Origin of the sequence: Pseudomonas sp. GM_Psu_1, from assembly GCF_026544185.1 — a bacterium.
Lineage (GTDB): Bacteria > Pseudomonadota > Gammaproteobacteria > Pseudomonadales > Pseudomonadaceae > Chryseomonas > Chryseomonas oryzihabitans.
Genome location: NZ_JALNUX010000001.1, coordinates 1 through 55,353, shown reverse-complemented (window position 1 = coordinate 55,353; position 55,353 = coordinate 1). Strand labels below are relative to the sequence as shown.

At 67.0% G+C, this 55,353-nt stretch carries 52 protein-coding genes; 31 read left to right on the top strand and 21 right to left on the bottom strand.

The genetic code is table 11. From position 1 onward, the window contains the following. Positions 1 to 280 precede the first annotated feature (280 nt). Positions 281 to 1,150: a transcriptional regulator HexR gene (gene hexR, locus OXS31_RS00260; protein WP_007160102.1), complete on the top strand. Its 870-nt coding sequence runs from the start codon at positions 281 to 283 to the stop codon at positions 1,148 to 1,150. 74 nt (positions 1,151 to 1,224) lie between these two features. After that, positions 1,225 to 1,446, top strand: coding sequence for a hypothetical protein (locus tag OXS31_RS00255; protein ID WP_074583361.1), 222 nt, complete (start codon positions 1,225 to 1,227; stop codon positions 1,444 to 1,446). Here OXS31_RS00255 and OXS31_RS00250 read toward each other — a convergent pair. Further along, positions 1,376 to 2,350, bottom strand: coding sequence for a LysR family transcriptional regulator (locus OXS31_RS00250; protein ID WP_042135432.1), 975 nt, complete (start codon positions 2,348 to 2,350; stop codon positions 1,376 to 1,378). The two genes, OXS31_RS00255 and OXS31_RS00250, sit on opposite strands and share 71 nt — an antisense overlap. 138 nt (positions 2,351 to 2,488) lie before the next feature. Here OXS31_RS00250 and OXS31_RS00245 point away from each other — a divergent pair, with 138 nt between their 5' ends. Together OXS31_RS00245 and oadA are read left to right on the top strand one after the other, a co-directional pair. Next, entirely contained in the window at positions 2,489 to 3,904 is a 1,416-nt protein-coding gene (locus tag OXS31_RS00245) for an acetyl-CoA carboxylase biotin carboxylase subunit (protein WP_027598704.1), read from the top strand. Positions 3,905 to 3,917: 13 nt separating this feature from the next. Next, positions 3,918 to 5,723, top strand: coding sequence for a sodium-extruding oxaloacetate decarboxylase subunit alpha (oadA, locus tag OXS31_RS00240; RefSeq protein ID WP_267396576.1), 1,806 nt, complete (start codon positions 3,918 to 3,920; stop codon positions 5,721 to 5,723). A 57-nt stretch (positions 5,724 to 5,780) separates the two neighbouring features. Here the strand turns inward: oadA and OXS31_RS00235 are convergent, their stop codons facing one another. Further along, on the bottom strand, positions 5,781 to 6,647 hold the full coding sequence (locus OXS31_RS00235) for an SDR family oxidoreductase (RefSeq protein ID WP_267396574.1): 867 nt from the start codon (positions 6,645 to 6,647) through the stop codon (positions 5,781 to 5,783). A 12-nt stretch (positions 6,648 to 6,659) separates the two neighbouring features. Next, complete coding sequence (locus OXS31_RS00230) at positions 6,660 to 8,048, bottom strand: NAD(P)-binding domain-containing protein (RefSeq protein WP_042134943.1); 1,389 nt, start codon at positions 8,046 to 8,048, stop codon at positions 6,660 to 6,662. Between the two features lie 171 nt (positions 8,049 to 8,219). Between OXS31_RS00230 and OXS31_RS00225 the strand changes: the two genes are divergently transcribed. The 8 genes from OXS31_RS00225 to OXS31_RS00190 all read left to right on the top strand — a co-directional run bounded on the left by OXS31_RS00225 (position 8,220) and on the right by OXS31_RS00190 (position 15,616). After that, entirely contained in the window at positions 8,220 to 9,269 is a 1,050-nt protein-coding gene (locus OXS31_RS00225) for an AraC family transcriptional regulator (protein ID WP_267396570.1), read from the top strand. A 145-nt stretch (positions 9,270 to 9,414) separates the two neighbouring features. Beyond that, positions 9,415 to 9,546 carry a hypothetical protein gene (locus OXS31_RS00220; protein ID WP_255211807.1) on the top strand — a complete coding sequence of 44 codons (132 nt, stop codon included), beginning with the start codon at positions 9,415 to 9,417 and terminating at the stop codon, positions 9,544 to 9,546. Between the two features lie 195 nt (positions 9,547 to 9,741). After that, the gene (locus OXS31_RS00215) at positions 9,742 to 10,635 is read left to right on the top strand and encodes a metal ABC transporter substrate-binding protein (protein WP_027600488.1); all 894 of its coding nucleotides are present in this window, start codon (positions 9,742 to 9,744) and stop codon (positions 10,633 to 10,635) included. Further along, a complete protein-coding gene (locus OXS31_RS00210) occupies positions 10,632 to 11,393 on the top strand; it encodes an ATP-binding cassette domain-containing protein (protein ID WP_028700293.1) in 762 nt (253 codons plus the stop codon). Before OXS31_RS00215 ends, OXS31_RS00210 begins: the two co-directional genes overlap by 4 nt. Then, positions 11,393 to 12,247: a metal ABC transporter permease gene (locus OXS31_RS00205; RefSeq protein ID WP_037006581.1), complete on the top strand. Its 855-nt coding sequence runs from the start codon at positions 11,393 to 11,395 to the stop codon at positions 12,245 to 12,247. The genes OXS31_RS00210 and OXS31_RS00205 overlap by 1 nt, the downstream gene beginning before the upstream one ends. Next, the gene (locus OXS31_RS00200; protein WP_144954732.1) at positions 12,247 to 13,092 is read left to right on the top strand and encodes a metal ABC transporter permease; all 846 of its coding nucleotides are present in this window, start codon (positions 12,247 to 12,249) and stop codon (positions 13,090 to 13,092) included. The genes OXS31_RS00205 and OXS31_RS00200 overlap by 1 nt, the downstream gene beginning before the upstream one ends. A 66-nt stretch (positions 13,093 to 13,158) precedes the next feature. Beyond that, the gene (locus OXS31_RS00195) at positions 13,159 to 13,593 is read left to right on the top strand and encodes a CBS domain-containing protein (RefSeq protein ID WP_007160094.1); all 435 of its coding nucleotides are present in this window, start codon (positions 13,159 to 13,161) and stop codon (positions 13,591 to 13,593) included. Between the two features lie 79 nt (positions 13,594 to 13,672). Continuing rightward, entirely contained in the window at positions 13,673 to 15,616 is a 1,944-nt protein-coding gene (locus tag OXS31_RS00190) for a TonB-dependent receptor (protein ID WP_267396545.1), read from the top strand. A gap of 265 nt (positions 15,617 to 15,881) precedes the next feature. Here the strand turns inward: OXS31_RS00190 and OXS31_RS00185 are convergent, their stop codons facing one another. The 5 genes from OXS31_RS00185 to OXS31_RS00165 form a co-directional block, all read right to left on the bottom strand. Continuing rightward, on the bottom strand, positions 15,882 to 17,237 hold the full coding sequence (locus tag OXS31_RS00185) for a HAMP domain-containing sensor histidine kinase (RefSeq protein ID WP_267396543.1): 1,356 nt from the start codon (positions 17,235 to 17,237) through the stop codon (positions 15,882 to 15,884). Beyond that, on the bottom strand, positions 17,234 to 17,962 hold the full coding sequence (locus OXS31_RS00180) for a response regulator transcription factor (RefSeq protein WP_027598693.1): 729 nt from the start codon (positions 17,960 to 17,962) through the stop codon (positions 17,234 to 17,236). The genes OXS31_RS00185 and OXS31_RS00180 overlap by 4 nt, the downstream gene beginning before the upstream one ends. A gap of 68 nt (positions 17,963 to 18,030) precedes the next feature. Beyond that, complete coding sequence (locus tag OXS31_RS00175; protein ID WP_267397843.1) at positions 18,031 to 18,699, bottom strand: GNAT family protein; 669 nt, start codon at positions 18,697 to 18,699, stop codon at positions 18,031 to 18,033. Next, on the bottom strand, positions 18,693 to 19,142 hold the full coding sequence (locus tag OXS31_RS00170; RefSeq protein ID WP_267396540.1) for a GNAT family N-acetyltransferase: 450 nt from the start codon (positions 19,140 to 19,142) through the stop codon (positions 18,693 to 18,695). Before OXS31_RS00170 ends, OXS31_RS00175 begins: the two co-directional genes overlap by 7 nt. A 14-nt stretch (positions 19,143 to 19,156) precedes the next feature. Beyond that, positions 19,157 to 19,789: an FMN-binding negative transcriptional regulator gene (locus OXS31_RS00165; RefSeq protein ID WP_267396538.1), complete on the bottom strand. Its 633-nt coding sequence runs from the start codon at positions 19,787 to 19,789 to the stop codon at positions 19,157 to 19,159. A gap of 90 nt (positions 19,790 to 19,879) precedes the next feature. Between OXS31_RS00165 and OXS31_RS00160 the strand changes: the two genes are divergently transcribed. From OXS31_RS00160 to OXS31_RS00145, 4 genes are all read left to right on the top strand, one after another. Further along, on the top strand, positions 19,880 to 21,298 hold the full coding sequence (locus OXS31_RS00160; RefSeq protein WP_267396536.1) for a PLP-dependent aminotransferase family protein: 1,419 nt from the start codon (positions 19,880 to 19,882) through the stop codon (positions 21,296 to 21,298). 231 nt (positions 21,299 to 21,529) lie between these two features. Further along, complete coding sequence (locus OXS31_RS00155) at positions 21,530 to 22,999, top strand: OmpA family protein (RefSeq protein WP_152643579.1); 1,470 nt, start codon at positions 21,530 to 21,532, stop codon at positions 22,997 to 22,999. A 15-nt stretch (positions 23,000 to 23,014) separates the two neighbouring features. Further along, entirely contained in the window at positions 23,015 to 24,721 is a 1,707-nt protein-coding gene (locus tag OXS31_RS00150; RefSeq protein ID WP_267396532.1) for a hypothetical protein, read from the top strand. Between the two features lies 1 nt (position 24,722). Beyond that, entirely contained in the window at positions 24,723 to 25,556 is an 834-nt protein-coding gene (locus tag OXS31_RS00145) for a hypothetical protein (RefSeq protein ID WP_044341264.1), read from the top strand. 156 nt (positions 25,557 to 25,712) lie between these two features. Here the strand turns inward: OXS31_RS00145 and OXS31_RS00140 are convergent, their stop codons facing one another. The 3 genes from OXS31_RS00140 to OXS31_RS00130 all read right to left on the bottom strand — a co-directional run bounded on the left by OXS31_RS00140 (position 25,713) and on the right by OXS31_RS00130 (position 27,736). After that, entirely contained in the window at positions 25,713 to 25,988 is a 276-nt protein-coding gene (locus tag OXS31_RS00140; protein ID WP_267396525.1) for a hypothetical protein, read from the bottom strand. 123 nt (positions 25,989 to 26,111) lie between these two features. After that, a complete protein-coding gene (locus tag OXS31_RS00135) occupies positions 26,112 to 26,918 on the bottom strand; it encodes an amino acid ABC transporter permease (RefSeq protein ID WP_027600475.1) in 807 nt (268 codons plus the stop codon). Beyond that, positions 26,915 to 27,736: a transporter substrate-binding domain-containing protein gene (locus OXS31_RS00130; protein WP_027598684.1), complete on the bottom strand. Its 822-nt coding sequence runs from the start codon at positions 27,734 to 27,736 to the stop codon at positions 26,915 to 26,917. Before OXS31_RS00130 ends, OXS31_RS00135 begins: the two co-directional genes overlap by 4 nt. Before the next feature lie 100 nt (positions 27,737 to 27,836). On the opposite strand from OXS31_RS00130, the gene OXS31_RS00125 reads away from it, so the two are divergent. After that, positions 27,837 to 28,739, top strand: coding sequence for a homocysteine S-methyltransferase family protein (locus tag OXS31_RS00125; RefSeq protein WP_074583390.1), 903 nt, complete (start codon positions 27,837 to 27,839; stop codon positions 28,737 to 28,739). Between the two features lie 76 nt (positions 28,740 to 28,815). On the opposite strand, the gene OXS31_RS00120 is transcribed toward OXS31_RS00125, so the two are convergent. Next, on the bottom strand, positions 28,816 to 29,568 hold the full coding sequence (locus OXS31_RS00120; RefSeq protein WP_027598682.1) for an SDR family oxidoreductase: 753 nt from the start codon (positions 29,566 to 29,568) through the stop codon (positions 28,816 to 28,818). A 100-nt stretch (positions 29,569 to 29,668) separates the two neighbouring features. On the opposite strand from OXS31_RS00120, the gene OXS31_RS00115 reads away from it, so the two are divergent. The 4 genes from OXS31_RS00115 (at position 29,669) to OXS31_RS00100 (ending at position 34,890) form a co-directional block, all read left to right on the top strand. Continuing rightward, complete coding sequence (locus OXS31_RS00115; RefSeq protein ID WP_144954762.1) at positions 29,669 to 30,610, top strand: LysR family transcriptional regulator; 942 nt, start codon at positions 29,669 to 29,671, stop codon at positions 30,608 to 30,610. Positions 30,611 to 30,851: 241 nt separating this feature from the next. Then, entirely contained in the window at positions 30,852 to 32,186 is a 1,335-nt protein-coding gene (locus tag OXS31_RS00110) for a CitMHS family transporter (protein WP_027598679.1), read from the top strand. A 116-nt stretch (positions 32,187 to 32,302) separates the two neighbouring features. After that, entirely contained in the window at positions 32,303 to 33,055 is a 753-nt protein-coding gene (locus OXS31_RS00105) for a TerC family protein (protein ID WP_027598678.1), read from the top strand. Between the two features lie 164 nt (positions 33,056 to 33,219). Continuing rightward, entirely contained in the window at positions 33,220 to 34,890 is a 1,671-nt protein-coding gene (locus tag OXS31_RS00100; RefSeq protein WP_027600470.1) for a Na/Pi cotransporter family protein, read from the top strand. A 425-nt stretch (positions 34,891 to 35,315) separates the two neighbouring features. On the opposite strand, the gene ampC is transcribed toward OXS31_RS00100, so the two are convergent. Further along, entirely contained in the window at positions 35,316 to 36,470 is a 1,155-nt protein-coding gene (gene ampC / locus OXS31_RS00095) for a class C beta-lactamase (RefSeq protein ID WP_267396505.1), read from the bottom strand. A 171-nt stretch (positions 36,471 to 36,641) separates the two neighbouring features. Between ampC and OXS31_RS00090 the strand changes: the two genes are divergently transcribed. After that, complete coding sequence (locus OXS31_RS00090) at positions 36,642 to 37,544, top strand: D-hexose-6-phosphate mutarotase (RefSeq protein ID WP_144954769.1); 903 nt, start codon at positions 36,642 to 36,644, stop codon at positions 37,542 to 37,544. Between the two features lie 508 nt (positions 37,545 to 38,052). Here the strand turns inward: OXS31_RS00090 and OXS31_RS00085 are convergent. Further along, positions 38,053 to 39,036 (bottom strand): asparaginase, encoded by a 984-nt coding sequence (locus tag OXS31_RS00085; RefSeq protein ID WP_144954772.1) that lies wholly within the window; start codon positions 39,034 to 39,036, stop codon positions 38,053 to 38,055. An 87-nt stretch (positions 39,037 to 39,123) separates the two neighbouring features. After that, a complete protein-coding gene (locus OXS31_RS00080; RefSeq protein WP_077171202.1) occupies positions 39,124 to 40,578 on the bottom strand; it encodes an alanine/glycine:cation symporter family protein in 1,455 nt (484 codons plus the stop codon). A 271-nt stretch (positions 40,579 to 40,849) separates the two neighbouring features. Between OXS31_RS00080 and OXS31_RS00075 the strand changes: the two genes are divergently transcribed. Beyond that, a complete protein-coding gene (locus OXS31_RS00075; RefSeq protein WP_074583405.1) occupies positions 40,850 to 41,638 on the top strand; it encodes a helix-turn-helix transcriptional regulator in 789 nt (262 codons plus the stop codon). Here the strand turns inward: OXS31_RS00075 and OXS31_RS00070 are convergent. From OXS31_RS00070 to OXS31_RS00045, 6 genes are all read right to left on the bottom strand, one after another. Next, positions 41,635 to 42,840, bottom strand: a complete 1,206-nt coding sequence (locus tag OXS31_RS00070; protein ID WP_144954775.1) for a GGDEF domain-containing protein — start codon at positions 42,838 to 42,840, stop codon at positions 41,635 to 41,637. The genes OXS31_RS00075 and OXS31_RS00070 overlap by 4 nt on opposite strands. A 144-nt stretch (positions 42,841 to 42,984) precedes the next feature. Continuing rightward, positions 42,985 to 44,085: a polyamine ABC transporter substrate-binding protein gene (locus OXS31_RS00065; protein ID WP_027600465.1), complete on the bottom strand. Its 1,101-nt coding sequence runs from the start codon at positions 44,083 to 44,085 to the stop codon at positions 42,985 to 42,987. Positions 44,086 to 44,108: 23 nt separating this feature from the next. After that, a complete protein-coding gene (locus OXS31_RS00060) occupies positions 44,109 to 45,140 on the bottom strand; it encodes a histone deacetylase family protein (protein WP_144954778.1) in 1,032 nt (343 codons plus the stop codon). Positions 45,141 to 45,254: 114 nt separating this feature from the next. Then, positions 45,255 to 45,614, bottom strand: a complete 360-nt coding sequence (locus OXS31_RS00055) for a cupin domain-containing protein (protein ID WP_144954781.1) — start codon at positions 45,612 to 45,614, stop codon at positions 45,255 to 45,257. A gap of 46 nt (positions 45,615 to 45,660) precedes the next feature. Beyond that, positions 45,661 to 46,662 (bottom strand): AraC family transcriptional regulator, encoded by a 1,002-nt coding sequence (locus OXS31_RS00050; RefSeq protein WP_267396481.1) that lies wholly within the window; start codon positions 46,660 to 46,662, stop codon positions 45,661 to 45,663. 99 nt (positions 46,663 to 46,761) lie between these two features. Further along, on the bottom strand, positions 46,762 to 48,195 hold the full coding sequence (locus OXS31_RS00045; RefSeq protein ID WP_027598670.1) for an aspartate ammonia-lyase: 1,434 nt from the start codon (positions 48,193 to 48,195) through the stop codon (positions 46,762 to 46,764). Between the two features lie 154 nt (positions 48,196 to 48,349). On the opposite strand from OXS31_RS00045, the gene OXS31_RS00040 reads away from it, so the two are divergent. The 8 genes from OXS31_RS00040 to purE form a co-directional block, all read left to right on the top strand. Then, positions 48,350 to 49,255 carry a LysR substrate-binding domain-containing protein gene (locus OXS31_RS00040; protein WP_027600461.1) on the top strand — a complete coding sequence of 302 codons (906 nt, stop codon included), beginning with the start codon at positions 48,350 to 48,352 and terminating at the stop codon, positions 49,253 to 49,255. Between the two features lie 106 nt (positions 49,256 to 49,361). Beyond that, entirely contained in the window at positions 49,362 to 50,300 is a 939-nt protein-coding gene (locus OXS31_RS00035; protein WP_027598664.1) for a 4-hydroxyproline epimerase, read from the top strand. Next, positions 50,297 to 51,412 (top strand): FAD-dependent oxidoreductase, encoded by a 1,116-nt coding sequence (locus OXS31_RS00030; RefSeq protein ID WP_027600459.1) that lies wholly within the window; start codon positions 50,297 to 50,299, stop codon positions 51,410 to 51,412. The genes OXS31_RS00035 and OXS31_RS00030 overlap by 4 nt, the downstream gene beginning before the upstream one ends. Continuing rightward, positions 51,406 to 51,642 (top strand): (2Fe-2S)-binding protein, encoded by a 237-nt coding sequence (locus OXS31_RS00025; protein WP_042134880.1) that lies wholly within the window; start codon positions 51,406 to 51,408, stop codon positions 51,640 to 51,642. Before OXS31_RS00030 ends, OXS31_RS00025 begins: the two co-directional genes overlap by 7 nt. Further along, positions 51,639 to 52,874 carry an FAD/NAD(P)-binding oxidoreductase gene (locus tag OXS31_RS00020; RefSeq protein ID WP_108582229.1) on the top strand — a complete coding sequence of 412 codons (1,236 nt, stop codon included), beginning with the start codon at positions 51,639 to 51,641 and terminating at the stop codon, positions 52,872 to 52,874. The genes OXS31_RS00025 and OXS31_RS00020 overlap by 4 nt, the downstream gene beginning before the upstream one ends. Continuing rightward, complete coding sequence (locus OXS31_RS00015; RefSeq protein WP_027598660.1) at positions 52,871 to 53,662, top strand: AraC family transcriptional regulator; 792 nt, start codon at positions 52,871 to 52,873, stop codon at positions 53,660 to 53,662. The genes OXS31_RS00020 and OXS31_RS00015 overlap by 4 nt, the downstream gene beginning before the upstream one ends. Further along, positions 53,659 to 54,579: a dihydrodipicolinate synthase family protein gene (locus OXS31_RS00010; RefSeq protein ID WP_027598659.1), complete on the top strand. Its 921-nt coding sequence runs from the start codon at positions 53,659 to 53,661 to the stop codon at positions 54,577 to 54,579. Before OXS31_RS00015 ends, OXS31_RS00010 begins: the two co-directional genes overlap by 4 nt. A 372-nt stretch (positions 54,580 to 54,951) precedes the next feature. Beyond that, positions 54,952 to 55,353, top strand: a 402-nt coding sequence (gene purE, locus OXS31_RS00005; RefSeq protein ID WP_267396451.1) for a 5-(carboxyamino)imidazole ribonucleotide mutase, incomplete at its 3' end; no start/stop codon positions are given.

Below are 55,353 nucleotides of genomic sequence, written 5' to 3'. Positions count from 1 at the left end.
TATGCCAGAACCGAAAATTCCTTGCTGATCAGTAGGTTGCAAAAGCACTACAGGGGCGGGGCAGGACAACTGTGCGCCACCGCTCGGGAATCTGCGCAAGGCCTTGCGCAGAGCGGTTCAAAAGCTGCTCGGGCTCAGGTAGTCGGTCGTGCGGATGACTACCAAGTGCCGATACGGGCGCGAAAAAGACCGTGCTGAATCGTAATGACCAAGAGCCTTGGCGACCGTTATGTAGTATAAGTACGACGCACTACATCCGCCCGCTAGACGAGATACGCCTGTGAACCTCATGCAACACATTGCTCAATCCCGCCACCTGCTGCGCAAGTCGGAGCTCAAGGTCGCCGAGCAGGTCATGGTGGATCCGGCTGCCGTCATGCACAGCTCCATGGCCGACCTCGCCCACAACGTCGGCGTCAGCGAGCCCACCATCGTGCGTTTCTGCCGCGCCATCGGCTGCGACGGTTTCCAGGATCTCAAGCTGCGCCTGGCCCAGAGCCTGGCGGCGGGGGCCAGTTTCGGCCAGTTCGCCATCCACGAGAACGATGCGGTGGAAGACTTCAGTCTGAAGATCTTCGACACCACCCTGCATACCCTCATGGACGTGCGCGAGCGCCTGGACATGCGTGCGCTGGAAACGGCGATCGAGGCGATCGCCAAGGCCCAGCGGGTGATGTTCTACGGCTTCGGCGCCTCGGGTTCGGTGGCCAACGACGCCCAGCACAAGTTCTTTCGCCTGCAGCTCAGCGCCACCGCCTATTCCGATCCGCACATGCAGGCCATGTCGGCAGCGACCCTGACGGCCTCCGATGCGGCCATCTGCATCTCCCAGTCGGGCCGCTCCAAGGACCTGCTGATCACCGCCAACCTGGTGCGCGACAACGGCGCGGCCCTGATCACCATCTGCCCGGGGCAGACGCCGCTGGCCGATCTGTCGACGGTCAACATCGCCATCGACGTGCACGAAGACACCGATATCTATGTGCCCCTGACCTCGCGGATCGCCCACCTGGTGGTGATCGATGTGCTGGCCATGGGCGTGGCCATGTCCCGCGGTCCGGCCCTGGTCGAGCACCTCAAGGGCGTGAAGCGCAGCTTGCGCAGCCTGCGGTTGTCATCGAAATCGACCAAGCACAGCGACACCCAATAGTCGTCTTTTTGTCGCCAAATCGTCACCTGTTAGGGTGAAGCTGCCCATTCCGATCCCAGCCCGGAGGAATTGGCATGACCGCTCTCATCCAGGAATCCAGCGTTCGTCTCGACAGCAAGACCCGCAGAAAGCTACAGGATCAACGGCGGATGAAATTTCGCCGCGCCATCGAAGCCCGTGCCGAAGAGCAGCGACTCGCCGTGGAACTCGATGAATTGCTGTTTCTCAATCAGCTGCTTGACGAGCGCCAGGCCCAGCGCCGACAGCAGGCTCCAGGGCAATACCTAACGCATTGATCAGGCTGCGCTGGCTGCGCAGGTAGTCGACGAAGGCCTGAGCCACCGGCGACAGCGGCTTGCCACGTACCTGGACCACGCACCAGGAGCGGCGCAGCGGCAAGTCGGCGACGTCCAGCTCGACCAGGCTGCCGGCGGCGAGATCACTGCGAATGGCCTGGCGCGGCAGCAGCGCCAGGCCGAGTCCGGCGCGGACCGCCTCGCGCTGCGCCTCGAAGGCGCCGATCTCCAGCTGTTCGGCGAAGTGCGCGCGCTTCTGCTTGAGATAGTCCTCGCAGGCCTGGCGCGTGCCGGAGCCGACCTCGCGCACCAGCAACGGATAGGCCGTCAGATCGCGCAGGCTCAGGCCATGGCGGCCGGCCAGGGCATGGCCCGGGCGTGCCACGGCGACGATGGCGTTGTCCAGCAAGGGCAGGAAATCCAGGTCCGAGCCACTGGGCACCCCGGACATCAGCGCCACGTCCTCGCGATTCTCCGTCAGTCGACGCAGCACCCGGGCATGGTTGCCCACGGTCAGCGCCAGATCGACCTGGGGATGGCTGCTGCGGAACTGGCTGAACAGGTGCGGCGCCAGGTACTGGGCGCTGCTTTCCACCCCCAGTCGCAGCTGGCCGTGCAGGGCGCCGCGCAGATCTGACAGCTGCATGTCCAGGCTGCCCAGCCGGGCGAAGAGATCGCGCCCGGTCTGGCGCAGGGCCTCGCCGGCCTCGGTGAGGTAGAGGGTGCGATTGACGTAGTTGAACAGCGGGGCGCCCACCACCTCTTCGAGCTGACGGACCTGCAGGCTCACCGCCGGCTGGGTCAGCGCCATAATGTCGGCCGCGCGGCTGTAGGAGCGGGCCTCGCAGACGGCCTCGAACACCTGCAATTGGCGAAAGGTGAGCCGCATCAGGGGCTTGCGCATGGGCATCTTGGAGATCCATAAGTGATGACTTATGGAGTATCCAACAATTATTTATTTTCCATAAGAGAGACCCTGGCGTAGCTTCAGGTCACCGGCAATAACAAGCGGCTGCAGGCTGCAGCAGACAAGGAGCCAGGTGTGATCAAGAAGATACTTATCGCCAATCGGGGCGAGATCGCCGTGCGCATCGTGCGTGCCTGTGCCGAGATGGGCATTCGCTCGGTGGCGGTCTACTCCGATGCGGATCGCCAAGCGCTCCACGTGAAACGTGCCGACGAAGCCCATGGCATCGGCAGCGATCCGCTGGAGGGTTATCTCAACCCGCGCAAGCTGGTTAACCTGGCCGTGGAGACCGGTTGCGACGCCCTGCATCCCGGCTATGGCTTCCTTTCGGAAAACGCCGAGCTGGCGGAAATCTGCGCCCAGCGCGGTATCCGCTTCATCGGGCCGTCCGCCGAGGTCATCCGCCGCATGGGCGACAAGACCGAGGCCCGGCGCAGCATGATCGCCGCCGGCGTGCCCTGCACCCCGGGCACCGAGGGCAACGTGGCGGACATCGCCGAGGCCCTGCGCGAAGGCGATCGCCTCGGTTATCCGGTGATGCTCAAGGCCACCTCCGGCGGCGGCGGTCGCGGTATCCGCCGCTGCAACTCCCGCGAGGAACTGGAGCAGGCCTATCCGCGGGTGATCTCCGAGGCGACCAAGGCCTTCGGTTCGGCCGAGGTGTTTCTCGAGAAGTGCATCGTCAATCCCAAGCACATCGAGGCGCAGATCCTCGCCGACAGCCACGGCAACACCGTGCACCTGTTCGAGCGCGACTGCTCCATCCAGCGGCGCAACCAGAAGCTGATCGAGATCGCGCCCAGCCCCCAGCTGACCCCCGAGCAGCGCGCCTATATCGGTGATCTCGCCGTGCGTGCGGCCAAGGCAGTGGGTTACGAGAACGCCGGCACCGTGGAATTCCTGCTCGCCGAGGGCGAGGTGTATTTCATGGAGATGAATACCCGGGTGCAGGTGGAGCACACCATCACCGAGGAAATCACCGGCATCGACATCGTTCGCGAGCAGATCCGCATCGCCTCGGGCCTGCCGCTGTCCTTTGCCCAGGAAGACGTCCAGCACCGCGGCTTCGCCCTGCAATTCCGTATCAACGCCGAGGACCCGAAGAACAACTTCCTGCCGAGCTTCGGCAAGATCACCCGCTACTACGCGCCGGGCGGACCGGGGGTGCGCACCGACACCGCCATCTACACCGGCTACGTGATCCCGCCGTACTACGACTCCATGTGCCTCAAGCTGATCGTCTGGGCGCTGACCTGGGAAGAGGCCATGGATCGTGGCCTGCGCGCCCTGGACGACATGCGCGTGCAGGGGGTGAAGACCACCGCGCCCTATTACGGGGCCATCCTGCGCGATCCCGAATTCCGCAGCGGGCGCTTCAACACCAGCTTCGTGGAAAGCCATCCGGAGCTGACCCAGTACTCGATCAAGCGTAACCCGACGCACCTGGCCATCGCCATCGCCGCCGCCATCGCCGCCCACGCCGGTCTGTAAGGACGACAGAACAATGAAAAGCATCCAGATCACCGACACCATCCTGCGCGACGCCCACCAATCGCTGCTGGCGACCCGCATGCGCACCGAAGACATGCTGCCGATCTGCGCCAAGCTCGACCAGGTCGGCTACTGGTCGCTGGAAGTCTGGGGCGGCGCCACCTTCGACGCCTGCGTGCGCTTCCTCAAGGAAGATCCCTGGGAGCGTCTGCGCCAGCTGCGCAAGGCGCTGCCCAATACCCGGCTGCAGATGCTCCTGCGCGGCCAGAATCTGCTCGGCTACCGGCACTACAGCGATGACGTGGTGGAGGCCTTCGTCGAGCGCGCCGCCGCCAATGGCACCGACGTCTTCCGCATCTTCGATGCCATGAACGATGTGCGTAACCTGGAAACCGCCATCCGCGCGGTCAAGGCCAGCGGCAAGCATGCCCAGGGCACCCTCTGCTACACCACCAGCCCGGTGCACACCGTCGCGGCCTTCGTCGACCAGGCGCGGCGCATGGCCGACCTGGGCGTGGACTCCATCGTCATCAAGGACATGGCCGGCCTGCTGACGCCCTATGCCACCGGCGAGCTGGTCAAGGCGCTCAAGGAGGCCCTGACCCTGGACGTGGTGGTGCACTCCCACGACACCGCCGGGGTGGCCGCCATGTGCCAGCTCAAGGCGGTGGAGAATGGCGCCGATCGCATCGACACGGCGATCTCCAGCATGGCCTGGGGCACCAGCCACCCGGGGACCGAATCCATGGTCGCGGCCCTGCGCGACACGCCCTATGACACCGGCCTGGATCTGGAGCTGCTGCAGGAGATCGGCCTGTATTTCCATGCGGTGCGCAAGAAGTACCACCAGTTCGAGAGCGAATTCACCGGGGTCGACACCCGGGTGCAGGTCAACCAGGTGCCGGGCGGCATGATCTCCAACCTGGCCAACCAGTTGCGCGAGCAGGGCGCGCTCAATCGCATGAACGAGGTGCTGGAAGAGATCCCGCGGGTGCGCAAGGACCTGGGCTATCCGCCCCTGGTGACCCCGACCTCGCAGATCGTCGGCACCCAGGCCTTCTTCAATGTCCTGGCCGGCGAGCGCTACAAGACCATCACCAACGAGGTGAAGCTCTATCTGCAGGGCCGCTACGGCAAGGCGCCGGGCGCCATCTGCGAGCAGCTGCGCAAGCAGGCCATTGGCCAGGAAGAGGTCATCGAGGTGCGGCCGGCCGATCTGCTCAGTCCCGAGCTGGCCCGGCTGCGCGCCGAGATCGGTGACCTGGCCAAGAGCGAAGAAGACGTGATGACCTTTGCCATGTTCCCCGACATCGGGCGCAAGTTCCTCGAGGAACGCGCCGCCGGGACCCTGGTGCCGGAAGCCCTGCTGCCCATGCCCTCGGCCGATGGCGTGGCCGCGGTGGGCGGCCAGGGTGTGCCGACCGCCTTCAGCGTCGACGTGCACGGCGAGACCTACCAGGTGGACATCACCGGCATCGGCCTCAAGAGCGAGGGCAAGCGGCACTTCTATCTGTCCATCGACGGGGTGCCGGAAGAGGTGGTGTTCGAGGCCAGTGGCGACTTCGTCGCCGAGGGCGGTCAGCGGCGGCGCCAGGCGGAGCGTCCGGGCGACGTCAGCACTACCATGCCGGGCAACATCGTCGAGGTGCTGGTCAAGGAGGGTGACCAGGTCAGGGCCGGGCAGGGCGTGCTGGTCACCGAAGCCATGAAGATGGAAACCGAGATCCAGGCGCCCATCGCCGGCACCGTCACCGCGGTGCGGGTGGCCAAGGGCGACCGGGTCAATCCGGGCGAGGTGTTGATCGAAATCGAAGGCTGAGATCACTTCGATTTCCCTTGGGGCCTGCGGGCCCCTTTTTTTGTTTCCGAAAGAAGGCTAGTCGGGTCGGTCGTCCGGGCGCAGGCGCCAGGTGCCTTCGTGGCGTTCGGCCAGGCCGCGTTGCTCCAGGTCGCTGAGATAGCGACGCAGGCCGCGTTCACCGCGGCGCTGAAAGAACGGCAATAGGCGTGGCAGCAGGTCGGGCACCAGCATTGCCAGCCGGCTCAGCCAGAGTTCGCCGGCGCGCGGCGCGCTTTCCAGGCGCGGTCGATCCAGCACCCGCACCAGCAGCCGCGCCACCGTATCGGGTGACTGGGGCGGATCCATGAATTGCAGGGCGTTGCCGCCGGCGATGGCCTCGTGGCGCAGCATCGGGGTGTCGGTGGCCGACGGCAGGACGCAGCAGACGCGGATGCCCTGGGGCGCGAGATCCTGCGCCAGGGCGAGCATGGCGCCGCGAAGGCCGAACTTGCTGGCGCAATAGACGGGGCTCTCCGGGGTGGGAAAGATGCCCGCCAGAGAGACGGTGGTGACCAGCCGGGCATTAGTCGAGCGCCGGAGCAGGGGAATGGCCAGGCGCGTGAGCAGCAGGGGCGCCAGCAGGTTGATGTCGAGCTCCTGGCGAATGCTGGCCGGAGAGCGTTCGGTGAAGGGGCCGACGCGGACGATGGCGGCATTGTTGACCAGGGCATCGAGGCGACCGCAGCGCTGCTGGACGAAGTCGATCAGGGCGGCGAGCTGGTCTTCGTCGCAGAGATCGGCGGCGTAGGTCAGGGTGGTTTCGCCCAGCTCGGCGCGCAGAGCGGCCAGGCCCCTGGCATCGCGATCCACCAAGACCAGCTGGACCGGACGACGGCTGAGTTGCCGCGCCAGGCATTGACCGATGCCGCCGGCGGCACCGGTGATCAGGATGACGTCGCTCATGGGCAGGCTCGCTCAGGACGGGGTGGGCAGGCTGGCCGGAAGCGGCTCGGGCGCCTGGCGCAGGGGATCGAAATAACCCGGGGTCAGGTCGCTCCAGCCCAGCCGGCGGCGCAGCTGGCGCAGATGGTTCTGCAGGGCGTGCACCTCCAGGTAGACGGCGTGGCGAGGCGAGTCGACGAAACGGATGCCGCCGGAGAGATCCGGGTCGTCCTGCTGGATCAGCGCCTGGAATTCGCGGGCCTGGTGCGGGCGCTGGAGCTGGTCGGCCAGGTGGCAGGCGATCAGGTGGGCTTCCTGATCGAACAGCTTGTAGGCGCTGGAATTGGTCTCCAGATAGCCGATGCCGAACAGGTTGCGGTGTTCACGACTGAAGATGGACAGGTAGAGCTGCGGCCGGCCGTGCTGCCAGCTGAAGTAGTCGGCGGCGTAGCGGCAACTCCAGCGATAGCCGGTGGCATAGAGGACCAGGTCGAGAGTCTCCCGGCTGCCATCGCGAAACACCACCTGGTCGCCCTCGAAGTGCGAGACGTCCGGCCGTGCCTGGATGTTGCCGTGCTGCAGATGGTGCAGCAGCTGGCTGTTGAGCAGCGGATGGCTCTCGAACAGGCGATGGTCCGGCTTCGGCAGGCCGAAGCGGGTCAGGTCGCCTTGCAGCAGGCGCAGCAGACCCTGGAACAGCGGCCGTTCCAGCCACAGCGGCAGGCGCGGACCGCGTTCGCCGAAGACGTCCGCCGGCACGCCGAAGAGGTGCTTGGGGATGAAGTGATAGCCGCGCCTCAGGCTGATGAAGGCGCGCTCGGCGTTGGCGGCGGCGTCGCAGGCAATGTCGGCCCCGGAATTGCCGGCGCCGACGATGAGCACCCGCTTGCCCTGGAATTCCGCCGCACGCCGGTAGCTGACCGCGTGGCGGATCTCGCCGCTGAAGTGCCCCGGGATCTCCGGCAGGTTGGGGTCCCAGTTGCAGCCGGTGGCGCAGATCAGCGCCCGATAACGGCGGCGTTCACCGCTGTCGAGGGTGACGATCCAGCGGCCATCCGCATCCTTGTCGACCCGTTCGACGGCGGTGTTGAAGCGGGCCTGGGCGTAGAGCCCGAAGGTGCGGGCGAAGGCGCGCAGGTAGTCGAGGATCTGGCGATTGCCGGGATAGTCGGGAAAGGCGCGGGGCATCGGATAGTCGAGAAAGCCCGAGAGGTCTCGCGACGAGATGAAGTGGGCGGATTCGTACATGGGCGTGCCGGGGTTATCCAGGTCCCAGACGCCGCCGAAGTCGCTGTGGCGCTCGAACTGTTCGTAATCCAGGCCGCGGCGCTTGAGGGCGCGGGCCATGCACAGGCCGCCGGGGCCGCCGCCGACGATGCAGATGCGCTCGCCGCAGTCCTGGTAGGAGAGGTCGTCGTTCATGCAGGTCTCCACGCGTGGGTGTCGAGGCAACCTTAGCGGCGGGTCGAGGGGCCACGGCAGGGTGGCGGCGGCCAGGGAAGGGGGCCGAAACGGACAGCCGTTGCCGAGGGATTTTCGCCCGGTCGCCACTGGGTTAACGTCCAGCCAGGTTGTCGCCCGAGGAGCGTCGTCATGCCGGACCCCGTCGATCCGCGCTTTTCCCGTGCCTCGGCGCCGCCCCAGGTGTCGCGGCTGCTGCTGCGGGTGGCGGCCGACCGCAACGCCGACGTGGAGCGACTCTGCCGCGGCCTGGGCTTCACGGCGGCCGACGTGCAGCGGCCGGGCTTTCGCCTGTCGCACCGGCAGGGCTATCTGCTGGTCAGGCGCTGCCTGGCGCATTTGGGCGACGACGGCCTGGGCCTGGCGGTCGGCGCCCGGCAGACCAGCGTCTCGCTCGGCCTGGTCGGTCTCGGCATGCAGGCCTGCGCCACCCTGGGCGCGGCCCTGGAGCTGGGGTTGCACTATCAGCGGCAGGCCGGTGCCATGCTCGACTATGGCCTGGAGCAGGGGGCGGCGGCGGTGCGGCTGGTGCTGACGCCACGCTTCCACGAGCCGGCGGTGACCGCCTTCTACATGGAGGAGGGGCTGGCCAGCGTGCTAGGCGTCGCCCGCCATCTGGCCGGGACACGGTTGCCGCCGCGGGCGCTGAGCCTGGATTATCCCGCTCCACCGCATGGCGAGCGCTATGCGGCCTTGTTCGAGTGCCCGGTGCGTTTCGCCGCGCCGGTGACCGCCATCGAATTCGATCCCGCCTGGCTGGACCTGCCCCTCGCCACCCGCGATGACGCCGTGGCCGCCGAGGTGATCGAATTGCTGGGCGCGACGGCTGGCTACGATCCGCTGCGAACGGATCTGGTCGAGGGCCTGCAGCGCGAGATCCGCAAGCGACTGGATGCGCCGCCGACCCTGGCACAACTGGCCGCGCCGCTCAATCTCAGCGAACGGACCCTGCGGCGCCGGCTCGAGGCGGCGGGTACCCGCTACCAGGCGCTGGTCGACGAAGCGCGTCGTGATCGCGCCCTGACGCTGCTCGGCCGGGCCGACCTGGCGCTGGCCGAGGTGGCCTTCCAGACCGGCTTTGGCGATCTGCGCAATTTCCGCCGGGCTTTCCGGCGCTGGACCGGCCTGGCGCCGCAGGAAGCCCGTCGCCGCCTGAGGACGCGGGTGGAGGAGGGCGACTAGGCATCGCTCCCGGCTCGTCCGATCGTTCTAGCCCGAGAGGTTTAGGGCGCCTCTATTTATCCGATTGAGAAAAAGCACTAACACCTCTCGATAGGGTCTGCTATTTAATATAGCCAAGGCTATAACGATCCCAGGAGGATTCGCGATGCTGAAAGAACTCAAGAAACGCGCCCTGCGCGGTCTGCTGGACAAGCTGCTTGACGGACACGCCGAACGTCGTCCGTTGGAGACCCAGCCCGAGCGCTCGCGCGGCATGACGGCCCACGCCGCGCACTGATCCCTGCCAATCAGGCCGGTCCCGCCGGCCTCTGCAGCCCTCATCAGCGCCTCCGCCCTGTCCTGAGCGAGGCGCCTTGCCCTGTTCGTCCCTGTCCCTTATCCCTCTCATCCCAGGTTACAAAGTCTTCCTGCACCTCCGATAGGTTGTGCTATCTAATTTAGCCAAGGCTATAACCACCGAGAGGCGGGCCGAATGCTGGAGAAGACGAGACGCTGGACCCTGGCGGGTCTGCTGGGATTGCTGCTGGGCAACGTCGCTCAGGCGGCGGAGCCGTTCAAGGTGGTCACCACCTTCACGGTGATCGCCGACATGGCGCGCAACGTGGCGGGCGACGCCGCGCGGGTGGAATCCATCACCAAGCCCGGCGCCGAGATCCACAACTACCAGCCCACTCCGGGCGATCTGCTCAAGACGCGCGACGCCCAGCTGGTGCTGTGGAACGGCCTCAATCTGGAGCTCTGGTTCGAGCGCTTCTTCAGCCGCATGAAGGACGTGCCCAGCGCTGTGGTCTCGCGGGGTGTCGAGCCCATCGCCATCGCTCAAGGTCCCTATGCCGGCAAGCCCAATCCCCATGCCTGGATGTCACCCCAGGCAGCGCTGATCTACGTCGACAACATCCGCGATGCCCTGGTGCAGCACGACCCGGCCCAGGCCGAGACCTATCGTCGCAACGCCGAAGCCTACAAGGCGCGCATCACCGCCACCCTTGAACCCCTGCGCCAGCAGCTGCAGGCGATTCCCGAACAGCGGCGCTGGCTGGTGTCCAGCGAGGGCGCCTTCAGCTACCTGGCGCGCGACCTGGGGCTCAGGGAGCTCTATCTCTGGCCGATCAACGCCGACGCCCAGGGCACGCCGCAGCAGGTCCGCCGGGTGATCGAGACGGTGCGCGCCGAGCGGATTCCGGCGGTGTTCAGCGAAAGCACGGTTTCCGCCGCACCGGCCGAGCAGGTGGCACGGGAGAGCGGCGCTCGCTATGGCGGGGTGCTCTATGTCGACTCCCTGAGCGCCGCCGAGGGACCGGTGCCCACCTATCTCGATCTGCTGCGGGTCACCACCGAAACCCTGGTGAAGGGGCTGGCGCCATGATCGCGCTCGAGGGGGTCAGCGTGACCTATCGCAATGGCCATACCGCCCTGCGCGACGCCAGCCTGGTGGTACCCGGCGGCTCCATCACCGCCCTGGTGGGCGTCAACGGCAGCGGCAAGTCGACGCTGTTCAAGGCGATCATGGGCTTCGTGCCGGTCCGTTCCGGCCAGGTAAGGGTCGATGACCTGCCGGTGGCCCAGGCGCTCAAGCGCAACCTCGTCGCCTACGTCCCCCAGAGCGAAGACGTGGACTGGGACTTTCCGGTGCGGGTGGAGGACGTGGTGCTCATGGGCCGCTATGGGCGGATGAATTTCCTGCGCCTGGCCCGCGCCGCCGATCACCAGGCGGTGGACGCCGCCCTGGCCCGGGTGGGGCTGACCGCGTTGCGCAAGCGGCAGATCGGCGAACTCTCCGGTGGCCAGAAGAAGCGCGTCTTCCTCGCCCGCGCCCTGGCCCAGGACAGCCGGGTGATCCTCCTGGACGAACCCTTCACCGGGGTGGACGCCACCTCCGAACGGGCCATCATCGAATTGCTCCAGGCGCTGCGCGCCGAAGGTCGCTCTATGCTGGTGTCGACCCACGACCTGGCCAGCATCGAACGCTTCTGCGACCGCACCGTGTTGCTCGATCGCACCGTGCTGGCCCAGGGGCCGACGGCCGAGGTCTTTACCCGGGAGAACCTGGAACGCACCTTTGGCGGCGCCCTGCGGCTGTTTGACGGGCTGCAAGCGGAGCCGCGGCGGCGGGAGCGTGCCTGATGGAAGGGCTGCTGGAACCCCTGGCCTACGGCTACATGAGAAATGCCCTGGGCGCGGCGGCGCTGGTGGGCGGGCTGTGCGCCTTTCTTTCCGCCTACCTGATGCTCAAGGGCTGGTCGCTGATCGGCGATGCCCTGTCCCACGCGGTGGTGCCCGGCGTGGCCGGCGCCTATCTGCTCGGCCTGCCGCTGGCCCTGGGCGCCTTTCTCGCCGGCGGCGCGGCGGCCGGCGCCATGCTCGGGCTGCGGCAGTACACCCGGCTCAAGGAAGACGTCATCATCGGGCTGATCTTCAGCGCCTTCTTTGGCGGCGGGCTGTTCCTGGTCTCGCTGGCGCCGGTCGCGGTGGACATCCAGACCATCGTCTTCGGCAACATCCTGGCCATTACCCCCGAGGCCAGTCGCCAGTTGCTGACTATCGCCGCCGTCTCGCTGCTGGTGCTGCTGCTCAAGTGGCGCGACCTGCTGCTGGTGTTTTTCGACGAGGGCCAGGCGCGCGCCTGCGGTCTCAATCCCACCCTGTACCGGCTGCTGTTCTTTACCCTGCTGGCGCTGAGCACCGTGGCGGCGATGCAGACGGTGGGCGCCTTCCTGGTCATCGCCCTGGTGGTGACGCCGGGGGCGACGGCCTATCTGCTCAGCGATCGCTTCTCGCGGGTGGTGCTGATCAGCGTCGCCATCGGCGTTGGCAGCGGGCTCCTCGGCACCTACCTCAGCTATTTCCTCGACGGCGCCACCGGGGGCTGCGTAGTGGTCTTGCAGACCCTGATCTTTCTGCTGGCCTTCGTCCTGGCGCCGCGTCACGGCCTGCTGGCCAACCGGCGCCGGGCGCGGCAGACGGCGGAGGCGGGCTGATGGACTGGCTGCTGCTGACCCTCGAAGTCGACTTCCTGCGCCAGGCATTGCTGATGGCCGTGCTGGTGGCGGTGCCCACGGCGCTGCTGTCCTGCTTCCTGGTGCTCAAGGGCTGGGCGCTGCTGGGCGATGCCATCGCCCACGCGGTGTTTCCCGGCCTGGTGCTGGCCTCGGCGCTGGGCGCACCGCTGGTGGCGGGCGCCTTCGTCGCGGGGCTGGGTTGCGCCCTGGCCACCGGCTATCTCAAGCGCCACAGCCGGGTAAAGCAGGACACCCTGATGGGCGTGGTCTTTTCCGGCATGTTCGGCCTGGGCCTGGTGCTGCACGCGAGGCTGCCCACCGAGCTGCACCTGGACCACATCCTGCTCGGCGACCTGCTGGGGGTGTCCCCGGCGGCCTTCTGGCAGATGGCAGTGATCGCCGGCCTGGTGGTGCTGGCGCTGGCCTGCCGCTGGCGCGACCTGCTGGTGCTGGCCTTCGACGCGGCCCAGGCCCGGGCCCTGGGCCTACGGGTAGGGCTGCTGCACTACGGCCTGCTCGGCCTGATCGCCCTGACCGTGGTCGGCGCCCTGCAGGCGGTGGGCATGGTGCCGGTTGTGGCGCTGCTGATCGCCCCCGGTGCCACGGCCTTTCTGCTGACCCGTTCCTTTGGCTGGATGCTGCTGCTGGCCACCACCCTGGCCGTGATGGCGGCCCTGGGCGGGGTGCTGCTGAGCCTGGTCTGGGACAGCGCCCCGGCGCCCACCCTGGTGATGCTGCTGACGGCCGGTTTCCTGCTGGCCCTGGCATGGCGCCTGTGGCGGGATCGACGTCGTTCGGGCGACAAGGGCGTTCAGGTGGCCTGATGTAATCGACTGACCGGCCCTGCCAGACACCTCCGGTCACGCTCGCCTCACCTCAGGAGAACCACAATGAAAACCGTCGCCCAGTTGCTTGCCCTGAAGACCCAGCAGGACGTCTACACCATCGCCCCCGACGCCTGGGTGCTCGACGCCCTGCGCCTGATGGCGGAAAAGAACGTCGGGGCGCTGCCGGTGATGCGCGACGGCGAACTGGTGGGCATCGTCAGCGAGCGCGACTATGCGCGCAAGGTGGCCCTGCAGGGGCGCTCCTCCTATGCGACCCCGGTCAGCGAGATCATGACCGAGGCGGTCATCATCGTGCTGCCGCAGCAGACCGTGGGCGACTGCATGCAGATGATGACCGACCACCACCTGCGCCACCTGCCGGTGATGGGCAACGGCAAGCTGATCGGGCTGCTGTCCATCGGCGATCTGGTCAAGGCGACCACCGTCCAGCAGGCGGAGCTGATCCGCCATCTGGAAGGCTATATCCGCGGCGAGTGAATGCCGCTGTCTCAACCTGTCCCAATTTCCGTAACGTCAATCATTACCATCCATGCCCTTTCATCGGAGGGCATGGCTCATGGCCAGGTTGCAACGTTTCATCGCTACGCCGCTGGCGCTCGGCCTGGCCGCCGCCAGCCTGGCGGTCCAAGCCGAAGAGATCACCGATCTCGACACCACGGTGGTCACCGCCGCCGGCTTCGAACAGCGTCTGGAGGACGCACCCGCTTCAGTCACCGTGATCGACGCCGAGACCCTGCGCAAGCGCCCGATCCGCGATCTGGGCGACGCCCTGCGCGACGTCGAGGGCGTGGTGGTCAACGGTGCGGCCAATGAAACCGATATCTCCATCCGGGGCATGCCGGGGGACTACACCCTGATCCTGGTGGACGGTAAGCGGCAGAGCGCGCGGGAGTCGCGGGTCAACGGCAATCGCGGCTACGAGCAGAGCTTCATTCCGCCGGCGGCGGCCATCGAGCGGATCGAGGTGGTACGCGGGCCCATGTCCTCGCTGTATGGCTCCGACGCCATCGGCGGGGTGATCAACATCATCACCAAGAAGAACGCCGCCACCTGGCACGGCTCCCTGACCACCGACTACATCGCCCAGCAGCACCGCGACCAGGGCAATTCGCGCCAGGGCCAATTCTTTCTGAGCGGACCGCTGCACACCGACCTGCTCGGTCTGCAGCTCTGGGGCCGCTACCTGGATCGCCAGGCCGACGACGACATCGAGCGGACCCAGGGCTTCAGCAAGGCGCGCCATCGCGACCTGACCGGGCGTCTGGTCTTCACCCCGACCGAGAACCAAGAATTCCTGCTGGAAGCCGGGCAGACGCGCCTGCGCAACGGCGACGGCCTGAGCGACAACTGGGCGACCCGCCAGCAGGACAACGACCGCGATCACTGGTCGCTGAGTCACACCGGCCACTGGACCGGCGGGCTGCGCTCGGACGTGTCGCTGCTGCACGAAGAGACCTCTCGCGAAGGCCTTGCCACGCCGGAGCAGACCGATGTCTATGGGCGCAAGCCCCAGGTCGAGAACACCGTGTTCGATGCCAAGCTGGTGACGCCCCTGGATGACCACCTGCTCACCACCGGTCTGCAATACAACCGTGGCGAGGTGCAGGACTGGAACCAGGGGCTGAACGATCGCCGCCAGTATTCCTTTGCGGTGACCCAGCAGGCGCTGTTCGCCGAGGACGAGTGGGCCATCACCGACAGCTTCGCGCTCACCGGCGGGCTGCGCCTGGATCACCACGAGCTGTACGGCAATCACTGGAGTCCGCGGCTCTACGGGGTCTGGCATGCCACCCCTGAATGGACCTTCAAGGGCGGCGTCTCGCGCGGCTTCAAGGCACCGGAAATCCGCGCCGTGGCGCCGGGTTACGCCTATCTGCGGCGCAACCGCTTCGTCATGCTCGGCAATCCGGATCTCAAGCCGGAGACCAGTACCAACTACGAGGTGGCGGCGCTTTGGTCCAACCGGCGCAATCTGGAAGCGGCGGCAACGCTGTTCTACAACGACTTTCAGGACAAGCTGTCCACGGTCACCACCACCGAGCGCTGGAATGGCTATATCCGCATGGACCGCATCAACGTCGACGAGGCGGTGATCCGCGGCGTGGAGCTCAGCGGTGGCTGGGACATCACCGAGGCCCTGCGCCTGGGCGGCAACTTCACCTATCTCGACTCGGAGCAGCGCAGCGGTCCCAACCAGGGTGCGCCCCTGGCCCTGACCCCGGAGCGCAAGGCCAACGCCCGCCTGGACTGGACCCTGTCGGACCGGCTCAATCTGTGGACGGCGCTGGATTACTACGGTGAGGAATACGACGCCACCCTGACCGGCGAAGCGGCGCCGGCCTATACCACCTGGGACGTGGGCGGCGGCTTCGTGGCGACGCGCAACCTGAGCTTCAATGCCGCTATCCGCAACCTGAACGATCGGCGCCTGGACGACGAGACCTATGGCACGGTGAACTATGGTCGCCATCTCTGGGTGAGCGCGACTCTGAGCTTCTAAGGGAGCCAGATGCTCCACGTGGAACCTCCACTGCGCTGGTGCTGTAACCGTAGCGTGGAAAACGGCGTAGCCTTTTCCACTTGGGACTTCGCTGTGAGGCGCGCCCTGGAGGGAGAGGGCGCTATTCGAGCAGGCGGTCATTTCAGCATCAGCCAGATCCTGATCGATCAAGGTGGCGCTACCTTGGGAGCCATTGTCCTGGCGCGACAAGGTCTTTTGTTTGGACGATCGCGGCCATGGGCCGCTCCTACGGGATATCTGGCTGCTAGGGGGTCGACGGCAGCAGGATCCGGGCGCAGAGGCCGCCTTGCGGGCGATTGCGCAGCTGCAGCTCGCCGCCGTGGGCGAGGATACAGGCCCGGGCGATGGCCAGGCCGAGACCGAGGCCACGAGCGCTGTCCTGGCCCGGAGGCCGGTAGAAGGGTTCGAAGACCCGTTCCAGTTGGTTTTCCGGCAGGCCGGGTCCGTCGTCGAGGATGTCCAGGCGGAGCAGCTGTGGCGCGAGGCACGACAGCTCCAGTGCGGCGCTGCTACCGTGCTGCAGGGCGTTGTCGAGTAGATTGCCCAGGGCGCGCTTGAGGGCCAGTGGGCGACCGCGGAGCATTGCCGCGCCGGTGCCCGACCAGGATACCGTCTGGCCCAATGCCTGATAGCGATCCTGCAATGCCTGCAGCAGGGCGACGAGGTCGACATCCTGGTGGCTTTCGGTCCGGCGCTCGCCACGGATGAAGTCGAGGGTTTCCTGCACCATGGCGTCCAGTTCGGCCAGGCTTTCTTCCATGTCGTCGCGCTCGACCGAAGGCTCCAGCAGGGCCAATTGCACTCGCAGCGCGGCCAGTGGAGTGTTGAAGTCGTGGCTGATGGCGGCCAGCATGCGCACCCGATCATCCAGGTGGCGCAGCAGCCGTTCCTGCATCAGCTCGAAGGCCGCGGCCAGCTCCCTGGCCTCGCGTGGGCCCTGACGGACCTCCAGGCGACTGCGCTCGCCCCGGCTGAGTCCCTCCGCGGCGCGGGTGAGTCGTTGCAGCGGCCGTACCAGTTGGCCGATCAGCAGCCAGGCCAGCAGCAGCACCGGCAGGGCGCCCAGCAGCAGCGACCAGCCCAGGGCGGTCAGCCAGCCGTCGCTGCGTGCCGGATACTGCACGGCATTGAGCCAGCGACCGTCCGGCAGGCGCACGCTGCTGCGCAAGCGCAGGGGTGCCCAGCCGGCTGAGGTCAGCGGCGAGGCGCGGGCGGCGTCGCCCGCGAGGCCTTCCAGCTGCATCACCAGACCCTCTTCGGCCTGTCCCAGACGCCGCGCCAGATCCCGGGTCAGGCGGCGCTCCTCCGCGAGCATGGGGAAGGGCGCCACCTCCGGCGTCGCGGCTACCCAGACCTGGGCCGGTGACTCGGCCAGCACCCGCAGCAGGGCTTGCGCCTGCGCCGTTGGCAGGCGCTCGACCGCGGTACGGGCCACCGCCAGCCGCTCCAAGGCCTGGCCATAGGACAACGGATGGACCAGCGCGCCGGTCTGGTGCAGGACCAGCGCCGCGGCCGCGTGCGCCAGCATCAAGGCCGCGCAGAACAGCAGGCAGAGGCGGGGGGTGATGCCCTGCAGCCAGCTACGCCAGGGCGCGATCATGGGCCGTCCAGGGCCTCCACCGGGCAGTCCAGCAGATAGCCGCGGCCCCAGACGGTCCGCAGCGGCGATTCGCCTGCCGGATCGGCCAACCGCAGACGCAGGCGACTGACCTGGCGATCCAGGCTGCGGTCTTCCAGCGCGCGATCGGGCGGCTGTACCTGGTGCAGCAATAGATCACGATGCAGCACGGTCTGGGGCTGACACAGGAAGGCCAGCAGCAGGCGCGCCTCCGCCTGACCCAGGCGGCGGGTGCTGCCGTCTGGGTAGTGCAGGCGCTGACTGACGGCGGCGTAGTGCCAGCCCGCGAAACGATAGATCGCCGCCGGTACAGGCTCGCTCGGAGACGTCGGAGCGGTCGCCTGGTAGCGCCGATGCAGGGTGCGAATCCGGGCCACCAGTTCGCGCGGTTCGAAGGGCTTGGTCAGGTAGTCGTCGGCGCCCTGTTCCAGGCCAAGCACCCGGTCATCCACCTCGCCCCGGGCGGTGAGCAGGATGATCGGCGTCGTGTCGCGCTGGCGCAGTTCACGGCAGAGACTGAAGCCGTCGCCATCCGGCAGCATCACGTCGAGGACGATGACATCGAAGCGCTGCTGCGCGAGCAGCGCCTTCATCCGCGTGGCATCGGCTGCGGTGGTGGCTTCGAGCCCCTGGCGACGCAGGTAGATCGCCAGGGGCTCACGCAGCTTGCGGTGGTCGTCGACGAGTAGGACGTGGATGGCGGTCACGGCAAAGGGAGATTGGTGGTAGCAACCCCTCTAGGATAACGCTTTGCCTGCTCCGTTGGTATTGCTTCTCATTTGCCGGGCGCGACAGCCAGGGTGCTGAGCTGGCGTCCTTCGGCATCGAAATTCTCCGCCGCCAGCCAGCGCCGGAAGCCGGCGTCCACGGCGGGCCACTCGTGATCCAGCAGGCTGAACCAGGCGGTGTCGCGGTTGCGACCCTTGACCACCCGATGCTGGCGGAACAGCCCCTCAGGGCGCATGCCCAGCCGTTCGGCGGCGCGTTTCGAGCGGGCATTGGCGTTGTCGCACTTCCACTCCAGGCGCCGATAGCCGAGGGCGAAGGCCTCCTGCATCAGCAGATGGAAGGCTTCGGTGGCCAGGGGCGTGCGCTGCAGGCGCCCGCCGAAGGCGACATGGCCGATCTCGATGCTGCCGTGTTCGGGGACGATGCTCATCAGGCTGAGTTGCCCCAGGGCGCGACCGTCGCGGGGGTCCACTACCGCATAGAAAAGCGGATCGCGCCCCTGGGCCAGGCCGACCAGCCAGCTGTCGAAGGCGGCCCGCTCGGTGAAGGGGCCATAGGGCAGATAGTCCCACAGGGCCGGATCCCGGTCGTGCAGGGCCTCCCAGAGATCGTCGCCGTGACGCGGCGGGTCCAGGGGTTCCAGGCGTACATGGCGACCCTGCAGCAAGCGGGGCTTGGGCACATGGGCCGGGGTCCAGTCGAGCGGGGTCATGATCTGTCTCCCAGCAGGTGGCGGTACTGGATGAAGCCGGAGCGGGTGGCGATGCGATCGTAGAGCTGGCGTCCCGCATAGTTGGTCTCCTGGGTCAGCCAGTGCACCCGGTCGCAGCCGTCCGCTTTGGCACGGGCATAGACGTGCTCGATCAGGGCGCGGCCCAGGCCGCCGCCGCGGTGGTCCTGGGCGACATAGAGATCCTGCAGGTAGCAGTAGTCGGTTTCGGTCCAGCAGGACGGGTGATAGATGAAGTGCACCAGGCCCAGGGGCCGCTCGCCGTCCCAGGCCAGGGCGCCATGCAGGGGCTGGGCGGGATCGAGCAGGCGCTGCCAGGTGCGGGCATAGGTGGCCTCCGGCAGGACGGTCTCGTAGAAGGCCAGGTAGGCCTGCCAGAGGTCGTGCCAGACGGCGTGATCGGCTTCGCTCAGGGGGCGGATGGTCATGGGTGGCTCCAGGGTCAGGCGGGAGAGGGGATCAGGGCGGCCAGGGCCTGGTCGCCGGGTACCGGGCTGGCGGCCAGACCCTGGCGGACGCCTTCGCGATCGGCGGCGTTGCGATTCTGGCTGAGCTTGGCGAGGCCCTGGAGGCTGTCGAGGGGCAGGCGCAGGCCGCGGATGGCGCGCAGCATGCCCTGGACATAATCCGCGGGCGCATCCGCGATCTGCCAGGGCCGGGCACGCCCGGCTTCGTGCTGGTCGGTGAGGCGCTCCAGCAGCTGCAGCAGGCGCTCGGGGTCATCGAACACCTCGACGCTGCCACGGGCATGCACCGCCTGGTAGTTCCAGGTCGGCACCACCCGCCCATGTTCGGCCTTGCCGGGATAGAAGGCCGGGCTGACATAGGCCTGGGGACCCTGGAACACCGCCAGCGCGACAGGGGCCCCGACCAGTGCCTGGGCCTGGGGATTGCTGCGTGCCAGATGGCCATAGAGGGTGCCATAGGGACCCTCGTCGGGCGCCAGCCAGAGCGGCAGATGACTCACCAGCGGACCGGCCTCGGTCTGGCTGACCAGCAGCGCCAGGGCGTGATCGCGCAGGTGCTGGTGCAGCCTGGGCAGGTCGTCGAGACAGAAGGCGGGATTGGGATACATGGATAGGAACTCCAGCGATGTCCGGCCATGCTAAGGTCGCCTTTGGCTCCCTGTAAGAGCCAATTTCCATGACTTTCAGGGTGCCAATCCATGCTGGGATTCGAGCCGTCGGGGCTGTTGCTGGAGCCGGGTCAGGGGCTGGCGCGCCAGCTCTACCAGGGCCTGCGCGAGCGCATCCTGGCCGGTGAGCTGGCCGCCGGGGTACGGCTGCCGGCCAGTCGCGAACTGGCGCGGCTGCTGGGGATCTCGCGCAATACCGTGACCGCCGCCTACGAGCAGCTGCTGGCCGAAGGTTTTCTCGACAGCCGCCCGGGCGACGGTACCTATGTCGCACCCTTGACCCGAGCGCTGGCCGCTCCCGAAGCCACGACCAGGGCGGCCCCCGTGCCCCTGGTCAGCGTGCCGCCCGGCGCGCCGTGCGCCTTTCGGGTCGGCCTGCCGGCGGTGGATCTGTTTCCCTTCGCCACCTGGGCGCGGCTGCAGCAGCGTTTCTGGCGTCAGCCGGAACCGGCGCTGCTGGGCTATCGCGAACCCGGCGGCGAACCGCGACTGCGCCGCCTGCTTTGCGCCTACCTGCGCCAGGCGCGGGGCCTGGTCTGCGCACCCGAGCAGATCCTCATCACCAGCGGCGCCCAGCAGGCCATCGAACTCTGCGCCCGGCTGCTGCTGGCGCCCGGCGCCCTGGCGGCCATGGAGGATCCCGGCTATCGCGCCGCGGGCCTGGCCTTGCAGAGTGGCGGGGCGCGGCTGCAGGGAATCCCGGTGGATGCGGCAGGGCTGGTGGTGGAGCAACTGGCAGGCCAGCGGGACTGCCGACTGGTCTATGTCACCCCTTCGCACCAGTATCCCACCGGCGCCGTGCTGTCCCTGCCGCGCCGCCTGGCGCTCTTGGACTGGGCACGGCAGACGGACGCCTGGATCGTCGAGGACGACTACGACGGCGAATACCGCTACCAGGGTGCGCCGCTGGCGCCCCTGGCCGCGCTGGATCGCCACGGTCGGGTGCTCTATGTCGGCACCTTTTCCAAGATCGCCTTTCCCGGCCTGCGCCTGGGCTATCTGGTAGCTCCGCCTGCGCTGGTGCCGGCGCTGCTGGAGCTGCAACGGGCCGGCATCCGCCATCTCGACAGCGCCACCCAGACGGTCATGGCCGATTTCATCGAGCAGGGTCATTTCCAGCGCCATATCCGGCGCATGCGTCGGGCCGCGCGCAGTCGCCGTGATGCCCTGCTGGCCGGCTGGCCAGAGGTCGCCGGCTGCGCCCCGCCGGGTGTGCCAGTGGCCGGCCTGCATCTGTGCCTGCCGGTCACCCAGCTGGCCCGCGAAGCCGAACTGGTAGCGCGGGCGGCCGCGGTCGATGTGGAACTCAACGCGCTGTCGCGCTACTGGCTGCCCGAGGGCCCGACCCCGCCCGACGCCCGCGCCGGATTGGTGCTGGGCTTCGCGGCGGTGCCGGAGGCGCGGATCAAGGAGGCGCTGGCCAGGCTGCGGGAGGCCTGGAGTGAGTAGTTATGAAGGCAATAACGTTAGTTATGATATTGCCTTGAGATTATTAGGCTGACGCTAGTTTGGCTGTCATTGCAATTGAACCTACTTGTGCTTCACTTGCCATCCCCGATATCGGGATATAATCCAGGCTTCTATCCTGCTAGATAGAGCACCCGCCGTTTTCATGGATGAAACATCATAGGTCGTTTCATCCTGGTTATCCGTTATCTCCAGTAACCAGGAGTCACTTACGTGAGTCAGGCTTCTTTGCTTCCTTCCCGGCCAGTTCGCCTTGCTGCGCTGGCCGTAGCCATTTCCCTGGGCGTTACCGGCTGCGCCACCGTCGATAATTTTTCCAGCGGCCAAAGTCGTACCGTCAACTGTCTGGCTGGCGGTTTCCTCGGCGCCGCTACAGGCGTAGCCGCGGCTGCGCTGGCCAAGGGCGATGGTGCGACGCTGATCGCCGGGGCCGTGGTCGGCGCCTCGGTTGGCTGTGGCGCCGCCCTGGCCTACAAGAATCGTCTCGAGCGACTCAAGCAGATCGCTGAGCAGGAGAAGATCCCGCTTCAGGTGGAAACGTTGCAGACTGCCGCCGCTACGCCTTCGGCTGCGCCCCAAGAAGCGGGGCTGGTGGCTCAGATCGCCGATGAAGGCATGTTCCCGACAGGGAGTGCCCAGCTCAACGACGAAGGTCGCCGCAAGCTCGCCAAGCTTGCCAGTGCCTATGTTGGCAAGGAAGCCACACCCATTCTTATCGTTGGCCATACCGACGCTACCGGCACACCGGCCATCAACCAGGCGCTGTCGGAACAGCGCGCACGGGCGGTAGCAAGCATTCTGGTCGAGCAGGGCATTTCGCGAGATCGCATGTACTTCCAGGGTGCCGGCGCCTCACGCCCCATCGCCGACAACAGCGATCCGCTCGAGCGTGGCAAGAACCGTCGCGTCGAGATCGTCGAGTTGAACGACAAGGCGATGCTGGTCAAGCGTATCAACGCGGAAAAGAACAACGCCAAGTATCTGGCCCATGGCACCGCCACGGAGTCCGTGGCCAAGCCCGAGAGTAAAAAACCGGCTGTTGCCACGGCTTCGTCGAAAACCGTCAAGACGGCTGATGCCGAGGCGCCTCGGCAGACGAAGCCGAGCGTGGCGAAAATCGATTTCGGCGGTCAGCCGGTTGCCAGCGGTGCCTGGAAGCTGGGTCAGGCCTTGCGTCCGAAAAGCGGTGGATTCACGCTGATCTCCACTGCCTACGCCCAGGTGCCCATGAGCAGCTGTCAGCAGGACGCCCCGCGCGTCAGTGGCGAGGTCAAAAGCTTCGCCACCGGCGCTGCGCTATCTGACCATGCCACGCGCGAATACCTGCCAGGCATGAACGGACGCGCCTGGGCCGGCTTGGTCAATGGGCATCTGGTGACCCTGTCGCCGGTTGCCGTGCTGCGTGATAACGCTGCGCTGGTGAAGGATCCGAAAGTCTTCGTCACCCAGAACTATGAAAAAAACAAAGGCGGACCCAGCGATGCCTATACGGCCGTCGCCAATACCTATGAAGGTGAAGACGCCATTCTCTATCGGGTCTTCTTGGAACAACCCGAGCAGGCACCGGTAAGTTGTATTGATGTAGTGATTAAAAAGACCGGCGACAAAAGTATCGACGGCGACTTGTTTTACGACAATGGCACCAAGCCTTACATAGCGACTTACGCGCCTGTGCGCGGCTGATTCCGGGGACGAAACATGGAACTTTTCGAGACGTTGACGACAGCGCTGGCGGCTTATCGCTACGTGATATGGCCGCTGATCAGTCTGTTGGTGCTGGTCGTGGTAATCATCCGCTGGTGGGAGGAGGTCAAGTACTTCTTCCTCAATCTGGGCGTCAGCTTTCCGGTGGTGGGCTTTATCGCCAAGGCGTCCAAGCGCGATCTCATGCAGGATCGCGAGGAAGGAGGGACGGCCTGGTACAAGGCTGAGCGCGAACTGTGCGCGAAATACCATCGTTATTACGAGCGCGTGAACAAGGACGCAGCCTTCTACGACAAATGCGCAAACTATCTGAACAAGGTGGAAGAGCGCGGCCGCAAACCCACGGGATTGCCACTGTGGATTGGCAGCATCTTTCTAGTGATCCTCGAGGCGTTCATCTTCGCCCTGGTACTGGCGCCTTTCATTGCCAACAACATTTCCGCCAATCAGGCGGAATTCTCGGCCATCGTCATCTCTCTGCTGATCGGTACGATTCTGGTTCCTGCTACCCACCTCATGGGCGCCGAGATTCACCGTAACGGCCTTATCAGCAAGGCTCGCGAATGGCATCGGCAGGCTCGGCGCAACAACAATGCCAAGGATCTTCAGGCCGATGCCAACGTCGATCTGGACCGTACCGGTCTCGATGATAAAGAGCCCAAGTACCTGCATATCATCAATCGGGTAAAGCACAACGCCACGGTCTCCCCAACCTGGTGGACCACCATCATCGCTACGGCGCTTATCCTGACGCTGGCCATTGGTGCCTACTTCATCCGAGCCTCCACCATCAACGAACTGGAAACCCAGCAGGTAAACGGTTCGCCCTATGCTTCGGGTAGCGGTTCGGCGCTTACGCCAGACGCCTCGCCTTTCCAACTGCCCAGCGAAGCCACTGCCGATGGGCAGGCGGCTGACCAGCGTGCGGCCAGTGAGGTCGCGGGAGATCGGATCTTCGCCTACAAACTTACCTTCTTCATCCTGTCGGTCATTTTCATCGGCGTGCAGATCATCGGCATCCTGATCGGCGTTTTCCGTTCGTTCGCAGGCACCCAGTCACGGGAAGCAGCGGGCTATATCTCCGGCTTCAGCAGTGCCAGTGAATTCGCGGCCTATCAGCAGAGTCAGCGTGATCGAGTCGCCCGAGATGCCGAGGCCAAGCTCAGCAGCCTGCAAGAGCGGATCGAGCATCGTCATTCTCTAGGCGGTAGTGCTGACCGTGGTCCGCGTCGGAGCTTTGCGCTCTATGCCAACGAGAAGGAGCGGCAGAACAGCGAAAATCAGCAGCAGAAAAAAGCGCGTGCGGCCGCCAACGAGTTGGAAGAAATGCGCAAGGCGCTCGATACCGCCAGGGAAAAGCAGGCCTTGCAACGTGAATTGGCTGCGCTCAACAACGCGGCGGCTAGTGCTGAAGTCTCAACTCCTGAGCGCTCGTCGAGCGCGACCGTTGAAGCACCAGCACCAGCACCAGCACCAGCACCAGCACCAGCACCAGTATCTGTACCAGCACCGGTATCGGCACCGGAGCCCACGGCTGCCTTGGACCAGAACGCCTTGATCGCCAATCTGGGCGATCTCACGGTCTATTCGCCCGAAGAACTGACCGCTATTGGCGAAGAGTTGGGTATCGACAACGCCGCGCTGCTGAGCAAGCAGAAAGTGCAGGTGGCGATAAAACGCGCCAAGAAAGAGGGTGCCTGAAATGCGTCTGACCGTAACCCTGGCAATCGCGGGCCTGTTGTTGGCGCCTGCGGCAATGGCGGCTGAACGTAACGATCTGCCGAGCTGCTACAGCTATGCGCAATTGGCCAGCGAACAGCCAGCCGCGTCGGGGCGAGCGTTGACGGTGGTCATCGATGAAACGGTCAATATGCCCCAGGCGCTGAAAAGCAGTGCCTGGGAGCACACCCTGAGATACCTGCAGCCCGGCGACAGCATCAAGCTCTATCAATTTTCGGCTCTGTTGCAGAACAACTACATGAAGTTGCAGTTCGCCGGCATCCTGGAAAAACCGTTGGTTGGCAAGGTGCGTAACCATATCGGCAATGCCAGTCTCAAGAAACTCGATACCTGTCTGCAACAGCAGGCCGCCTTTTTCCAGAAGACATTCGGCAAGCAATTCGTCGAGAGTTTTGGCAAGCCGAACGAGGAGATATCGCGCAGTGAAATCTTCGCCAGCCTCAAGAAGATTGGTGAAGACCTAGGCCAGGAGCCGAGCGCGGATCAGGTCATTCTGCTGGTATCCGACATGCTGGAAAACAGCGACTTCGGCAGCTTCTATCAAGCTAACCGCATTCGTGGAATCGACCCTGCAGCCGAGCTGGCCAAGGTAGAGAAGAAGGAGCTGTTCGCCCAACTGCACGGCGCCCGGGTTTATGTGATGGGCGCGGGGCTGATCGGTGACGATGCCAAAGGCGCCTATCGTTCAGGCAAGGTACTGCAGAGTCTCGAACGTTTCTGGCAGGGCTATTTCGAACGCTCCAATGCCACGCTCGTCAGCTTCGGTACGCCAGAGCTGACCACCGATCTCAAGTAACCGCTGGATCCTGCTGCCTTAACTGCAATTTCAAAGGATCACTCCTCCTATAGCGGGTGTGATCCTTTGAAGAGCAGCCTTTTCAACGCTGGCTTCAGCAAATTCGGTCGGCATTCATCCCGGTTGGCGCTCGGTCGATCGGCTTGTACCAGGATCCTATCTCTCTGCCTGCTGCATAGCGGCTTTTGCCTGGGGACCATAGGTGGCTATGGCGTCCTCGATCTGTCTTCGATTGTCGAAGTCCAGACCGTTACGAAGTCTGCGGTATTCGCGCCGCCTGGCCCTCAGATGATCGACACATGCCTGATCCGGCTCTGGTTTTGCCTCTTCTGCATAGATCAGCTGAGAACAGTTGGCCATCAGTGATTCAAGTGCAAAGCGCGCCGTTTCAAAGCGGGCCAGCTTTTGAGTAGTGGTTTCTGTCTCAGTCATATGGCCTCCGGTTCTGCTCATAACAGCAAGGACCAGCGAGTAGTTGGTGGCAAGAAGACTCTATCAAGCGCGCTGCCGACGTCGATCGGGCATCGTCCTTTGCCTCCGCCCGACCAAGCGACTCTAACGCCCCCGATACGCCTTCCCGTAGTGCCGCTCCAGGCGCGACTGCAGGAACTCCATGGCCAGGGACATCAGCCAGTAGAGCACCGCCGCGGTGGTCAGCATTTCCAGATAGCGATAGCTGGAGCGGCCATAGGACTGGGCAAGGAACATCACCTCCCAGACACCCATCACCGAGACCAGGGAGGAGTCTTTGAGCATGGAGATGAACTGGCTGGTGGTGGGCGGGATGATGCTGCGCATGGCCTGGGGCAGGGTGACGCGCCAGAAGATCACCCGCGGCGCCAGGCCCAGGGCCAGGGCCGCCTCGCGCTGACCGGCGGGAACGCCGAGCAGGCCGGCGCGAAAGATCTCGCTGAGGTAGGCGCCATAGTTCAGCGACAGGGCGAGGATGCCGGCGCTGATGGCGCCGGGCACCACGCCGATCTGCGGCAGGCCCAGGTAGATCAGCAGGATCTGGATCAGCAGCGGGGTGCCGCGAAAGAAGGAGGCGTAGAAGGTCGCCACGCCATAGGCCAGGGCGCTGGACGACAGCCGGCCCAGGGCCGCGGCGAAGCCCAGCAGCACCGACACCAGGATGGAGCTGAGGCTGAGGAACAGCGTCAGGGCCGCGCCCTGCAGGAAGCCGTTGGGGCCCAGGCGCCAACCCACCAGGTTGGGCAGGCGCGGCCAGACGCTGGCGAACTTGAGGTCGAAGCCGAGCACGAAGACCACGCCCCCGGCCAGCAGCGCCAGCCAGGTCAGCCAGACACGGGTACGAAAACTCAGCAGGGGGCGGCGCTGGTCTGGGGGCGGTAGCGGACTCATTGGCTGATGTCGGCACCGATCCACTTGTCGGAGATCCGCTTCAGGGTGCCGTCCTGGCGTAGCCCTTCGATGATCTCGCGCAGCGTGGCGGCGAATTCCGGATCACCCTTCTCGATGGCCACGGCGTTGGGCTCGGCATAGAGCGGCGCGCCGGCCAGTTTGAACTTGCTGTCCTGGGCCAGGCGCGGCTGGGCCGTCACCAGGTTGGTCAGCACCGCGTCCAGGCGCTTGCCGGCGCCCAGGCCGAGATCCTGGAAGGCGACGTTGTCGTCGGGGAAGGGCACCACCTGGACATCGTCGAAGGGATAGCTCAGCGGCTTGTCCTCCTGGCCCTCAATGGTCAGGTCCTTATTCAGGTAGCTCTCATAGGAAGAGGCGCTGGTGACGCCGACCTTCTTGCCAGAGAGGTCCTTGGCGCCGTGGATGCGGTCGTCACCGGCGTTGACCACGATCACCGCCGGCGAGGCGTAGTAGTTGACCGGGAAATCGAACACCTGGGCACGCGCCTGGCTCGGCGTCATGGAGCAGATGCAGACGTCGTAGCGACCGCTCCAGCGACCAGCGGCGATCACGTCCCAGGAAGGTGTTTCCAGGCGCAGCTTGACGCCGAGCTTGTCGGCCACGGCCTTGGCCACGTCCACGTCGAAGCCTTCCAGCTGGTTCTGGGCATTGAGCTGGGAGAAGGGCGGATAGCTCTCCATGAGCACATTGACCAGCTCGCCCTTGGCCTTGACGCGATCCAGGGTGGCACCGGCCGAGGCCGAGGTGGCGACCAGCGCCAGGGTCAGGCCGAGGGCCGATAGCAGAGCGGTTCTCATGGGGGCGTCCTTTGCAAAGGGTAAGAGGGCCTGGTATTAGAGAGATATGAGAACCGATATTGAACTCTGTTTTGGTTATAAGGAAAAGTGAAATAGCTATATGGCCAACATGAATCTTGTGCTTCTCGACGGTGGCATGGGCCGCGAGCTCCAGCGCCGCGGCGCGCCCTTCCGTCAGCCGGAATGGTCGGCCCTGGCCCTGAGCGAGGCGCCGGAGCAGGTGGAAGCGGTGCACCGCGCCTATATCGAGGCCGGCGCCCAGGTGATCACCAGCAACAGCTATGCGGTGGTGCCCTTCCATATCGGCGAGGCGCGCTTCGCCGCCGAAGGCGAGGCCCTGGCCGCGCGGGCCGGCCAGCTGGCACGGCAGGCGGTGGTGGCCAGCGGTCAGCCGGTACGGGTGGCGGGGTCGCTGCCGCCGCTGTTCGGCTCCTATCGCCCCGATCTGTTCGAGCCGGCGCGGGTGGACGAGGTGCTGCAGCCGCTGATCCGCGGCCTGGCGCCCCATGTCGATCTCTGGCTGGCGGAAACCCAGAGCTCCCTGGCCGAGGTGCGCGCCATCGCCGCCGGGCTGCCAGGGGACGGCAAGCCGCTGTGGCTGTCCTTCACCCTCAAGGACGAAGACGTCGACGAGACCCCACGGCTGAGATCCGGCGAGCCGGTGGCCGCGGCCGCACAGCTGGCGGTGGAGCTGGGCGCTGGTGCCCTGCTGTTCAATTGCAGCCAGCCCGAGGTGATGGCCGCGGCGCTGGATACCGCGCGGGCGACCTTTGCCGCGGCGGGTGTCGAGATTCCCTTTGGCGCCTATGCCAACGCCTTCCCGCCCCAGCCGGAAGAGGCCACCGCCAATGATGGCCTCGACCCCCTGCGTCCTGACCTGGATCCGCCCGGCTACCTGAGCTTCGCCCAGGACTGGCAGGCGCGTGGCGCCAGTCTGATCGGCGGCTGCTGCGGCATCGGCCCGGAGCATATCGCCGTACTCAACACGCGATTGCGCGGCTGACGCCCGCATTCAGTTGGTAAAAAAAGCGGACAGCGCCCCGGGCGCTGTCCGCTTTTTTCTGGCCGCCAGACGCCGTTCAGACCTGCGCCTGGCCACCATCGGCGAAGAGTTCGGCGCCGTTGACGAAGCTGGAATCGCTGGAGGCCAGGAACAGGGCGACCCTGGCGATCTCCTCGGGCTCACCGACGCGACCCAGGGGGATCTGGCTGGCCAGATGGTCCAGCAGACCCTGCTGCTGGGCGGCCTCCGGACCGGCCAGCTCCACCAGGCCCGGGGTGCGGGTGGCGCCCGGACTCAGGGTGTTGATGCGGATACCGCGGCCCTGCAGCTCCAGGATCCAGTTGCGGGCGAAGGCGCGCACGGCGGCCTTGGACGCGCCATAAACGCTGAAGGCCGGGGTGCCGGTACTGGCGGCGGTGGAGCCGGCGAGGATCACCGAGGCATGGTCCGCCAGCAGCGGCAGAGCCTTCTGCACGGTGAACAGCACCCCCTTCACGTTGCGATCGAAGGTGTCGTCGTAGTGGGCCTCGGTCACCTCGGCGAGGGGCAGCATGCTGCCGCCCCCGGCGTTGACGTAGAGCACATCGAGGCGTCCGTGCTCGCGGCGGATGCGCTCATAGAGGGCATCGAGCTGGTCCAGGCGGGAGGAGTCCACGGCGATGCCGGTGGCATTGCCGACCTGGGCGACCGCGGCGTCCAGTTCCGCCTGCCGCCGACCGGTGAGGATGACATGGGCGCCCTGCTGGGCGAAGAGTTTGGCAGCGGCCAGGCCGATGCCGCTGGTGGCGCCGGTGACGAGGGCGATCTTGTCGGCGAGCTTGAGGGTCATGGCGGGATCTCCGAAGGATTGTGATCAGGTGGAGTCAGCCTATCGACCCTGGCTTCCTTGCAAAATAGAATGATTGGCAAGTCATCGTTGCAGGAATGAAATGAGCAGATTGCCGGATTTCGAAGGGTTGGCGATGTTCGCCAAGGTCGCCGAAGAGGGCTCCTTCGCCGCCGCGGCGCGGGTGCTGGGCGTGTCGGTGGCCACCGTCTCGCGGGCGGTGACGCGCCTGGAGGAACGTCTCGGCGGGCGGCTGTTCAATCGCACCTCGCGGCAGCTGGCGCTGACCGAATTCGGCCGCGAGCTGGCCGCGCAGGCCGGTGATCTCTATCGCCAGGCGGAGGCGACCGAAAGCGCCGCCCAGGCCCGCGCCGTACAGCCCCGTGGCCAGGTGCGGCTGGCGGTGCCCATGGCCTTCGGCCTGCGCTGGGTGGCGCCGCTGCTGCCCGAGCTGCTGCGCCGCTATCCCCAGCTGTCGGTGGATCTGCACCTGTCCGATGCCACCGTGGATCTGGTGGCGGAGGGTTTCGACGCCGCCCTGCGCATCGCCGCCTTGCCGGACTCCTCGCTGGTCGCCCGGCGGCTCTGCGCGGTGAGCCAGCTGCTGGTGGCGGCGCCGGCCTATGTCGAGCGCCACGGCTGGCCAAGCCATCCGCAGGAACTGACCGACCATGCCTGCCTGAGCTATGCCTATCGGGCGCGCAGCCAGGTGTGGCGCTTCAGCGGGGACGGGGGTCGCGAAGAAAGCGTGCTACCCCGTGGCCCCCTGCGCGTCACCAATTCCGAAGCCCTGCTGCCGGTGCTGCTGGAAGGCCTCGCCATCGCCGAGTTGCCGGACTTCATCGCCGCCGACTACCTGGCCGATGGCCGGCTGGTGCAGCTGCTGCCGGACTGGCAGCTGACCCGTGGCGGCCTCTACTTCGTGACCCCCTCGGCGCGCAGCCGACCCACCAAGATCCAGGTGCTGCTCGATTTCTTCGTCGAGCACCTGAGCATCCCGGGCTGGCAGCGGGCCGAACAGCCCCCGCCCGTGTCGGCTTCGTGACATCCGGCAACATCCACTCGCCACCACGCAAGGCTGGCGAAAGGTTGACCTCTTAGGATCCCCTCAAGACCCGCCCCCGTGAGCGGGCGACGTGCCTACAAAAATAACCAGGATTCTTGCCATGTCGTATCTGTCCTTCCAGGCGTCCCCGCGCGCCCCTCTCCCCTGGATTTTCGCCCTCCCCGCGCCCCTGCGCCGCGGCTGATCTTCCTTCTCTTCGCGAAAATTCAGAGGTATTCCCATGCTGACTTTCCTCGGCTTCGCCATGGTCATGACCTTCATGTACCTGATCATGACCAAGCGCCTGTCTCCGCTGATCGCCCTGACCATGGTGCCGATCGCCTTCGCCGTGCTGGCCTGGGCGCTGTCCAGCGAATTCGCCAGCCTCGGCCACGTCAAGCTCGACGCCCTCGGCCCGATGATGCTCGACGGCATCCGCAAACTGGCGCCCACCGGCGTGATGCTGTTGTTCGCGATCCTCTACTTCGCGGTGATGATCGACACCGGCCTGTTCGATCCGGCGGTGCGCTGGATCCTCAAGCTGGTCAAGGGCGATCCGCTCAAGGTGGCCATGGGCACCGTCTTCCTGACCCTGGTGGTCTCCCTGGACGGTGACGGCTCGACCACCTACATGATCTGCGTGGCGGCCATGTTCCCGCTTTACCGGCGCCTGGGCATGAATCCGCTGATCATGACCTGCCTGATGCTGCTCTCCAGTGGCGTGATGAACCTGACCCCCTGGGGCGGTCCGACCGCGCGCGCCGCCAGTGCCCTGCACGTGGATCCGGCCGACGTCTTCGTGCCCATGATCGCGCCCATGCTGCTGGCCATCGCCTGGCTGTTCTTCCTGGCCTACCTCTATGGCCGCAGCGAGCGCGCGCGCCTGGGCATCCTGCAGATCGGCGAGACCGAAGGCGCCGACGTCACCGTCTCCCAGTGCGCCGAGGCCCGCCGCCCGCACCTGCGCTGGTTCAACGGCCTGCTGACCCTGGCGCTGATGGCTGCGCTGATCATGGGCGTGCTGCCGATGCCGGTGCTGTTCATGATCGCCTTCGGCATCGCCATGACCGTCAACTACCGTTGCCTGAACATGCAGAAGCAGCGCATCGCCGCCCATGCCGAAAACGTCCTGGCGGTGGTCTCGCTGATCTTCGCCGCGGGTATCTTCACCGGCATCCTCTCGGGTACCGGCATGGTCGACGCCATGTCCAAGGGCCTGCTGGCGGTGATCCCGGACGCCCTGGGCCCGTACATGGCGGTAATCACCGCCCTGGTCAGCCTGCCGTTCACCTTCTTCATCTCCAACGACGCCTTCTACTTCGGCGTACTGCCGGTGCTGGCCGAGGCCGCCGCGGCCTATGGCATCAGCCCGGTGGAGATCGCCCGGGCCTCCATCGTCGGTCAGCCCGTGCACCTGCTCAGCCCGCTGGTGCCCTCGACCTACCTGCTGGTGGGCCTGGCCAAGGTGGAATTCGGCGACCATCAGCGCTTCACCCTGAAGTGGGCCACCGTGACCTGCATGTTCCTGCTGGTCGGCGCTTTGTTACTGGGTGTGTTTCCGCTGTACAGCCGCTAGAGTTTTGCCAGAGCTACGACTAGCCTTGCCGGCTGTTCGAAAACGGCGCGTCGCCCGATGCGCCTTTTCCATTAGAGCGCGCGCCCGAGCGCGCCTTAGCTACGAGAGGATTTGCAATGGACTGGTTGACCAACCCGGAAATCTGGGTCGCCTTCTTTACCCTGACGGCCCTGGAGATCGTCCTCGGCATCGACAACATCATCATGATCTCCATCCTGGTCAGCCGCATGCCCAAGCACATGCAGGCGCGGACCCGGTTCTTCGGCCTGGCCCTGGCCATGGTCACCCGCATCCTGCTGCTGCTGTCCATCACCTGGGTGATGCGCCTCACCGCCGACCTGTTCTTTGTATTCGGCCAGGGCATCTCCGGCCGTGACCTCATCCTCTTCTTCGGCGGCCTGTTCCTCCTGTGGAAGAGCAGCGCCGAGATCTACCACGGCCTGGAAGGCGAGGAAGAGCAGGACGAAGACGCGCCCACGAAGAAGGGCAGCGGCTTCATCGGCACCATCATCCAGATCGCCATCATCGACATCGTCTTCTCGCTGGACTCGGTGATCACCGCGGTCGGCATGGTCAGCCACGTGCCGGTCATGGTCGCGGCGATCATCGTCGCGGTGCTGGTGATGATGCTGGCGGCCGGCGCCATCAGCACTTTCATCGACAAGCACCCGAGTCTGAAGATGCTGGCGCTGTCCTTCCTGATCGTGGTCGGCACCGTGCTCATCGCCGAGGCCTTCGAGGTCCACGTGCCCAAGGGCTACGTCTACTTCGCCATGGCCTTCTCGCTGGCGGTGGAAGCCATCAACATCCGCCTGCGCGGCAAGGCCAAGGCCCGCGAAGCGGTCAAGCTGCGCAAAGAGCAGATCTGAGCCCAGCGGCGGAACCCACCCGGCTCTCCGCCGCCTAATCCAGCAAGTCCCCACGAGCCCGAAGGTGCCCTGCCTTCGGGCTCGTGCGTCTGTGCAGAACGGTCATTACGATTTTGTGACAAGCTCGCCAGGAGCTCTTGGACACGCGCCGGGAGGGCGCCACGATGCTGACACTGCTCAATCTGCTATCCGCTGTGGCCCTGCTGGTGTGGGGCACCCATATCGTGCGCACCGGCATCCTGCGGGTATACGGCGCCAGCCTGCGCCGGGTGCTCAGCCGCAGCATGCAGCGCATGCCGCTGGCCTTTCTTTCCGGTATCGCCGTCACCGCCCTGGTGCAGAGCAGCAACGCCACGGCACTGCTGGTGACCTCCTTCGTCGCCCAGGGCCTGGTGCCGCTCACCCCGGCGCTGGCCATCATGCTCGGCGCCGACGTGGGCACCGCGCTGATGGCGCGGGTGCTGACCTTCGACCTGTCCTGGCTGTCGCCGCTGCTGATCTTTCTGGGCGTGGTGTTCTTTCTCGGTCGCAAGCAGACCCGCGCCGGCCAGCTCGGCCGGGTCGCCATCGGCCTGGGGCTGATCATCCTGGCACTGCAGCTGATCGTCGAAGCCGCCTCGCCGATGACCCACGCGGCCGGGGTCAAGGTGCTGTTCTCTTCGCTGACCGGCGACCAGCTGCTCGACGCCCTGACCGGCGCCGTCTTCGCCATGGTCTCCTATTCCAGCCTGGCGGCGGTGCTGCTGACCGCCACCCTGGCCGGCTCCGGGGTCATCTCGCTCAAGGTGGCGCTGTGCCTGGTGGTGGGCGCCAACCTGGGCAGCGGCGTGCTGGCGCTGATGGGCGCGGCCAAGCAGGGCGTGGAGGCACGGCGGGTGGCGGTGGGCAGCCTGCTGTTCAAGCTCGCCGGCTGCATCCTGGTGCTGCCCTGGATCGGCCTCTTGGCCGACTGGCTGCAGGGCTACGACTTCAACGACGCCGAGGTGGTGATCGGCTTCCACGTCGCCTACAACCTGGTGCGCTGCCTGCTGTTCCTGCCGCTGACCGGGCCCCTGGCGCGCTTCTGCACCGCCATGCTGCCGGCCAAGGACAGCGCCGAGACCATCCTGCGGCCGCGCCACCTGGACACCGCCGCCCTCGACACCCCGGCCCTGGCGCTGACCAACGCCTCCCGCGAGCTCCTGCGCATGGGCGACGTCATCGAGCAGATGCTGCAGCACCTGCTGGTGCTGATCAACGCCGGCGACAAGCAGCTGGCGCGCGAGGTGCGCCGTCTCGACGATGACGTCGATGCCCTCTACACGGCGATCAAGCTGTACCTGGCGCGCATGCCGCGCGACGACCTGGACGAGCGCGACAGCCGGCGCTGGGCCGAGACCATCGAACTGGCGATCAACCTGGAGCAGGCCGGCGACCTGATCGAGCGCATGGCCAGCGACGTCGACAGCAAGAAGATCGCCGCCCGCCGTTCCTTCTCGGCTTCCGGGGTGGACGAACTTTCCGCCCTGCACCGGCTGCTGGTCGACAGCCTCAAGCTGTGCCTGTCGGTCTATCTCTCCGGCGACCTGGACGCGGCGCGCCGCCTGCGCCGGCTCAAGCAGCGCTTCCGCCTGCTGGAGCGGCGCTATGCCCATGCCCACGTCGAGCGGCTGCACCAGCAGGTGGTTGAGAGCTTCGAGACCAGCTCCCTGCACCTGGGCCTGCTCAGCGACATGCGCCGGGTCAATTCGCTGTTTTGCAGCATCGCCCACGGCGTGCTGGAGGCGGCCGACGCCGGCTACGCCACCGAGCACGAACTGCCGGTGGAAGGGCGCGAGGAGTCGGGTGGGGCCTGAGGTTGGGTTTTGTGGATGAGGCTGCACCGTCATCCACGCGACTGCTCTGATCTTGTCAGCGCCAATGAAGTTGAGCGCCACTTCGGATGGCCCTCTCTCCCCTGGGGAGAGGGCTGGGGTGGGGGAGCCCCCTGCTGCGAACTCCCAGTGGAAAAGGCTGCGCCGTTTTCCACGCTACGGCTGCCGGTGGAAGGACGCGAGGGATCGGGCGGGGTTCGAGGCCGCGGTTTGACGCGCGGGTTCGTGGATGAGGCTACGCCGTCATCCACCCTACGGGGCTTCAATGATTTATCGCGGCCATGGCGGTCCGCCGATGCGGCCGCTCCTACAGATGACTGTCTGCTCGCATTATCGCGGCCATGGGCCGCTCCTACAGAAGCATCACACCCTGTAGGAGCGGCCCATGGCCGCGATAACCCCTTCGCTCACTGCACCCGGCTATCGAGCTTCTGCAAGATCCGCCACGCCGTCTCGATCCGCGCCGGGATCGGATAATTGCGGTTGGCCAGGATCACCAGGCCAAGCTGGCGCTCCGGGATAAACAGCGCATAGGCGCCGAAGCCGTTGGTGGAGCCGGTCTTGTTCAGCAGGCGGGCGCCGCTCGCCGGCAGGGGCGGGTGTTGCCAGTCCACCGGTTGCGGCTCCAGGGCCATCGCCGGGGTGTTGCCGGCCAGCAGCTGGGTCTTGGCCAGCGGATAGGGGTAAGCCTCCCAGCCCAGGCCCTGGGTCAGGGGACCACTGCGGTAGTAGCCCTGCTGGGTGGCGTCGAGCGCCTTGGCCAGGGGTCCCGGCAGCCGACCGGGATGCAGATTCGCCTCGACGAAGGCGAGCAGATCGCCGGCGGTGGTCTTGATGCCATAGGCCTCTTCGGCATAGACACCCGGATTGACCCGCAGCGGCTGATCGTTCTTGCCATGGCCCCAGGCGTAGTGGGCCTGCTCGGCCGCCGGCACCTGCAGATAGGTGTGATCGAGTCCCAGGGGCTTGAGTACGTGGCGCTGCAGCGCCGTGGCGAAGGGTTCGTCGAGCCGCTGGGCCGCCAGGGCGCCGAACAGGCCGATGCTGGGATTGGCGTAGAGGCGGCGGCTGCCGGCGGGGAAGGGCGGCTGGAAGGCGCGGTAGAAGGCCGTCGCCTGATCGTCCGTGGTGACGCTATCGGGAAATTGCAGCGGCAGGCCGCCGGCGCTGTAGGTGGCCAGTTGCAGCAGGCTGGCCTGGCCGATGGCGCTGCCGGCCAGGGCCGGGCGGACCTGAGCGGCGGACTCGTCCAGCCGCAGGCGACCGGTCACCGCGGCGTAACCCCCCAGGGTGGCGGTGTAGGTCTTGCTCAGGGAGCCGATCTCGAACAGGGTGGCGGCGTCCACCGGCTGGCCGCTGCGACGGTCGGCGGTGCCGAAGTAGTAGAGCCGGCGCAGGCCCGGGGCGCTGACGCCTATCGCCAGGCCCGGGATGTCCTGCTCGGCCATCACCGCGCGGGCAGCGGCGCGGACCTCGTCGTCGAGGGGATTGGCCGCGTTGGCCAGGAGCGGCAGGGCCAGGCCCAGGCCGAGCAGCAGGGAAAGACGCGGGAAAGCCGACATGCGGGAGCCATTCCTAGAGAGGGGAGGCCAGGAGTCTAGCCGAGCGGTGCGGCACCGGTATGAGACGCGGCCAGCGTTGGAAGATTTTCCCGCCGCTGCTGTCCATGGCTGGCTGGAGCCCGGTCCTCGACTGGACTACAGTCGCCTCTCACCTTTTCCAGGAGTCATCCCATGTCCGCTGCCCCCCTCGTCGAACAGATCCAACTGGGTCAATTGCCCGTCTGGCGCATCCGCGTCGGCCAGGCCGAAGCCCTGGTGGCCTGCCAGGGCGCCCATGTGCTGCGCTACGGCTTCGACGGCGAGCCGGACATCGTCTGGGGCAATCCGGAAGCCGTGTTCGAGCCCGGTACCCCGATCCGTGGCGGCATCCCGGTCTGCTGGCCCTGGTTCGGCGACCTGCTGAAGAATCCGCCCGCGGTCCAGGCCATGTGCACCACCACCGAGGACGCCCCGGCCCACGGCCTGGCGCGCCAGGTCGCCTGGCAGGCCGGCGGCGTCGAGGTGGACACCGACCGGGTGCGCCTGGACTTCCATCACCGCACCTCCGCCGAGACCACTCCAGGCTGGCCCCATGCCACCGAGCTGACCCTGAGCCTGAGCGTCGGTGAGCGCCTGGAGCTGACCCTGAGCGTGCGCAATCTGGAAGATCATCCGCTGGTGCTGAGCCAGGCGCTGCACACCTATTTCGCCGTGAGCGACGTGCGTGAAGTAGGTATCGAAGGCCTGGCCAATGCCGACTACTACGACTGCCTGGACGGCTGGACCCGCAAGCGGCAGAACGGCGAGCCGACCATCACCGCCGAGACCGACCGGGTCTATGTCGGCCTGCCGGCCCGCCTGGCGATCCGCGATCCCCAGTGGCAGCGCCGGCTGTTCGTCGAGACCCGCAACAGTCATTCGGCGGTGCTGTGGAATCCCTGGATCGACAAGGCCGCGCGCCTGAGCCAGTTCGCCGACGACGCCTGGACCGGCATGCTCTGCATCGAGACCGCCCGGGTGATGGACGACGTCCTCACCGTGGCGCCGGGCGCCTCCGCCGAGATGGCGGTGAGCCTGTGGCGCGAGGCGCTGTAAGGGACTGAGCGGGCGCCTGGGGCGGCCCTCACCCCGACCCTCTCCCGCAGGGAGAGGGGGCGCTGAAGGGGAGTTTGGTGCGAAGGGCTTAGGACTGTCAGGCTTCAAGCGCACCCTCACCTCGACCCTCTCCCGGAGGGAGAGGGGGCGCTTAAGGGGGAGTTTGGTGCGAAGGGCTTGGGCTGTCAGGCTTCAAGCGCACCCTCACCCCGACCCTCACCCGGAGGGAGAGGGGGCGCTTAAGGGGGAATTTGGTGCGCAGGACTTGGGGCTGCCAGGCTTCAAGCGCACCCTCACTCTGGCCCTCTCCCAGAGGGAGAGCGGGTGCTCCGATAGAGGTTGGCGCGGGGTGATGAGCGTGTCGAGGGCAAGCCTGGATCCAGGCCAGGATGAAGCGGGCTAGCGGGCGGCAGAGGTCACACAGGAGTCCGCACGAAGCCGACCCAAACGCCCCCTCTCCCCCAGGGAGAGGGCCGGGGTGAGGGAGCAGCCGGCACCTAGCCGACGATCACAACTCCTCGCACAGATTCCGCCCGATCCACTCGGCCACCGCGGCGCGCTCCAGGCCGCAGCCGAGCAGGGCGTGCAGCTTGCCCAGGGCGGCTTCGCGGGTCATGCCGCGACCGGAGATGACTCCGGCGTCGGCCAGGCCGCTGCCGGCGGCGTAGGTGCCCAATTCCACGGTGCCACGGGCACCCTGGCTGAGGGCGACCACGGGGACCCCGGCGTCGCGCAGTTCAGCGAGGGCAGCGAGAAAGTCGGCGTCGTCCGCCGGCCCCGTGCCGCTGCCGTAGCACTCCAGCACCAGCCCCTGCACGCCACTGCCCATCAGGCCGCGCAGGACCGCGCCATCGACCCCCGGAAACAGCGGCAGCACCGCCATCCGTACCGGCTGGCGCGGCTGGTCGAAGCGCAGCGCGGCAGGTGCGGCGACGAGGGCGTCACCGCTGCGCGGCCGGGCGCTTGCCACGAAGGCTTTCCAGCCGCTGCTGGCCTGCTTGGTGCAGCGCGCCGCGGGCAGGCGTTCGCCATGGAATTGCACCTGAACTCCCGGCGCCAGTCCGCTCGAGAAGGCGGCGAAGCTGTCGGCCAGGTTGCCGTCGGCATCGCTGTCCGGCACGCCGGCCGGCAGCATGGAGCCGGTCAGCAGCACCGGGATGGTCAGGCCCAGCAGGCGGAAGGCCAGGGCGGCGGCGCTGTAGGCCAGGGTGTCGGTGCCGTGCAGCACCAGCACGCCGCGACAGGCCGGGTCCGTAGCGGCCGCAATGATCGCCTGGGCCATGCGCTCCCAGGCGGCGGGGGTCATGTTGGCGCTGTCGATCAGCGGCAGCAGCTCCTGCAGCCGCCAGGCCGGATTGCCCAGCTCCGGACGGCTGGCCAGCAGGGCCTGGATGCGCGCCTCGAAACCGGCGGCCGGGGCCAGGCCGGCGGCGGTCGCCTGCATGCCGATGGTGCCGCCGGTGTAGAGGATATGCAGGTAGGGTGAGTTCATGAGGGACTTCCTGATAAGACTGCCCCCACACGGGGTGGGGGCAGGAAAGCGGTCGCGGTCCGGGTCGGGACGACCCGGTGGCGGCGGTCAGTGCGCCTGGCGCGGCTGGGCGGCGCGGGCTTCGGCGACGGTCTCTTCCAGACGCTCCAGCGCCGGCCAGGCCTGGCGATCCAGGTCCAGGTCGCGGAACTGGTCGGCGTCGAACACCGGCTGGTCGACCCCGGCACGGCGCTGGGCGTCGTAGTCGTTGAGCACGCGCATGCCGACCTTGATCAGCAGGGCCAGGGCGATCAGGTTGACGAAGGCCAGGCAGGTCATGGTGATGTCGGCGAAGGCGAACACCGTGGTCAGGTTCTGCATGGAGCCCCAGCAGATCAGCACCAGCACCAGGCCGCGATAGCCGAGCAGCACGGCCTTGCCGCGGCCGAGCAGGTAGCGCAGGCCGTTCTCGCCAAGGTAGATGTTGTAGAGGATGCAGGTGAAGACGAACAGCGACAGGGCGACGCTAATGAAGATGCGACCCCAGTCACCGACCACCGCGGCCAGGGAATTCTGGGTCAGGACGATGCCATCGCCTTCGAAGCCCGGGGTGTAGAAGCCCGACAGCAGGATCAGCAGCGCGGTGCAGGTGCAGATGACGAAGGTGTCGAGGAAGACGCTGAAGGCCTGCACCACGCCCTGGGCGGCCGGGTGCTTGACCGCGGCCACGGCGGCGACGTTGGGCGCTGCGCCCAGGCCGGCTTCGTTGGCGAAGACGCCACGCTTGACGCCCATGGTGATGGCGGCGCCCAGCAGGCCGGCGAAGGCCGGTTCCAGGCCGAAGGCGCTCTTGACGATGGTCAGCAGGGTGCCGGGGACCAGGTCGATCTGGGTGACGATCACATAGAGGGTGACGGCGATGTAGGCCAGGGTCTTGACCGGCACCAGGATGTCGGAGACCGCGGCGATGCGCTTGATGCCGCCGATGAACACCAGGCCCAGCAGGATGGCCAGGGCGATCCCGGTGTACTGCACCGGCAGGCCGAAGGCGTTTTCCAGCGAATGGGTCACGGTAAAGGACTGCAGGCCGACGAAGGCGAAGCCGTAGGTCACCAGCAGCAGCGCCGAGAAGGCCAGTGCCATCCAGCGCTTGTTGAGGCCGTGCTGGATGTAGTACGCCGGACCGCCGACATAGAGGCCGTCGCCGTCGGCGCGCTTGTAGACCTGCGCGAGGGTGCACTCGAAGAAACTGCTGGCCATGCCGACCAGGGCGGTCACCCACATCCAGAACACCGCGCCGGGGCCGCCCAGGGTCACGGCCAGGCCCACGCCGGCGATGTTGCCGGCACCGACGCGACCGGCCAGGCTGAGCATCAGCGCCTGGAAGGAGCTCAGGCCATCACCGCTGTTGCGCAGGGAGTCCTTGAACACGGTGAACATGTGCGGGAAATGGCGCACCTGCACGAATCGCGAGCGCAGGGTGAAATAGCTGCCCAGGCCGACGATCAGCACGATGAGCACGTGGCCGGACAGGAAGTCGTTGAGCATTTCTAGGTAGTGCATGAAGAATCCTCGAGCATGCTAGTGATGCTCCAAGGCCGGCTCGCAAGCCTTGGGGCTATTATTGTGGAATATCCCGCCAGGGTCTGCTCCCGTCGTGGGGAGACGACGGCAACAGGCGCTGGGACGGGTCGGTCCGGGTGGAACGGGCAGTAGGTCGGACCGGGCGCCTAGATTCGGCTATCCCACCGGCGTGAACAATTCCGCGCCTCGCTTCAAAATGGCGCGACTTGATGCTAGTTTTCTGGCCGTCTGTCAAGCTCGGGCCGGACTCATGAGCGACTTTTCCGCCAATTTGCAGCTGCTCTGCCAGCGCCACCGCTCGATTGCCGCCGTCTGTCGCGCCGTCGGCATCAACCGCGCCCAGTTCAATCGCTACCTCAACGGGCAGAGCCGTCCGTCGCCCTACAACCTGCAGCGGCTGGCGGAATTCTTCGGCCTGCCGGTGGGCGATCTGCAGCTGCCGCAGCGGCAATTCGCGGCGCGCCTGGGCGCGCCGGTCGGCCAGGAAACGGGGTGGGCCGGGCAGGCCCTGGCCCTGTTCGGCGAGCGTCAGGAGGGCCTGGCGCGTTACCAGGGCTACTACCACGAATACTATCCGTCGCTGTCCACGCCGGGCGTGGTGCTCTGCGGACTGGTCTGGCTGTTCGCGGAAGCGGGTGTCTTCCGCTATGTGCGCTTCGAGCGCCTGCGTCGCCGCGGCGAGACCACCAGCCAGGCACGCTTTCGCTACCTGGGCCTGGCCATGAGCCTGGAAAGCCGGCTGTTCTTTACCGACTACGAATCCCTCACCGGCAACGAGTTGTCGCAGACGGTGCTGCTGCCCAGCGCGCGCAACCGTATCGATCGCCTCAACGGACTCAAGCTGGGCGTCAGCGCCTCCGACCGGCGCGAGCCGGCCTGCACCCGGGTGGTCTGGGAGTATCTGGGCACCCGGCCGCCGCGGGGGCGGGCCTATGCCCGCATCGGCCTCTACGACTGGCAGGATCCCAGCCTGGACGACGATCTGCGCCAGCGCCTGGCCAGCGTGGTCCTGATCGATCGGGTCTATCGCCTGGGCTAGAGGGATTCCTCCATCGCTGGGTGGCAGCGATCGCAGTCCTCGAGGATGGCGCGGTCGCGCCCGGCCTGCTTGGCCCAGTAGAGCTGGCGATCGGCGGCTTCGATAAAGCTCTCGGCAGAGTCGTGATCCGGCCGCGCACAGGCGCCGCCAATGCTCACGGTCACCCGCGGACCGGCCTGGGGCCCGAGGTGGGGGATCTCCAGGCGCCGTACCGCGTCGAGCAGGCGCTGCGCCAGCTTGGCGGCATCCTCTTCGCGCGACGGCGTGCAGAGGATGGCGAATTCCTCGCCGCCGTAGCGGGCCAGGCAATCGCCGGCGCGCAATTCGTCGGCCAGGGCGCTGGCGACCTGTTGCAGGCAGCGATCGCCCGCCGGATGCCCATAGCGGTCATTGAAGGCCTTGAAGTGATCGACGTCGATCATCAGCAGGAGCAGCGGCCGGGGCGGGGGATGGGCCAGGGCGGTGGCCAGGGCCTGCATCAGCGCCCGGCGATTGGCCACGCCGGTCAGGGGATCGGTGGCGGATTGCTGCGCCAGGAAGCGGTTGGAAGCGGTCAGCTCTTCGTTGCGCAAGCGGTCGCGCAGGATCAGCAGATAGCCTTGACGGCGGGCGCGCTCCATCCAGAAGTTGTTGAGCAGGGTAAAGCTCGCGGTGGCGAACGCCAGGGTCATGACCAGCGACGCCTCCAGGGCCGGCAGGCTATGCATCTGGGTGGCCAGGCCGATGGCCAGCAGGGCGATCAGGGTGTGGACCGCGGCCTGGCGCAGGGGCGGCGCGATGCAGCTGTTGGTGAAGAGCGTCATCAGCGGCATGGTCGCCAGCCAGAGGGCGCGATGCGCGGCATCGGTGGCCTCGACGTCGAGCAGCGGCGGCGCATAGGCCAGCAGGCAGGGCAGGATACCCAGCCACTCGCGCGCGGGATGTTCGGCACGTATCAACCCGAGCGCCAGCAAGACCAGCCCGCCGCCGATCACCACCAGCGCGCTGAGCAGGCTGATGAGCCAGAAGGCATCGGTCATCAGGATCCAGTCCCAGATCGAGAAGCTGGCGTAGGCGAGGATGGCCACGGTCAGGCTGATGCGCAGGTGCCGCCGGCGCGAACGGGCGATGTCGTGCTGGTAATGCCGTTCCAATACCGGTTCGAAGCGCAGGGCCCAGAAAGGCCGAGCCAGCGCTCGGGTGAGGGCGAGACTGAGGGACATGACGCCGTACCTGGCAGGTAAATCCAATGGGTCACTTCAGCACAATAAGTCCCTTAGCGCGATAGAGGGTTCCCGGACGCGGGGATGTAACCGCCGAATGGTAGCCATTGGCTACCATTCGGATGATCGTGGAGGACTCGACCTTCAATTACCGGCCTTGATACGACTCCAGGCACGGGTGCGGACCCGCTCGATGGGCTGCGGCAGCGGCTGCACCACATAGAGCTTCTTGAGCATCTCCGGGGTGGGCACCAGGTCGTGGTTGTCGCGGATGGCGGCGGTCACCAGCGGCATGCCCGGCTTGTTGGCGTTGGGGTAGCCGAGGTAATCGCTGATCCCGGCGATCACCTTGGGCTCGAGCAGGTAGTTGATGAAGGCATGGGCCTGGTCGACATTGGCAGCACTGGCCGGAATGGCCCAGGTGTCGAACCAGATGGGCGCGCCCTCGCGTGGCAGACGCCAGTCCACCACCACGCCGTTGCCGGCTTCCTTGGCGCGATTGCCGAACTGGTAGAAGCTGCCCGAATAGCCCACCGCCACGCAGATGTCGCCGTTGGCGATATCGGTCATGTACTTGGTGGAATTGAAGTAGGCCATGTAGGGGCGGATCTTCAGCATCAGCGCCGTGGCCTTTTCGTAGTCCTTGGCGTTGGCGCTGTTGGGATCCAGGCCCAGGTAGTGCAGCACCACCGGCAGGATGTCCGAGGGCGAGTCCAGCATGGCCACGCCGCAACTCTTGAGCTTGGCCATGTTCTCCGGCTTGAACACCAGGTCCCAGCTGTCCACCGGTGCGTCCGCCCCCAGCGCCGCCTTGACCTTGGCCGGGTTGAAGCCGATGAGGATGGTGCCGTACATGTAGGGCACGCCGTACTGATTGCCCGGGTCGTTGACCTCCAGCAGCTTGAGCAGCTCGGGATCGAGATTCTGCCAGTTGGGCAGCTTGCTCTTGTCCAGCTTCTGGAATACGCCGGCCTTGATCTGGGTTTCCAGGAACTGGTTGGAGGGAATCACCAGGTCATAGCCGGAGCGGCCGGTGAGCAGCTTGGCCTCCAGCGACTCGTTGCTGTCGAAGGTATCCCAGGTGACGCGGATGCCGGTCTGCTTGGCGAAGTCCTTGGGCGTCTCGGGCAGGATGTAGTCGGCCCAGTTGTAGACCCGCAGTTCGCCGGGATCGGCGGCCTGGACGGCGGTGGCGAGCAGGGCGCCACCGAGCAGGGCGGTGAGCGGACGCAGGAGGCTGTGCATGGTCGGATTCCTCGCGATAGGGATCAGGCGCCGTCGAAGGCGGCCAGGACGTTCACCGTGTTGATGCCGATCTCCGCCACGGCGTAACCGCCTTCCATGACGAACAGGGTCGGCAGGCCGAGCCGCGCCAGGCGTTCGCCCAGGCGCAGGTAGTCGTCGCTCTCCAGCTTGAACTGGGAAATGGGATCGGCCTTGAAGGTATCCACGCCCAGGGAGACCAGCAGCAGGTCCGGGGCATAGTCCTGCACGCGCGCCAGCGCTACCTCCAGGGCGGCGCTCCAGCTGTCCCAGGCGCTGCCGGTGGGCAGCGGCAGATTGAGGTTGAAGCCCTGGCCCGCCCCGCTGCCGGTCTCGTCGGCATAGCCGAGGAAGAAGGGAAATTCGAAACCCGGATCGCCGTGCAGCGAGAGGAACAGCACATCGTCGCGCGCATAGAAGATGTCCTGGGTGCCGTTGCCGTGGTGGTAGTCGACATCGAGGATGGCCACCCGCCGGGCGCCGCCGTCGAGGGCGGCCTGGGCGGCGATGGCGGCGTTGTTCAGATAGCAGTAGCCGCCCATGACATCGGCGGCGGCGTGGTGGCCCGGCGGGCGGCAGAGGGCGAAAGCGCTGCGGGCACCTGCGGCGACCTCGGCTCCGGCACTCAAGGCCACCTGGGCGGCGCTGTAGGCGGCCTGCCAGGTGCCGGCGGTGATGGGCGCGCCGCCGTCGAAGCTGTAGTAACCCAGGCGCCCGTGCAGGCTGGTGGGCGGCAGTACCTGGCGCAGTGTGCGCGCCGGCCAGGTATAGGGCAGCAGGTCCACGGTCTCGCCGCGGGCCGCCCATTCGTCCCAGGCGCCGGCGAGAAAGTCGAGATAGGCCGTGCTGTGGATGCGTGCCAGTGGCGCCCGGCCGAAGTCCTTGGGCGGCACTACCTCGCCGAGCTGCCTACGGTGACACTCGGCGAGGATGAATTCGACGCGCTGGGGCTTTTCGAAACAGGGCTGCAACTGGCCATCGATCAATTCGCAGCGGCCGTGATGCAGGGCGTGATCGGGACTGTGGTGGATGCGCATGGCGACTCCGGGCGGCGGGCTCTCTCCAGATTCTTGCCAGCCCGGCGGCCCGCGACGAGAGGCGCTGCGGCCAAAAGGGGATAGATCCGGCCAGATTGCGCCCGGCGTCGGCCATCAGCTGCCCTTGGCTTCGTAGACCACGAAGCGCTTCAGGGTCGGCTCCAGCACCTCCCAGGTGCCCTGGAAGCCGCGCGGCACGACAAAGCTGCTGCCGGGCCCGAGACGAGTGGCATGGCCCTGGTCATCGGTGACCAGATTCACCCCTTCGAGGATCTGGCAGTACTCCTCCTCTGTGTAGTTCACCCGCCACTTGCCCACCTCGCTGTGCCAATGGCCGACGGCGAACACGCCGCTGCCATCCTCGTAGTCGAGCCAGAGGCTCTGCAGCGGATCGCCCTCCAGGCGTTTTTCCGCCGGCAGGCGGTATTGATCGGTGGGTTGGCCGCGGTCCGCGAGCAGGGTCAGCGAGGGCATAGGGAATCCTCCATGGGGACGGGAAGCGCTCAGCATACGCCGGCCGCTAGAGTCGATAACCCCGCGGCGACTGGCCGCTCCAGCGGCGGAAGGCATGGCGGAAGCTGGCTGTCTCGCTGAAACCCATCGCCTCGGCGATGCGATAGATGGGCAGCCGCTCCTGGGCCAGCAGGTCGCGCGCCCGCGCGAAGCGCAACTCATCCAGCAACCGTTGATAGCTGCTGCCGCCGGCCTGCAGGTGGCGACGCAGGCTGCGCGGTGCCATGCCGAGGTGGCCGGCCAGGGCCGCGAAGGAGGGTGGGGCCGCCAGATCGGCACCCAGCAGGGTGCGGATGCGGGCGAGCAGGGCGCGCTGGCGATCCTGTTCGGGGGCGAGGCGGCCGCACTGCTCCAGGGCGTCACGATGGGTCACTGGATCGGCCAGTGGCAGCCCGCGATCAAGCCAGGCAGCGGGAAAGGCCAGGCCGTTGAAGGCGGCGGCGAAGGCCAGGGGCGTGGCGCCGAAGCAGTCGCCATAGCGCGCGCGATAGACCGGCTCGGGGTGCCGGAAGGCCACCTGCACCAGCGGCAGGGACGTACCCAGGAGGTCGCAGCAGATCGCCAGGAGCGAGGCCAGGCAGCACTCGGCGTTGCAGCGCTCCAGCTCGGGCGCGAAGGGATGGTCATCAGCCCTGAGCCAGGCCAGTTCGCCGTGGCGCTCCTGGCGCAGGGTGAAATAGGCGCCCAGCAGGCTTTGGTGGGCCAGGGCCGCCTGCAGCGCGGCGCCCAGGGTCGGGGCGCTGAGCAGGGCATAGCCGAGCAGGCCATAGCCGGAGACGCGCAGCCGCCAGCCCAGCAGCAGCCCCAGTTCGGGCGGTGCGACGGGGAGGGCGTTGGCGATGACCCGTTGCTCCTGGGCCAGGGTGATGAGCCGATGGGGCTGTTCGAGATCGTCCAGCCGCAGGCCGCTGCCGGCCAGCAGGGGCGCCGCCCGGGCGGGCGTGTCAGCCGCCAGTTGCTGGAGGACCAGAGACACCAGGTTGAGATTGATCAGACCGGACTGACGCATGGGCAAACTCCCCGGGGCGGTGGCAGCCTTCCAAGCAAGAAGGATACCGCGCCCGCGGGGAGTTGCCGTCGGTTACCGCTCAGGTCTGGCGTGCGGGACTCAGACCTTGGCTTTCAGCGGTACGAGTCGCGGGGCGATCATGTTTTCCGGGCGCAGGATGTCGTCCAGGGTCGCCTCGTCCAGCAGATTCTCCTCGCGCACCAGCTCCAGCACGCCGCGACCGGTTTCCAGCGCCGTCTTGGCGATGCGGGTGGAAGTCTCGTAGCCCAGGTAGGGGTTGAGCGCGGTGACCAGGCCGATGGAGTGCTCCACCTGGCGGCGGCAGTGCTCGACGTTGGCGGTGATGCCGGTGATGCAATGCTCGCGCAGCATGTCCATGGCGCGCTGCAGCAGACGGATGGAGTCGAAGATCTTGTAGGCGATCAGGGGTTCCATGACGTTGAGCTGCAACTGGCCACCCTCGGCCGCCAGGGTCAGGGCCAGGTCGTTGCCGATGATCTCGAAGGCCACCTGGTTGACCGCCTCGGGGATCACCGGATTGACCTTGCCCGGCATGATGGAGCTGCCCGGCTGGCGCGGCGGCAGGTTGATCTCGTTGATGCCGGTGCGCGGACCGCTGGAGAGCAGGCGCAGGTCGTTGCAGATCTTCGACAGCTTCACCGCGGTGCGCTTGAGCATGCCGGAGAACAGCACGAAGGCGCCCATGTCCGAGGTCGCCTCGATCAGGTCGGCGGCGGGCTTGAGCGGCTGGCCGCTGATCTCCGCCAGGCGCTGCACGGCCAGCAGCTGGTAGCCGGGATCGGCGTTGATGCCGGTGCCGATGGCGGTACCGCCCAGGTTGACCTCGGTGAGCAGTTCCGGCGCCAGGCTCTTCAGCCGCGCCAGGTCTTCGCCCAGGGTGGTGGCGAAGGCATGGAATTCCTGGCCGAGGGTCATGGGCACCGCGTCCTGCAGCTGGGTGCGACCCATCTTCAGCACCTCGGCGAACTCCACGCCCTTGGCGGCGAAGGCGGTGATCAGGCTGTCCAGGCTGGCGAGCAGGGCGTCATGGCCGAGCAGCAGGCCCAGGCGGATGGCGGTGGGGTAGGCGTCGTTGGTCGACTGCGCCATGTTGACGTCGTTGTTCGGGTGCAGGTGGCGATACTCGCCCTTGGCGTGGCCGAGCAGCTCCAGGGCCACGTTGGCGATCACCTCGTTGGCGTTCATGTTGGTCGAGGTGCCGGCCCCGCCCTGGATCATGTCCACCACGAACTGGTCGTGGAATTCGCCGCGAATGATGCGCGAGCAGGCGTCATTGATCGCCTGGTGCTTTTCCGCGGGCAGATGGCCCAGTCGGTGGTTGGCGTCGGCCGCCGCCTGCTTGACCATGGCCAGGGCCACCACCAGCTTGGGGTAGTGACCGAGGGGCACGCCGGAGAGGCGGAAGTTCTGCACGGCGCGCAGGGTCTGGATGCCGTAGTAGGCATCGGCAGGGACTTCGAGGGTACCGAGGAGATCTTTTTCGAGGCGGACGGATGATGCAGAGTCGGACATGATAGCGTTGGGCTTCGATCGAGCGGCGGGCGCCGCGATGCCCTAGAATCTAGGCTTGCCAGCCGATCTCGGCCAATGCCGATCCGCCAAGCCTCATGCCGGATCGGCATAACTCGGGTTGTGACCTCACGAGATCAGATGACGTATGGGTGCCATGAACATCGAATTCAAATGGCTGGAAGACTTCGTGGCCCTGGCGGCCACCTACAGTTTTTCCCAGGCCGCCGAAAAGCGTTTCGTCACCCAGCCCGCCTTCAGCCGGCGCATCCGCGCCCTGGAGGAAAGCGTCGGCCTGACCCTGGTGGACAGATCCCACACCCCGGTCAGCCTCACCGAGGCCGGGCAACTGTTCCTGGTCACGGCGCGCAGCGTGGTGGAGCAGCTGGGCGAGACGGTGCGCCACCTGCATCATCTCGAAGGCGGGCAGGGCGAGGTGCTGCAATTCGCCGCCGCGCACTCCCTGGCGCTGGGCTTCTTTCCGCAGTGGATCGCCGGCCTGCGCGGCCAGGGCCTGGCACTGGCCAGTCGCCTGGTGGCCACCAACGTCGGTGATGCCATCCACGCCCTGCGCGACGGCGCCTGCGACCTGATGCTGGCCTTCCACGATCCCGATGCCGCCCTGCAGATGGACCCGGAGCTGTTTCCTTCGCTGCACCTGGCGCACACCGCCATGCTGCCGGTCTGCGCCACCGATAGCGAAGGACGACCCCTGTTCCAGCTCGACGGGCAAAGCAGTGTGCCGCTGCTGGCCTACAGCGCCGGCGCCTTCCTTGGTCGCTCGGTGAATCTCCTGCTGCGCCAGCGCAAGTTGCGCGCCGTGACCCTCTATGAAACCGCCATGGCCGACAGTCTCAAGACCATGGCGCTGCAGGGCCTGGGCGTGGCCTGGGTGCCGCAGCTGTCGGTGGCCGCGGAGCTGGCCCGCGGCGAACTGGCCATCTGCGGCGATGCCGCCTGGCAGGTCGGCCTTGAGATCCGCCTCTACCGCTGTGCCCTGTTGCGCAAGCGGCTGGTACAGCAGGTCTGGCGGCATCTCGAAAAGCAGGGGCCCTCGAGCTGAAAATCTAGCCCTGATTGTGCTGATATCGGCTTTTGGATAGCCGACGTCCTGCAAGCCTTTTGTGCCGATCTGCGCGACACTGGCCTCTCTCTCACGGAGGTCAGCCATGCAGCGCATCCGCGTCATCGACTCCCACACCGGCGGTGAACCCACGCGCCTGGTGCTGGATGGTTTTCCCGAGCTCGGCCACGGCAGCATGGCCGAACGCCGCAGTCGTCTGGCCGGCGAGCACGACGCCTTCCGCCAGGCCTGCATGCGCGAACCGCGCGGCAACGAGGTGCTGGTCGGGGCGCTGCTCTGCGAGCCGGTATCGCCTGCGGCCAGTGCTGGCGTGGTGTTCTTCAACGAGGTCGGCTATCTGGGCATGTGTGGTCACGGCACCATCGGCCTGGTGGTCTCCCTGGCCCATCTCGGCCGGATCGGCCCCGGCGATCACCTGATCGAGACCCCGGTCGGCGACGTCACCGCCACCCTGCATGACGACGGCAGCGTCAGCGTGCGCAACGTTCCGGCCTATCGCTATCGCCACGCCGTCCGGGTGGAGATTCCCGGCCATGGCCCGGTCACCGGCGACATCGCCTGGGGTGGCAACTGGTTCTTTCTCTGTGCCGATCACGGCCAGCGCATCGCCGCCGACAATCTCGACGGCCTGCTCACCTTCAGCCTGGCCCTGCGTGGCGCCCTGGAGGCCGCCGGCATCACCGGCGAGCAGGGCGGGCACATCGATCACATCGAACTCTTCGCCGAGGATCCGGACGGCGCCGACAGTCGCAGCTATGTGCTCTGCCCGGGCCGTGCCTACGACCGTTCGCCCTGCGGCACCGGCACCAGCGCCAAGCTGGCCTGTCTCGCGGCCGATGGCGACCTGGCCCCTGGCGCCGTCTGGCAGCAGGCGAGCGTCATCGGCAGCCGTTTCGAAGCCCATTATCAGCCCGGCGACGAAGGCCGCATCCTGCCGGTGATCCGCGGTCGCGCCCATGTCATGGCCGAAGCCACCCTGCTGCTGGCCGCGGACGATCCCTTCGCCTGGGGTATTCCGGGGTGAAGCAGGTGGCGGACGTCCTCGTCGTCGGCGCCGGCATCGTCGGGGCCAGTTGCGCCGCGGCCCTGGCCGCGCGCGGCTGTCGCGTGCGGGTGCTGGACGCCGGCCTGCCTGGCGCCTCCGCCGCCGGCATGGGCCACCTGGTGGTGATGGACGACGACCCCGCCGAATTGACCCTGAGCGCACGCTCCCTGGCGCTCTGGCGCGAGCTTGTGCCCCAGTTGCCAGCCGCCGCCGACTACCGCAACTGCGGCACCCTCTGGCTGGCCCGCGATGCCGCCGAGCTGGATCTGATCGAGGCGAAGCGCCAGCGTCTGGACGCCCAGGGCGTCGCCAACCAGCCGCTGAACGCTGCGGCGACCGCCGCGGCGGAACCGGCTTTGACCGCCCTGGCTGGTAGCCTGGAGGTGCCCGGCGACGGCCTGCTCTATGCACCCGTGGTGGCCGCCTGGCTGCTACAACGCTCGCCGCTGATCGAATTCCAGCGTGCCCGGGTAAGCGCCGTCGAAGGCAGACGGGTGCGCCTGGATGACGGGCGCTGGCTGACCGCCGACGCCGTGGTGCTCGCCGCCGGCCTGCAGGCCGCCAGTCTCTGCCCGGACCTGCCGCTGGTGCCCAAGAAGGGCCATCTGCTGATCACCGACCGCTATCCCGAGCAGGTCCGCCACCAGCTGGTGGAGATCGGCTACGGCGCCAGCGCCCATGCCAGCAGTGGTGCCTCGGTGGCCTTCAACGTCCAGCCGCGCCCCACCGGCCAGTTGCTGATCGGCTCGTCGCGCCAGTTCGAGCGTCCGGACATGGCCGTGGAACCTGCGGTGGTCGGCCAGCTGCTGCGCCGCGCCCTGGATTTCCTGCCCGGTCTGACCCATACCTCGCTGATCCGCGGCTGGACCGGCCAGCGCGCCGCCAGTCCCGATGGCTTGCCGCTGATCGGCGCCCATCCCGATCAGCCCGGTCTGTGGCTGGCGGTCGGTCACGAGGGCCTGGGCGTCACCACCGCGCCGGCGACCGCCGAAGCCATCGTCAACGGACTGTTCGACGAGGGTTCCACGTTCCACGTGGAACCCTTCGCACCGGCTCGCTTCGCGACCACCCCGAGGAGCCTGGCATGCTGACCCTGTTCATCGATGGCGAGCGCCTGGAGATGCGTCCCGGCAGCCTGCTTACCGCGGCCCTGGCCAAGAGCGGCAATCCCGCCGCGCGCCGTTCGGTAGGCGGAGAAGCCCGGGCCCCTTTCTGCGGCATGGGCATCTGCCAGGAATGCCGGGTACAGGTCGACGGCGTGCGCCGCCTGGCCTGCCAGACGCCGTGCCAGGACGGCATGCAGGTGGAGCGCCTGTCATGAACGCCACGCGCTGCGATCTGCTCATCATCGGCGGCGGCCCGGCCGGTCTCGCCGCCGCCCGCGCCGCCAGTGGTCGGGGCCTGAGCCTGGTGCTGCTGGACGACAATCCCTTGCCCGGTGGTCAGATCTGGCGCGCTCGTGCGGGCCAGGTCGCCGCCGAAGTCGGTCAATTGCCGGCAGACGTCACCCTGCTTACCCAGACCCGCGTCGCCGCGGTCCTGGGCTCACACCAGCTGCTGCTGGAAGACGCCCACGGCAGCCGTACCCTGGATTTCCACACCCTGATCCTCTGCACCGGTGCCCGCGAACTGCTGTTGCCGTTCCCTGGCTGGACCCTGCCCGGAGTGACCGGCGCGGGTGGTCTGCAGGCGCTGATCAAGGGTGGCGTGGAGGTGGCCGACGAGCGCCTGGTGGTCGCCGGTACCGGTCCGCTGCTGCTGGCCAGCGCCGCCACCGCGCGCCAGGCGGGTGCCCGGGTCGCCCTGGTCGCCGAACAGGCCGAGCGCCGCGCGGTACTCGAGTTCGGTCTGCAGCTATGGCGTTGGCCGAACAAGCTGCGCCAGGCGCTGACGCTGGCTACTCCTCGCTATAGCCCCGGCACCTGGGTCGAGGCGGCGCTCGGTACCGACCGTCTCGAAGCCGTACGCCTGCGCCAGGGCGAGCGTCGCTGGGAGATCGCCTGCGATCGCCTGGCCTGTGGCTATGGCCTGGTGCCCAATGTCGAACTGGCCCAGAGCCTTGGCTGTGCGACCCTGGATGGCGCGGTGGCGGTAGATGACCAGCAGCGCACCAGCCAGCCGCACATCCTGGCCGCCGGCGAATGCACCGGCATCGGCGGCAACGAACTGGCCCAGGCCACCGGCCGTATCGCTGGTCTGGTCGCCAGCAGCCAGCTTGACGCCGTGGCCCCCGTGCAGGCCGAAGCCCGGGCCTGGCGCCGCTTCGCCGCCCAACTGGCTCGCACCTTCGCCCTGAATCCGGCCATTGCCCGGCTGGCCCAGCCGGATACCCTGGTCTGCCGCTGCGAAGACGTCGCCCTCGGCGCCCTGGTCGGCCATGCGGACTGGACCCAGGCCAAGCTGCGCAGCCGCTGCGGCATGGGCGCCTGCCAGGGCCGCATCTGCGGCCAGGCCACCCGCGTCTTGCTGGGCTGGACGCCCCCGGCGCCGCGCTTTCCCCTGCAACCCACCCGTATCGACAGCCTGTTGGCCCTGACCGAGGACGAGAGATGAACGCCGCCGCCCACCTGGACGCCCTGAGCCGCGCCCGGCCCGCCGACCTGCCCGCGCTGCTCGCCAGCCTGAGCCTGGTGGCGCCGCTGCTCGACGCCATCCCCGGCGTGGTGTTCTTCGTCAAGGATCTGGAGGCGCGCTATGTGCTGGTCAACCTGACCCTGGCCCAGCGCTGCGGCTTCGAGGACGTCAGCGAGTTGCTCGGCCGGACCGCCGAGGAAGTCTTTCCCGCACCCCTGGGCGGCGCCTACGCCGAACAGGATCGCCGCGTGCTGCGCGAAGGCCTGGCGCTGGACGATCAACTGGAATTGCACCTCTACGCCGGTCGTACCCCGGGCTGGTGCCTGACCCGCAAGCTGCCACTGCACGACGCCCAGGGCCGGCTGATGGGCATGGCGGGCATCTCCCACGATCTCCAGGCTCCGGCCGCCGATCATCCGGCCCACGCCAAGGTGGCCGAGGTCGATCGCTATCTGCGCGAGCACTATGCCCAGCCGCTCTCGGTAGGCGAACTGAGTCAGAGGGTCGGCCTGTCGGTCTCCCAGCTCGAACGCCAGTGCAAGCGCATCCTGCGCCTCACGCCCCAGCAGTTGCTGCACAAGGCCCGGCTCGACGCCGCCTCGCGCCTGCTGGCCCGCGACCTGCCCGTCACCGAGGTGGCCCTGGCCTGTGGCTATACCGACCACAGCGCCTTCAGCCGTCAGTTCCGCCGTCTCACCGGCCTGTCGCCCCGGCAATACCGCGACTCTCTCAAGCCCCGTTCCCGTCTGGAGGAAACCCCCGCATGAGCACTCCCCGCGTTAACTGGAGCGGCGTCTTTCCCGCCGTCACCACCCAATTCAACGACGACTTCTCGGTCAACCTGGAAAAGACCCATGGCGTGATCAGCAACCTGGTGCGCGATGGCGTCTCCGGCCTGGTGATGTGCGGGACCGTGGGCGAGAACACCTCCCTGACCCTGGAAGAAAAGATCTCCCTGGTGGAGGTCGCCAAGGACGCCGCCGGTGGTCGCGTACCGGTGATCTGCGGCGTGGCCGAATTCACCAGCCTCAATGCCACCCGCACCGCCCAGGCGGTCGGTCGCGCCGGCGCCGACGGCATCATGCTCATGCCGGCCCTGGTCTACTCGGCCAAGCCCCACGAGACCGCCGCCCACTTCCGCAGCGTGGCCAGCGCCCTCGACCTGCCGCTGATGGTCTACAACAACCCGCCGATCTATAAGAACGATGTCACCCCGGACATCCTCATCTCCCTGGCCGACGTCGACAACATCGTCTGCTTCAAGGATTCCTCCGGCGACACCCGTCGCTTCATCGACGTGCGCAACGAGGTGGGTGACCGCTTCGTGCTCTTCGCCGGTCTCGACGACGTGGTGCTGGAAAGCATCGCCGTGGGCGCCGAAGGCTGGGTCTCGGGCATGTCCAACATCTTCCCCACCGAAGGCGAAACCATCTTCCGCCTGGCCAAGGCCGGTCGCTTCGCCGAGGCCATGCCGCTCTACGAATGGTTCATGCCGCTGCTGCACCTGGATGCCCGCCCGGACCTGGTGCAGTGCATCAAGCTCTGCGAAGAACTCGCCGGCCGCGGCAGCGCCCTGACCCGTCCGCCACGCCTGGCCCTGCCCGACGCGGACCGCGCCTTCGTCGAACGCCTGATGGCCAAGGCCCTGGAAACCCGCCCGCAGTTGCCGGACGTGGGGATCTGAGGCAAGGCCTTATCGCGGCCATGGCGGTCCGCCGACGTGGCCGCTCTTACAGGTTCAGATACGACTGTAGGAGCGGCCCATGGCCGCGATAAAAACCACCCCTCACGCCGCGCCAATCCGCCCCCTCTCCCGCCTGCGGGAGAGGGCTGGGTGAGGGCGCTCTTCGGAGCGATCCCACCTCAAGCGTCCAGGTATCTAGCCCGCACCTCTCGCCCCACACCACCACCCATCCCATGAGCGCCACATCCTGTCTTCCAACCGACAGGCGATACCCGGCGCAGGGGCACGCTCCGCCCCGCTTTCGTCTATACTAGGCCGCTCATTTCCCAAGCCACGTCCACCGCGTGGCTTCTTCATTTCAGAGGCACGACGATGAGCGCACTCGTAGGCGTGATCATGGGCTCCAAGTCCGACTGGTCCACCCTGAGCCACACCGCCGACATGCTGGACAAGCTGGGCATTCCCCACGAAGTGAAGGTGGTCTCCGCCCACCGCACCCCCGATCTGCTGTTCCAGTACGCCGAAGAGGCCGCCGGGCGCGGTATCGAGGTGATCATCGCCGGGGCCGGTGGCGCCGCCCACCTGCCGGGCATGTGCGCTGCCAAGACCCACCTGCCGGTGCTCGGCGTGCCGGTGCAGTCGTCCATGCTCTCGGGAGTCGACTCCCTGCTGTCCATCGTGCAGATGCCGGCCGGTGTACCGGTCGCCACCCTGGCCATCGGCAAGGCCGGCGCCATCAACGCCGCGCTACTGTCCGCCAGCATCCTCGGCGGC

Excerpts from the sequence above, each read along its gene's own strand:
- OXS31_RS00255 (WP_074583361.1), top strand. The coding sequence starts at position 1,225 with ATGACCGCTCTCATCCAGGAATCCAGCGTTCGTCTCGACAGCAAGACC.
- OXS31_RS00250 (WP_042135432.1), bottom strand. The coding sequence starts at position 2,350 with ATGCGCAAGCCCCTGATGCGGCTCACCTTTCGCCAATTGCAGGTGTTC.
- oadA (WP_267396576.1), top strand. The coding sequence starts at position 3,918 with ATGAAAAGCATCCAGATCACCGACACCATCCTGCGCGACGCCCACCAA.
- OXS31_RS00235 (WP_267396574.1), bottom strand. The coding sequence starts at position 6,647 with ATGAGCGACGTCATCCTGATCACCGGTGCCGCCGGCGGCATCGGTCAA.
- OXS31_RS00230 (WP_042134943.1), bottom strand. The coding sequence starts at position 8,048 with ATGAACGACGACCTCTCCTACCAGGACTGCGGCGAGCGCATCTGCATC.
- OXS31_RS00225 (WP_267396570.1), top strand. The coding sequence starts at position 8,220 with ATGCCGGACCCCGTCGATCCGCGCTTTTCCCGTGCCTCGGCGCCGCCC.
- OXS31_RS00220 (WP_255211807.1), top strand. The coding sequence starts at position 9,415 with ATGCTGAAAGAACTCAAGAAACGCGCCCTGCGCGGTCTGCTGGACAAG.
- OXS31_RS00215 (WP_027600488.1), top strand. The coding sequence starts at position 9,742 with ATGCTGGAGAAGACGAGACGCTGGACCCTGGCGGGTCTGCTGGGATTG.
- OXS31_RS00210 (WP_028700293.1), top strand. The coding sequence starts at position 10,632 with ATGATCGCGCTCGAGGGGGTCAGCGTGACCTATCGCAATGGCCATACC.
- OXS31_RS00205 (WP_037006581.1), top strand. The coding sequence starts at position 11,393 with ATGGAAGGGCTGCTGGAACCCCTGGCCTACGGCTACATGAGAAATGCC.
- OXS31_RS00200 (WP_144954732.1), top strand. The coding sequence starts at position 12,247 with ATGGACTGGCTGCTGCTGACCCTCGAAGTCGACTTCCTGCGCCAGGCA.
- OXS31_RS00195 (WP_007160094.1), top strand. The coding sequence starts at position 13,159 with ATGAAAACCGTCGCCCAGTTGCTTGCCCTGAAGACCCAGCAGGACGTC.
- OXS31_RS00190 (WP_267396545.1), top strand. The coding sequence starts at position 13,673 with ATGGCCAGGTTGCAACGTTTCATCGCTACGCCGCTGGCGCTCGGCCTG.
- OXS31_RS00185 (WP_267396543.1), bottom strand. The coding sequence starts at position 17,237 with ATGATCGCGCCCTGGCGTAGCTGGCTGCAGGGCATCACCCCCCGCCTC.
- OXS31_RS00170 (WP_267396540.1), bottom strand. The coding sequence starts at position 19,142 with ATGACCATCCGCCCCCTGAGCGAAGCCGATCACGCCGTCTGGCACGAC.
- OXS31_RS00165 (WP_267396538.1), bottom strand. The coding sequence starts at position 19,789 with ATGTATCCCAATCCCGCCTTCTGTCTCGACGACCTGCCCAGGCTGCAC.
- OXS31_RS00160 (WP_267396536.1), top strand. The coding sequence starts at position 19,880 with ATGCTGGGATTCGAGCCGTCGGGGCTGTTGCTGGAGCCGGGTCAGGGG.
- OXS31_RS00150 (WP_267396532.1), top strand. The coding sequence starts at position 23,015 with ATGGAACTTTTCGAGACGTTGACGACAGCGCTGGCGGCTTATCGCTAC.
- OXS31_RS00145 (WP_044341264.1), top strand. The coding sequence starts at position 24,723 with ATGCGTCTGACCGTAACCCTGGCAATCGCGGGCCTGTTGTTGGCGCCT.
- OXS31_RS00140 (WP_267396525.1), bottom strand. The coding sequence starts at position 25,988 with ATGACTGAGACAGAAACCACTACTCAAAAGCTGGCCCGCTTTGAAACG.
- OXS31_RS00135 (WP_027600475.1), bottom strand. The coding sequence starts at position 26,918 with ATGAGTCCGCTACCGCCCCCAGACCAGCGCCGCCCCCTGCTGAGTTTT.
- OXS31_RS00130 (WP_027598684.1), bottom strand. The coding sequence starts at position 27,736 with ATGAGAACCGCTCTGCTATCGGCCCTCGGCCTGACCCTGGCGCTGGTC.
- OXS31_RS00125 (WP_074583390.1), top strand. The coding sequence starts at position 27,837 with ATGGCCAACATGAATCTTGTGCTTCTCGACGGTGGCATGGGCCGCGAG.
- OXS31_RS00120 (WP_027598682.1), bottom strand. The coding sequence starts at position 29,568 with ATGACCCTCAAGCTCGCCGACAAGATCGCCCTCGTCACCGGCGCCACC.
- OXS31_RS00115 (WP_144954762.1), top strand. The coding sequence starts at position 29,669 with ATGAGCAGATTGCCGGATTTCGAAGGGTTGGCGATGTTCGCCAAGGTC.
- OXS31_RS00110 (WP_027598679.1), top strand. The coding sequence starts at position 30,852 with ATGCTGACTTTCCTCGGCTTCGCCATGGTCATGACCTTCATGTACCTG.
- OXS31_RS00105 (WP_027598678.1), top strand. The coding sequence starts at position 32,303 with ATGGACTGGTTGACCAACCCGGAAATCTGGGTCGCCTTCTTTACCCTG.
- OXS31_RS00100 (WP_027600470.1), top strand. The coding sequence starts at position 33,220 with ATGCTGACACTGCTCAATCTGCTATCCGCTGTGGCCCTGCTGGTGTGG.
- ampC (WP_267396505.1), bottom strand. The coding sequence starts at position 36,470 with ATGTCGGCTTTCCCGCGTCTTTCCCTGCTGCTCGGCCTGGGCCTGGCC.
- OXS31_RS00090 (WP_144954769.1), top strand. The coding sequence starts at position 36,642 with ATGTCCGCTGCCCCCCTCGTCGAACAGATCCAACTGGGTCAATTGCCC.
- OXS31_RS00085 (WP_144954772.1), bottom strand. The coding sequence starts at position 39,036 with ATGAACTCACCCTACCTGCATATCCTCTACACCGGCGGCACCATCGGC.
- OXS31_RS00080 (WP_077171202.1), bottom strand. The coding sequence starts at position 40,578 with ATGCACTACCTAGAAATGCTCAACGACTTCCTGTCCGGCCACGTGCTC.
- OXS31_RS00075 (WP_074583405.1), top strand. The coding sequence starts at position 40,850 with ATGAGCGACTTTTCCGCCAATTTGCAGCTGCTCTGCCAGCGCCACCGC.
- OXS31_RS00070 (WP_144954775.1), bottom strand. The coding sequence starts at position 42,840 with ATGTCCCTCAGTCTCGCCCTCACCCGAGCGCTGGCTCGGCCTTTCTGG.
- OXS31_RS00065 (WP_027600465.1), bottom strand. The coding sequence starts at position 44,085 with ATGCACAGCCTCCTGCGTCCGCTCACCGCCCTGCTCGGTGGCGCCCTG.
- OXS31_RS00060 (WP_144954778.1), bottom strand. The coding sequence starts at position 45,140 with ATGCGCATCCACCACAGTCCCGATCACGCCCTGCATCACGGCCGCTGC.
- OXS31_RS00055 (WP_144954781.1), bottom strand. The coding sequence starts at position 45,614 with ATGCCCTCGCTGACCCTGCTCGCGGACCGCGGCCAACCCACCGATCAA.
- OXS31_RS00050 (WP_267396481.1), bottom strand. The coding sequence starts at position 46,662 with ATGCGTCAGTCCGGTCTGATCAATCTCAACCTGGTGTCTCTGGTCCTC.
- OXS31_RS00045 (WP_027598670.1), bottom strand. The coding sequence starts at position 48,195 with ATGTCCGACTCTGCATCATCCGTCCGCCTCGAAAAAGATCTCCTCGGT.
- OXS31_RS00040 (WP_027600461.1), top strand. The coding sequence starts at position 48,350 with ATGAACATCGAATTCAAATGGCTGGAAGACTTCGTGGCCCTGGCGGCC.
- OXS31_RS00035 (WP_027598664.1), top strand. The coding sequence starts at position 49,362 with ATGCAGCGCATCCGCGTCATCGACTCCCACACCGGCGGTGAACCCACG.
- OXS31_RS00025 (WP_042134880.1), top strand. The coding sequence starts at position 51,406 with ATGCTGACCCTGTTCATCGATGGCGAGCGCCTGGAGATGCGTCCCGGC.
- OXS31_RS00020 (WP_108582229.1), top strand. The coding sequence starts at position 51,639 with ATGAACGCCACGCGCTGCGATCTGCTCATCATCGGCGGCGGCCCGGCC.
- OXS31_RS00015 (WP_027598660.1), top strand. The coding sequence starts at position 52,871 with ATGAACGCCGCCGCCCACCTGGACGCCCTGAGCCGCGCCCGGCCCGCC.
- OXS31_RS00010 (WP_027598659.1), top strand. The coding sequence starts at position 53,659 with ATGAGCACTCCCCGCGTTAACTGGAGCGGCGTCTTTCCCGCCGTCACC.